A 57,671-nucleotide genomic window follows, 5' to 3' on the forward strand; every position below is an offset into this window, starting at 1 on the left:
TTGAAGGCCAGCTACCCGAACTCGAAGTTCCTGTTCATCGGCATCCTGGCCAGGGGTCCGGCCACCGGCGGGCGGCGCAACCAGGTCGACACCCTGCTGGCTGGTTTCGCGCAACGCAATGGGGTGAATTTCATCAGCCCCGGCGACTGGCTCAGCCGCTACGGCGTGGCTACTAAACTGGTCGACGGCGTGCACCTCACCGCCTCCGGTCACCATGACCTCAGCAAGGTGCTTGCGGATCAGTTGGCGGCCATGAACTTTGACGGTCCGGGACACTGATGGTTCCGGCACCTTCGTGTCCTCTGGTCCAAGACGCTAGAGACGTCCGGTTGCCTTGAGCTTGATGTACCTGTCCGCCAGTTGTGGAGGGAGGTCCGCGGGAGCGGCGTCAACCACTTCCACCCCTGACTGCTTCAGCACCGCTGTGATGGCTGAGCGGCGGTTGAGCGCGTGCTCGGCAGCGGCAGCCCGGTAGGCCGACGTCGTACTTGAACGCTCAAGACGGGCCGCATCCACGGCCGGATCACGCACCGCAGCCACCACCACAACATGCCGTTGGGCCAGTGTTGCCGCGAGCGGAATGAGGCCCTCCTCGGCAGCCCCGGCGTCGAGGGATGTCACCAGCACCACGAGGGCCCGGTGCGCCGTGACGTCGCGAACCTGGCTGGGAATGTCCGCCGTGTTCAGCTCGATGAGTTCGGGTTCCAACGGCGCAAGGGCCTGCACCATGGCGTTGAGCATATTGCCCTTGCCGGCGGAGGAAACCTTGGCCCGGACGCGGCGGTCGTAGGCGATGAGGCTGACCCTGTCCCCACCCCGCTCAGCCAAGACGGCCAGCAGCAGGGAAGCTTCAATGCCGGTGTCCAGGGCCGTCTCATCCTCGATCCTGGCAGCCGACGTGCGTGAAGTGTCCAGCACAATCACCACGCGGCGGTCCCGTTCCGGCCTCCACGTGCGCACCACCACGTCTTGGCGGCGGGCCGTGGCGCGCCAGTCGATGGAACGCACATCATCACCGCGCACATAGTCTCGCAGTGAATCAAATTCCGTGCCAGCACCGCGGATCTGCACGGCCGCCCTGCCGTCCAGCTCACGCAGTTTGCGCAATTTGGAAGGCAGATGGCGTTTGGAATGGAACGGGGGCAGAACACGCAGCGTCCCGGGGGCGGAAATAGTGGTTTGCCGGGCTGCCATGCCCAAGGGGCCAAAAGAGCGGATGGACACATGCTGCGTATACAGGTCCCCGCGCCGGGAAGGACGCAGGGAGATGCGCAGGGCGGTCCGTTCCCCGGGCCGAATCTCCACGGTTTGCAGAGCATTGGCGGCACCGGCTGAAGGCTGCCAGCCGTCCTTGACTTGGCCGCGCAGCATGCGTGGCGACTCGTTGGCCAGCCGCAGCAAAGCCGTGGCAGGTTCACCCAGGCGAACCCCTGACGGCAGGCTGCGTTGCAAGGCCACGTTGCGCGGTGATGCGGCAAGGGCCGTGTCAACGATCAGCATCAGGGCCAGCACAGCAACGGCCAGCAGCCAGGTCACGGGGCCGGGCAGGGCAATGATGGGCACCAGCGCCGAGAGTGCCAGGAAGAAGAACCTGCCCGAAATTGCCATGTTTACGTGTGCCGCCCTTAGCGTGGAACCGGCACGGTGGCCAGAATGGAGCGCAGGATGTCATCCACGGCCACGCCGTCCATTTCAGCTTCGGGCCGCAGCGCGACCCGGTGCCGCAAGGTGGGCAGCGCCAATGCCTTGATGTCATCCGGGGTGATGAATCCACGCCCCGAAAGCCACGCATAGGCGCGGGCGGATTTCAAGATTGCCGTGGCCCCACGTGGGGACACGCCCAAGGCAAACGACGGTGCCGTGCGGGTGGCCCGAACAAGGTCCACCACGTAGGCGAGGATTTCGGCGGCGACACCCACCTGAGACACTTCCCTGCGTGCCTGCTCCAACTCGGCGGCACCGGCCACTGCGCGCACTCCGGCAGCATGGAGGTCCTGCGGGTCGAAGCCCATACTGTGGCGGCGAATCACCTCAATTTCCTCATCACGCCCTGGCAGATCCATGGTGAGTTTGAGCAGAAAACGGTCTAATTGTGCTTCCGGCAGGGGGTAGGTGCCCTCATATTCAACCGGGTTTTGCGTAGCTGCAACCATGAACGGCGAGGGTAGCCGGCGTGAAACGCCGTCGACGGAAACCTGATGCTCCTCCATGGCCTCCAACAGCGACGCCTGCGTCTTGGGAGGGGTCCTGTTGATCTCATCGGCCAGCAGGATGTTGGTGAAGACCGGACCCTCACGGAAGGTGAAGGCGGACGTGCCGGCGTCGTAAATCAATGAACCGGTCACATCTCCTGGCATGAGGTCAGGGGTGAACTGTACTCGCTTCGTATCAAGGCTCAAGGCTGTGGACAGTGCCCTGACAAGCAGGGTTTTGGCCACGCCGGGCACGCCTTCAAGGAGCACGTGCCCGCCAGCCAGCAGGGCAATGAGCAATCCTGTGACAGTGGAATCCTGTCCGACGACGGCCTTCGCCACTTCGCTGCGCACAGCCAGCAGCGCTTGACCTGCGGGACTCGGGGTGAAACTCCACTGCTGTTCGGCAACAGCTTGGGGATGGTGTTGGGGCAGGCTCATCGCTGTGCCACTTCTTCCTCTAGTGCCGTGAGTTCCACGGCCATGGACAACATGTCTTTTTCAGTGGTGGGGGCAGGGCCGAGCAGCAGATCATGCACGTGCGCCCGGGTGTGCCCGGTCAGGGTGGTCACCGCATCAACCACGGCGAGCGGATCGGCAGCCTGGCCCAACCGGAGGGCGTGGGCAAGGCGGGTCATGGTGGCATGGCGCAGCGTAGCCGAGGCAGTGTCCAGTGCCCGTGCATTTTGGTACAGGCGAGCCCGGCCGGTCAGCGTTTCCGAGGCCTTCACCACCACCGGCAGCGGTTCAGTCACCAGCGGCCCGTACCGCCGGCCCTGCCACACCATGGCCAGTATTCCCACCAGCAACAGCCACAGCGAAGCCGGGAAAATCCACTCCGGGGTGAAGTCAGACAATGCTGGCGGCTGCTCCGACACCGGGATGTCCTTCAGGCTGGCCGTGTACCACAACAGATTGGGTTTGCTGCCCAGCAGCCGGAACGTGAGCGCGGCATTGCCCCTGCTCGCCAAATTTTGGTTGATGATGATGCCAGGATTACCCAATGCGGCAACGTCACCGGTGCTGTTATAAGCCAGGTAGCTGCCGGTGGCGGGATTCTTCGACGGCGCGGCGAAGCAGTTTTCGGTGCCCTTGAACAGTCGAAGGGGCAGGATCACGGACGTGGCGGAGACGTCCAGAGCGGGGGCTCCGCCGTCGATGGTTCCAGCAGCCACTGCATCAGGATTGGTGCATTGCGCGTTGGCTGCCGGGGTTCCGGCAGTGGCGCCAACGCTGGAGAGCTCGGGGCTGAGCGCTTTCACCGTCAGGGGGCTGGGGGAGAGGGCCACCAATTTGCCACCGGAATCAGCGACGGCTGCTGCTAAATCGGAGGCTTGTGTGCGTGAGAGCAGGTTTCGGGGATCGTAAAACAACACTGTGCTGTTGCCATGGCCGTTGCTGCGCAGGGCCGCCGCGGTCTCTGCCAGCGATGCCGTAGCCGTCACTTCAACACCTTGATTGCGCAGTACGGAAGCGGCGCCCTGTGCACCTGCAGGTGCAGGGTTGGTGATGGCCAGCGTGCCGGTGGTGCTCTTGCCGCCACTGCCCAGGATGATGCCCAACAGCGACAGCACCACGAAGGCCACGGCACAGAGCAGCCAGAACCGGTACTTCTTCCACCAGCGGGAAGTGCGCACGGTAGTGCTGGAGTCCTCTGCCCGGAAAACGAGCGCCGTGGGAGCGCTCATGGCTGCACCGCCGCGAACACTTCGCCATACCTCGGTGAGGTTGCGGACACTGCCTGGTCCGTGTCAACCAGTTCCGCAAACATGGCCGAGGTGGGCGGTACCTGCCCGTAGCGCACAGCATTGAACAAGTCCGCGCCATGCCGCAGTGCCAGCTTGTGGGCGGGGAAGGCCCGCTCCAGGTCAGCGGTTATCTCCACTGCTGTACGGCCGAGCGCTGGAACGATCACATCGCGTTCCTCGGCCGCACGGACGATGGCGCGGAACTGTTCACGCAGAGCCGTGCTGAAGTCAGCCGCATGGGCTGCCGCCTGAGCCAGCTTACGGTGCTGCTCCGCCGTCATGACATGGTCGTTTTCAAACACGGCAGCGGTGGCGGACTTTCGGCGGTTCAGTTGCGGCCTGACAAAGAAGATGATGACGGCAACGGCCAGCAACACCACACCAATCGCAATGGCGAGCCCCGCAGTTCCATCCACCGCGCCCACCGAATTGATGAGTTCGTCCCACACCTTCTGGAGCAGGGCAAGGATTTGTTCTGCAAAGCCCGGCTTGGCGTCTTGATACACCTGCTGGGCAAGCTCGTCCTGAGCCCACTGCCGGGCTTCGTCCGAACCGGGCGCAAGCGGGACCTCGGCAAGGTGCAGTGGCGGCCAAAATGGTGTCAATGCCATCAGCGAGGATGCCTATTGTCCATAGTTTCCGGGCTGCTGCGTGTAGGACTCCGGTCCCGTTGGAAAGGCTCCCGGTACCAAGGTGCCGGGTACGGGGGAGCCGGGGATCCCGCCGTCGTCCTTCCCCGTCTCAGATTCCTTCAGCAAGGCAATGTCGAAGCCGTCGCGGCGCATGCGCAGGTCCACGTAAATGAGTGCCATTACACCGGCTTGGAACGCCAAAGTCACGGCTCCGACGATGGCGCCAACAACCCCGGAGATGGCTTGCACGATCAACAACTGGGTAATGGCCTGTTCGGGTGTGGGGTTGGCACCGAGCAACATGGGCATGATGAGGCCGGCCAGGAAACTCACGGGGGTGGTGATGATCCCGGCGATGACGCCAGCGATGATGGCGGCCAGGATCGAGGTGCCGAACGTCCTCCAAAAGTTGTTCCTGGTCAGCTGCCACGAACGCTTGATGCCGGCGATGGCGCCAAGGTTCTCCACGACGATCGCGGCAGGGGCGAGGAGCACCTTCGTGCCGATCCATACACCGAGCGCAAGAAACGGCAGGCTCAGCCCGACGGCAAGGGCGACGGCGCCGAGAACTCCGCCAGCGGTGTTGTCCAGCAGGCCCATGGCCAGGAAAAGGGCCACGAGTATGCCGGTGAACACGAGTATGGCCAGCAGGGTTGCCACGGCGTAGAGGATGGCGAGCAGGAGCAGGCTGCCGACCCGCGGCCGGGTGAGGTGCCACATTTGTCCGAAGCTGGTTTTTCGGTTGAGCACGGCGCGCAGCACCGGCACGACAAGTGCGCCCTGCAGGACCATCTGGATGATGACGGCGAGAAACGATGCCAGCAAAATGGACACCGAGAAGGAGATAAGTCCGCTGCCCAGTGCTTCCATGGCTGCCGGATCGGACTCGTTGAACGTGTTCGGATCCATCCCGAACACGTCGGAGAGGAATCTGCCAAGCGTCAAAAACATGACGAGCAGTGTCAACGCGGTGGTGGCCAGCTGGAAGATCAGGGCCGAACCGAACATTGCCTTGCCATTGCGCCGCGCGGCCTGGAAAGCGCCGTCAAGGATCTCGCCCAGACCGAGTGGGCGCAATGGGATCACGCCTGGCTTGGGTGGAGCCACATAGTTCGTGAAACCGGACGCCATGCCAGGCTGACCGTATTGCCCCCACTGCGGTTGTTGAGGTTGCTGCGACTGTTGTGGTTGGGCGAATTGCCCCCACTGAGGTTGCTGTGGTTGCTGTGGTTGGGCGAACTGGCCCCACTGGGGTGGCTGCGGCTGGCCGTATGTGGGCTGCTGCTGGGGTTCCTGACGGGGCAGCTGCTGGCCAGCGTGGTTGTTCCCGCCCTCCGGCTCGGCTGGTGGTTGCTGCGGTTCCTGCGTCATCATGCTCCCCTGAAAGATTCCCCGAAAACGTACGCGGCACGCAAAAGCTGCTGGCGGGAGGCGGCTGTTCGAGCTCAACGTCAAGTTGCCGCCGTCGGCCGCGGACCAGACATCCTGCTGCGTCCTTCCTCAAACCCTATCGGGAAGATCCACATTTCCCCTGTGAATGCCCGGGCATTGCGGAAAGTAATGGTGGCGGGAGTCCGCGCGGGCCGCCATTGGAGCATCGAGTTTGCAGCAGTTGCCCATGTTGGGTGCTGGTATTGCCAGCTGCTCCCGTCTCGAATTTGATCGGGCGGTTCCGACACCAGATACCGAAAAGCCCGCCTATTGCCGCGAGATATCTGCACTGGGCTGCCCCTGGTGGAGCGTCGATGCGGACAATGGAGCGCTAATAGGCAAATATAGATGTATGAAGGCACGTATTTTAGTAGTTGACGATGACGAGGCATTGGCCGAGATGATTGGCATTGTGTTGCGCAATGACGGGTTTGATCCCGTTTTTTGTGCTGACGGAGCCAAGGCGCTTGAAACTTTTCAGGCCCACAAGCCCGATCTGGTCCTGCTTGACTTGATGCTGCCGGGCATGGACGGGATCGAGATTTGCCGGCTCATCCGTGTTGAGTCGGATGTGCCCATCGTGATGCTGACGGCCAAGTCGGACACCTCGGATGTGGTACGTGGCTTGGAAGCAGGCGCCGACGACTACGTGGCCAAGCCCTTTAAGCCTGCCGAACTGGTGGCGCGCGTTCGTGCACGCCTGCGTCCGGGCGACGTGAAGGCCCCGGAAACGCTGGTCATTGGGGAGATCAGCATCGATGTGGCCGGGCATGCGGTCCGCCGAGCTGGTGAGCGAATTTCACTGACGCCCCTTGAATTCGACCTCCTGGTTGCGCTTGCCCGCAAGCCGTGGCAGGTCTTCTCCCGCGAGCTCCTCCTCGAGCAGGTGTGGGGATACCGCCATGCTGCCGACACCCGCCTTGTCAACGTGCATGTGCAGCGATTGCGTTCGAAGATTGAACGCGACCCGGAGGCACCCGAAGTGGTGCTGACCGTGCGCGGCGTTGGCTACAAGGCCGGGCAATAGGCTCCGGCTTTCTCGTGGATTGGGTTGCAGTTGATTCGGTTGCAGCGGTGAAGGGGCGATGAACACGGTCAAATCCACGGACGACGGGGACGACGCGCCCACGCGCCCTTCCGCCGCAGCCTCGGCTGTCGCCGTGGTCAGGAAGGCTTGTCTCACAGCTGGCCGGGCTGTTCGCCGCACCGCCCGCCGGTTCAGCGCTGGTTGGTCCATGCGCTGGCGCACCTCCTTGCAATTCAGGACGGTGGCTACGACGTTGCTGATTGCCTCGGTGGCAGTGGTGGGCGTTGGTGGGTACCTTGCTGGGCAGATTTCCAGCGGGCTGTTCAAGGAACGGCTGGTCCAAGCGCAACATGAATCGGCGCGTGGCACCACCCAGGTGCAGGAGAACTTTGCCAATGCGAGCCTCAGCGACCAGCCACGCGTGTCTACTTATGTCGTTGACACGCTGAAGCTGCTCGAAGTTGGGGGTGCTGACGACAACCGCAAGTACCTGATGGTCAAGATCCCCGGCCAGAACAGCAAACTGGCCGTGAGTTCCTCTGACTCCGGCGGCATTACCGCAGCCATCATTCCCGCTGAATTGCGCAAAGCGGTCCAGAACAGCCCCGACGGCCAGTTCTGGCAGTCCATTGCCCTACCCACGGGCAGCGCAGGCGTGCACCCGGCCGTGGTAGTGGGCAGCCAAGTTGAACTGCTGAACACCCGCTACGAGTTGTACATGATCTATGACCTCAACAGCGCCCAAGTGACACTGAACTACATACAGTCCGTCCTGTGGCTTGCCGGTGGCATCCTGCTTGTACTTATCGGTGTCATTGTTTGGTACGTGACCCGCACTGTTGTCAGCCCCGTCAGCCAAGCGGCGGCCGTGTCTGAGAAACTGGCCGCTGGCGAATTGGAAGAACGGATGGTGGTCACTGGGGAGGATGAGATGGCCAGACTTGCCACGTCCTTCAATAAAATGGCCACATCGCTCCAGGACCAGATCATGGCGCTGGCCACACTTTCGGACATGCAACAGCGTTTCGTCTCTGACGTGTCCCATGAATTACGCACGCCTTTAACCACTGTGCGCATGGCGGCGGAGGTCCTCTATGACGCCCGCGAGGACTTTGACCCCATCAACAAGCGCTCCTCTGAACTGCTCTTCCATCAGGTGGAGCGCTTTGAACTGCTCCTTGCGGATCTGCTGGAGATCTCCAGATTCGACGCGGGAGTGGCCGACCTTGACGTGGAGTCACTGGATATTTTCTCGGTGATCCATTCCGCAATCGACGGCGCAGCCCCGGTCGCTGAGGCCAACTCAACAGTTGTTTCGGTGGTGACCAGGTTGCGCAACAAAAAGTGCGTGGTGGAGATGGATTCACGCCGGATCGACAGAATCCTGCGCAACCTCGTGTTCAACGCCGTCGAGCACAGTGAAGGCAAGCCTGTGAAGATCTTTGTTTCCGCCGATGAAAACGCTGTTGCCGTGGCCGTGCGTGACTACGGAATAGGCATGTCAGCCGACTCAGTCGAGCATGTCTTTGATAGGTTCTGGCGCGCCGACTCCGCCCGGGCCCGCACCACTGGCGGCAGCGGGTTGGGGCTGTCGATCGCCATGGAGGATGCCAAGCTGCACAACGGCTGGCTGGATGCTTGGGGCGTTCCTGGTGAAGGCTCCTGTTTCCGTCTGACACTGCCACGGCACCGAGGCACAGTGCTGGAGCACTCACCCGTGCCGCTGCCTCCCGACGGCGGGAAGGCTGGCGAAGCAAGCTCACCCTCTACCGGGTCCTTGCTGATGAACACCGGAGCGATGGGCGTGGTCGGGGCGTTGGGTGCACTGAAATCCACACTTGCCCACGATCCGGGCAGCGCCAGCGGAAACAACCCGGAAACCGGCAGCGCCGACAAGGTGGAACAGTGATGGTTTTCTTGGACGAAACCCCTTCTCGGCGTCCTCGAGCCACAACATGGCGAAACGGGACGCTTGCCGCGTGGGTGATGGCCGTCGTCGTACTTCTGGTGGTAGCCGGATGCGCCGCGATTCCCACCTCCGGACCAGTGGGAAAAAGTGACCCCATGGGGCCGCGCGACAACTCAGTCAACATCAACTTTCAGCAGTTCTCCCCTGTGGATGGCGCCTCGGCTGAGAGCATCGTCAGCGGTTTTGTCGACTCCGGCACCGGCATCAACGACGACTTTCAGGTAGCGCGGCAGTACCTGACGCCGGGGCTGGCACAGTCGTGGGCGCCGGATCAGCGCACGCTGGTTTACAAGGACGCTTTTGCGGTGACGCCTGCGAAGGCCAAGGACACCTTCGAGGTGAAATTTGACGTGGTCTCTACGGTGGATGCCTCCGGGGTGCTGACCCCGGCCAAGAGTGGTGCGAGTGAAACGTTCACCATGAAGGTGGTGCAGGTAGATGGCCAGTGGCGGATTTCTGATGCGCCCGACGGCGTGATGCTCAGCGAAGCGACGTTCCAGACACTGTTCAGCCCGTTTTCGCTGTACTTTTACGACCCCACGTTTACTTATGGTGTCCCCGACGTCAGGTGGCTGACCGGGCGTTCCTCACGCACATCCACGGCCATTGTGAAGGCCATGTTGGGTGGACCTGCTCCTTATTTGAAGGGGGCCGTGGTCAGTGCATTCCCCAACGGGATAACCCTTGAACGCGAATCCGTGCCGGTCAACAACGGCTTGGCCAAGGTGGGCCTGACAGCGCAGCCACTGCTGGAAACGAGCGTGAAGCAGCGTCAGCAAATGCATGCGCAACTGCTCGTGACGTTGCAAAAGGCCCTCAACACCGTCACAGGTGTGCAGTTCTTGGCTGACGACCGTGAAGTGGACATGGGTGGCGCGGCGGATTCCGTCAAGCCCATGATCATTGACAACGTGGTTCCACCCACCCAGGTTGCCTTGGCCAAGAATGAGCTTGTCACCTTCGATGGGACGAAGATTGCGGCGATTCCCAAGATGGCTTCCGTGGCGAGTCTGCAACCTGCCGTGCCAGCTATTTCATACTCTGGGCAGAACTTTGCCTTCCTCGCCGGGGAAGGGAATCAGATCTATTCGGTGGTTCCTGGTGGGAGACCTGAACTTGCCATTTCCGGAGTGGCGTTGACTCCGCCGTCCTTCGCCCCGGATGGTTGGCTGTGGTCGGCCGCAGGGGACGGCTCAGGGATGGTGATCGCCATTAACCCGAACGACGGCGGGAAGCTGGGTGCCCCTGTTGTCTTGACGATTCCGTGGCTGGTGGGGCGGGAGGTGACCACGTTGAGAATTTCACGTGACGGCACCAGGGCACTGGTGATGTCACATACCAATGGGTCGAATCTGGTCAGCCTGACGGGCGTTTTTAAGTCCGCCGGAATTCCCAAGGAACTAACGCCTCCATTGAGCCTGACCCATACAGGAACTCCCACATTGGGCGTATGGGAGGGGGCGACAGGCGTTGCAGTGATGGCACCCTCGGACACGGCTCCGGTCAGCATACAGATCCTGGACCTGGCGAGGGCACCAGTAAAAATGGACGAACTTCCCGGCTTGCAATGGTTGAGCGCCGGCTCCGGAGCACGAAACATCAACGCCCAAACCTTTTCGGACTTCTACACGAACGCGGGCAACAACTGGGAATTGGTCGCCAAGGAGCTCAAGCAGGCTTCTTTCGCGGGATAGGAAACGATGCCGGCGATTGCCAGATAAGCAGACACCGTCCCACGCATGTTGGTTCCGGCACAGTAAGTGCTGGGCCCGTGGGCATCCACAATTCACTGGTGCGCCGCTGCCGGAGTGAGGCGCAGCGTCCATGCTGGAGAGATGAACAACGGCGATGCCGATGCAGGAAGCAGCGGGGCAGAGGTGCCTATACGCCCATGGCAGCGGGCCCGGCACAGGGAGCGCCCACGCTCGCCGTGGCTGCAGCTGTGGAACTGGTGCGAAACCGCATGGCTGGACTTCCTGAACCTCGTCATGCCGGCTGAATGCGTGGGATGCGGGGCTGAGGACCAGACTTTGTGTCAGGAGTGCGCTACGGTGCTGCGCCGGCTGACATGTTCACCGTTCCGGGCCGAGTTGGCCGCAGAGGCGCTGGTGGGCGTCGCTGGGGAGTCCCATTTACCCGTCGTGGCGGCAGGGGAATACCGGGATGCGCTGGCTTCTGGCATCCTGGCCTTTAAAAACCACGGGCGGACGGAGCTTTGCCTCCCGCTTGGAAGGGTGCTGGCCCGCGCACTGACCGCTGCCCTGGCCGAACTGCCCGGAAGATCTCCGCTGTCAGGATCCTCATTGTGGCTTGTGCCAATACCCAGCACGGGCAGCGGCTGGCGCCGACGCGGCTACGACCCGGTCGCCATGATCCTGCGGGCGCTAGTTCGGGAAGGACGGATGCCGGAAGGAGTGGAAATTGTGCCGGTTCTGGCCGTTCGCGCAAGACTGCCTTGGAACCGAAAACATCAAAAGGCGCTGGGGCGGGCCGGCCGGAGACGCAACGTGCACAACACCAGGAGAAATAGGCGGCGCAGCTGGGGGAGCACTCGGCTCAAAGCGAATCCGCGAGGACAACTGGTGCTGTTGGTGGATGATGTCCTCACCACGGGCGCCACGTTGCGTGAAGGGGCCAAAACGCTGACAGAATCAGGGTTTCGAGTGTGTGGGGCAGTGGTTCTAGCTGCCGCCAGGGCACCAGAGAAGTGCCATGAAAATGACGACGAAAAAGGACGCGCGGAAAATTCTTTTCGGTCAAAAGGTGAATAAATTGGTTCGGTGAACTAACGTGAGTAAACGGGTACCTCTTCCAAGAGGAAACCGCCCGTCGGCGGTCAAAAAAGCTGCAACTGTGACAGTTGGCCGCCGTGTCACCGAAGTTATTTGGAGGGCACCATGGAGTTCATGATCACCGGCCGCAACCTGAGTGTTTCGGACCGATTCCGCGAGTATGCAGGCGAGAAGCTCACAAAGATCGAGCAGTTGGCCAACAAGGTCCAGCGCGTCGACGTGAAGGTTTCCAAGGACAGCAAGGCCCGCACCGCAGACGCTCCACTTACTGTTGAGTTGACGGTTCTCGGACGGGGTCCTGTGATCCGCGCCGAAGCAGCAGCATCAGACAAATTTGCAGCTTTTGATCTGGCCTACGGGAAGCTGCTTGAGCGGCTCCGCCGGGCCAAGGACAAGAAGAAGGTCCACCACGGCAGGCATGCTCCCGTGGCTGTCAACGAGGCCACCGGGTCACTGACCCCGGTCAGCAGCACCGAGCCGATCTACGCCCAGAAGGCAGAAGAGACGGCCCCGGAAACCACACCCTACGACATCGAGAACGACATCCCCGCTGGCGATTCCCCTGTGCTGATCCGCCGCAAGGTCTTCGCGGCCACACCGTTGACCCTGGATGACGCCGTGGACAACATGGAAATGGTGGGACACGACTTCTACCTTTTCATCGACTCCGCAACCGGCATCCCGTCCGTGGTGTACCGCCGCAAGGGCTGGACCTACGGTGTCATTTCCTTGGATGAAAACGCAGCTGAGGGCGAAGAGATCTCCGCCTACCGTTCAGTGGATGAGCCTGCTCGCGTTTAGTTGCAACCACTAACGACGTCGGCACTTGGGCGAAGGGGAGATCCCCACCCAAGTGCCGGCGTCGTTCTCGTTAAGGCCCTTACACGCCTGCGGGTTCATGGGAGACAAGGAACTTGCGTCCGCCAACAATCACCCCGGCGCTGATCACCACCATGGCTGCGGCTACGTAAAACGTGATTGAGGCGTTGCTGTGCTCGGCAATCTGCGCAGCCAGGAAGGGCGCCAGGGCCCCGCCCATCCACCGCACAAAGTTGTAACCGGCGCTGGCAACGGGACGGGGGGAGTCAGAGACGGCCATGGCCATTTCCGTGAAGAGCGTGTTGTTGATGCCCAGCAATGCTCCAGAAACAACAGTCAGCACCACTACGGTGGTGACCGAGTGTCCGGCGGCCATGGCCATGCCCACCAAGAGCACTGCCAAACCCAGCAATGATGCAGTCAGGGCGCCAACGGCACCAAAGCGACGCTGGACGATCGGGGCCACAAAGACGGAGAACACGGCGACCGCCACGCCCCAGCCAAAGAACACCGCGCCAATGCCGTAGGCATCAAACCCGAGGATGAACGGCACAAAAGCCAAGATGGTGAAGAAGCCATAATTGTAGAACAGGGCACTACCGGCAGTGGTGCGAAGTCCCTTGTGGCCCAGCGCCACCAAGGGGTCGCGCAGCCTGGTCCGCACGGCCGGCGGCTGGGTTTTGGGCAAGAGAATCATAATGAGGATGAAGGCAATGGCCATGGCGGCTGCGGTGCCAAAGAACGGTGCCTGCCACTTCCAGCCACCCAGCATGGCGCCCATCAGCGGGCCGAGGGACAATCCCAGTCCCAGCGCAGCTTCATACAAGATGATCGCCGTGGCCGCGCCGCCGGAGGCAACACCCACCATAACGGCCAACGCTGTAGCCACGAACAGGGCGTTACCCAGCCCCCAACCTGCCCTGAATCCGACCAGTGCGTCAACTGTTCCGGAAAGTCCGGAGAGCGTTGCGAACACCACGATGATGGCCAGCCCAAACAGCAGGGTGCGCTTGCCGCCGATGCGTGATGACACGTAACCGGTCACGAGCATGGCAATCGCGGTGATCAGGAAGTAGCTGGTAAACAGCAGTGACACTTGGCTGGGAGTGGCCTGCAGGTTGACGGCAATGGCCGGCAATATCGGGTCGACAAGTCCAATGCCCATGAACGCGAAGACGGATGCACCAGCAACGGCCCACACGGCCTTAGGCTGCTTCAGGATCGAGCTCTTCTCCCTTGTCAGGGTTCGCGCCTCATCACTGGCCTTGAATTTTGTGGTGTTCGCTTGCACGTGCACTCCTGTGTTTCTCTTTCGTGTGTGAAGACTCGTTGTTCGGGCCCGTGGGACTTTGAAGCTGCGGGTTCCGCTAAGGGGACAAGGCCTCGTTGAGCTTTTCAATGGCCGGAATGGCCAGCTTGATGGATTCCAGTTCTTGCGCAGACAAGGACTCGAACGCTTGGGCCATGGTTTGGTTGCGGCGGAGGTTTGCAGCGTCGAGGGCCTGCCTGCCCTTCGTGGTCAGTCGAACCTCCACCACGCGGGCGTCGGTATTGCTGGGGACCCGTTCAACCAGGCCGGCGGTCGCCAGCTTTGTGACTTGCTCTGTGGCACTGGGGACGCGAATGCCGGCGTTGCGGGCGATGAGACTGATTCGCTGCGGTGCAGCGGCCAGCATGTTCAAGGTACTGGTTTGGGCTGTGCTCAAGGCGCCGTCGGCGTCGATGGAACGCACCACGTACAGTGCCTTGCGCAGGATCTCGCGATAGCTGCCAGCCAGTTCCAAATTCTCAATGTTGCTCATACTTAGGTATTCTAATAGTTAGGTTACCTAATGGTCAAGCGTGGCAGGCGTGTTGCTGAGCTGCGGTGGCCGGTATTACAGGATGGAAACCGCAGGTGTTACGTGTTCATCATTTTCGCTGGGCGAGAACATTGCTGCCGTGGCGGATGCAAAACGGGCGGCTTCCCCCGACTCCGGCACCACTGCCAGCTCCCTTGCAGCCGAAACTGGCAGTCTTGTGTGCGTCTTCTCACGTAGACTGAACACGCCACTTTTAGGCAGCAATAGATTGGGAGCAATTTCGTGCCATCACTTCTTGAGCGGGTTCTTCGCACAGGCGATCGCAAAACGCTTAAACGACTCAATGTCCTTGCCGACGCCATTGATTCGCTGGAAGATTCCTTCCAGACCTTCACCGACGCTGAGTTGCGCGAGGAAACGGACAAGCTCAAGCGCCGCCATGAGGATGGCGAGTCTTTGGATGACCTGCTCCCCGAAGCGTTCGCCAACGTGCGTGAGGCGTCCTCACGCACCCTTGGTCTGCGTCATTTCAGGGTTCAACTCATGGGCGGTGCCGCCCTGCACTTGGGCAATATTGCTGAAATGAAGACCGGTGAAGGAAAGACGCTGGTGGCCACCGCCCCGGCATACTTGAATGCCCTCACCGGCAAGGGCGTCCACGTGGTCACAGTGAACGACTACCTGGCTCAGTACCAGTCTGAGTTGATGGGACGCGTGTTCCGTTTTCTGGGGCAGACCAGCGGATGCATCGTTTCAAACCAGGACCCCACGGTTCGCCGTGCCCAGTACGCTGCCGATATTACCTACGGCACAAACAATGAGTTTGGTTTCGACTACCTGCGTGACAACATGGCGTGGAGCAAAGACGAGCTGGTCCAGCGTGGACACAGCTTTGCCATTGTGGATGAGGTTGACTCCATCCTGATCGATGAGGCCCGTACGCCGTTGATCATTTCCGGCCCGGCTTCCGGGGACACCAACCGCTGGTACGGCGAGTTCGCCAAGGTTGTGCTTCGTCTGGACATCGAGGAGGACTACGAGGTTGACGAGAAGAAGCGCACCGTAGGTGTTCTCGAAGCCGGCATCGAAAAGGTTGAGGACTACCTCGGCATCACCAACCTGTATGAATCTGCCAACACCCCCCTGATCGGTTTCCTGAACAACGCCATCAAGGCCAAGGAACTGTTCAAGCGCGACAAGGACTACGTCATCATGGATGGCGAAGTTCTCATTGTTGATGAGCACACCGGCCGCATCCTTGCCGGCCGCCGCTACAACGAAGGCATGCACCAGGCCATTGAAGCCAAGGAGGGTGTGGATATCAAGGCTGAGAACCAGACGCTGGCGACTGTGACCTTGCAGAACTACTTCCGCCTGTACGAGAAGCTCTCAGGCATGACCGGTACTGCTGAGACCGAAGCCTCGGAGTTCATGGGCACCTACTCGCTGGGTGTTGTTCCCATCCCCACGAACAAGCCGATGAGGCGCGTGGACCAGTCGGACCTTGTGTATAAGAACGAGGTGGTAAAGTTCGACGCCGTTGTCGCCGACATCGCCGAGCGGCACGAGGCTGGACAGCCGATCCTGGTAGGCACCACGAGTGTCGAGAAGAGCGAATACCTGTCGAAGAAATTGGCGGCAGCAGGTGTCAAGCATGAAGTCCTGAACGCCAAGAACCATGCCAGGGAAGCGGCGATTGTCGCCCAAGCCGGACGCCGTGGCGCTGTCACCGTGGCCACGAACATGGCCGGTCGCGGTACTGACATCATGCTCGGCGGCAATGCGGAGTTCAACGCCGTGTCGGAACTGGCTGCCCGCGGCCTGGACCCGGAAGAGACTCCGGAGGAGTACGAGGCAGCATGGCATGACGCTTTTGAAGCTGCCAAGCTGGCCGTGAAAGATGAGCACGAGGCTGTTCTGGACGCTGGTGGCCTGTATGTACTGGGCACCGAACGCCACGAATCCCGGCGCATCGACAACCAGCTCCGCGGCCGTTCTGGCCGCCAGGGTGACCCCGGTGAGTCCCGCTTCTACCTGTCGCTGACGGATGACTTGATGCGGTTGTTCAATTCCGGTGCGGCAGAACGGCTGATGTCACGTTCCTCCATGCCGGATGACGTGGCGCTGGAATCCAAGCTGGTTTCCAAGGCCATCGCCTCCGCACAAGGCCAGGTTGAGGGCCGCAACGCTGAACAGCGTAAAAACGTCTTGAAGTATGACGACGTGCTGAACCGCCAGCGTGAAGCCATCTACAGTGACCGCCGCCGGATTCTGGAAGGTGGCGACCTGCACGAGAAGGTCCAGCACTTCCTCGAAGACACCGTCAATGAGATCATCGACGCCTCGTTGGGTACTGATCACGCAGGTGATTGGGATTTCAACACGCTTTGGAACAACCTGCGCACCATCTACCCGGTGACAGTGACGGTGGATGAAATTGCAGAGGAAGCCGGAGGCGAGGGCCGCATCACGGCGGAACAGCTAAAGGTCGAGTTGCTCTCCGACGCCCGTGTCGCCTACCAGGAGCGGGAAGCAGCCTTGGGATCGGCTACCATGCGGGAGCTGGAAAGGCGCGTGGTGCTCTCGGTAGTGGGGCGCAAGTGGCAAGAACACCTGTACGAGATGGACTATCTCAAGGAAGGCATCGGCCTGCGTGCCATGGCCCAGCGCGATCCTTTGGTTGAGTACCAGCGTGAAGGCTACGAGATGTTCCAGGCCATGATGGCTGGTATCCGGGAGGAGAGCGTCGGCTTCTTGTTCAACCTTGAAGTACAGGTGGAGAATGCGCCCGAAACCGCCGTTGGGGTGGTGGCTGACGCCCCCGTCAACCTCATGAAGCGCGTGGACGGCGCACCGACCAGCGATGCCGCGTCCGAGCAGGAACATGAGCATGCTCCGCACATTACGGCGCGTGGACTGGAAGCGCCGGCGAAACCTGCACAGTTGCAGTTCACAGCACCGGATGCTCAGGGTGATGCAGAGACCCGTGTGGAACGCCGCAGCAGTGGCGGGCTGCCGCCGTCGGCCAAGAGGCCGGCTGGCAAGAGCACCAAGAAGAAGAAAAAGCGCTAACTTTTCGCTTGTGGGATGCAGCCCACAACGCCGCCGGTTGCCGAGATTGCCAGGGATTGTGTGTTCCACGGCAGGTGCGGAGACCGGCGGCGTTTTCTTTGCTGCCGAAGGTTGCGGTGTCACCGTGCCGCGGATGTTTTTTGTTTGGGCGCCCCGTGCCTACCCAATTTGCAAAGCGGTGACTTTCCACAGGCCCTGGGTGAGTTCAAAGCGTATGGCAATGGCACGGAATCGTGTCTTGTCGGCAACGACCACGGACGTTTCAAAGATCCCAGGAGCGACAGCGCTGCAGTGCACAGAGTGCACGATGGGCTGGTGTCGCAAAGTATGCACGTTCGCTGCCCCCGGTGCCTGGCTCTGGCGCCGGGACTGAGCCCGATATGCCTCGGCATGGAGCCTGGCCCGCGTGGTGAGTGCACTCAGGCATCTGGCATCTAGCCAGCGTGCTAGCTGCTGCACTGACCGGACCCCGCTGAGCACCTCCACGGTTGCCTGCGCCACCTTGCGTGACATCGCTCCCACCACCGCCCGTTCGGCAGCTTCGGGGTCCAGGGGCTCTACGCTGTTTGCACTGGTTGCAGGTACTCGCTGGTGTGGGGGATTCACGCGTTCGAGCTGGCTGGGCAGCGGTACAACGGTACCCCCGCCGGGTACTGAATTGATGGGCTCAACGGGCCGAATGTGGGTGACCACAAGACGAGTCGGGGCTCCGATTTGGGGGATGGCCGCTGTTCTCACGAGGTGCTCCTTTGCGCTGTATGAGATGTTTCAGTTGAAATTTTGGCTGCGTCTTAGGGGTTGGTTGGCAGGCCGGTTGGCTAGTAGACAGGCGGTGCCGAAAGTACCTGCCCGGGAAGGATGAGGTTCGGATCCGGACCAATCGTTGACCGGTTGGCGTTGTACCAGTTCGGCCAGGCCATGGCCACATCGAGATCGCTCGCGTACGGGCCCAGCGTTGTCGCTACTATGCTCCAGAGGCTGTCGCCACTTCTGACGACGACTTGGCTTTCATCGGGCTGTTCCGCTGCCGGGATGTTCGACCCTGATCCTCCAGTCTGGCCATCTTCCGTCGGGATGGGTGGGCGGACTTCGCGGGTCGGTGGGCGGAACATCGGGCCAGGCTCAGTTGCGACCGGGTGTGGGATCCACTGAGGTTCCACAAGTGTGGAACTTTCAGGTGGACCGGCGTCACCGGTGACACTTGTGGATGCGGTGCTGGCTGGCGATGTTGACACTGTGCCGGCCTGCCACAGCGGGTCCAAGCCGGGGGGTTCAGCTGCGCCCAGCATGGGAGCGGCGAGTAGGTTCATGCCCAGCACGGCTGCAACGAGGCGTCGCATGAAGGCCGGTGACCACGCTTCAGTGAGCGCTGTCAGCCGCGGGGCTCCCATTGATCGAGCCGCGGCGCCAAGGCAGGCACAGACCAGGGCCAGCAACCACCAGAACAGCAGGGCGATGCCTGCACCAGCACCGGCAACTCCCACCAACTCCGGTAAGTTAAATGATTGCGCGTGCTCGGATCCAACCCCGCTCCGTCGAAGACGCAGGAGTGAAACACCGCTGTAGACCAGCGAGGCACCAAGTAGGAGGACCGCGGCGGTCATGGCCAGATCTGCATGCATTTGTCGTTTCATCTAGACTCTCCCTTGAGCTAGTTTGAACCTGTTTGACATCGTTAGATCATCTTGAAGATAGTTTGACCCACTTAGAGTGCTGCTGTCCATAGCTCAGTGAATTTTGTGGACAGCGCCGTGCTCAGACGCCGGAGTGCATGGTGCAGGTAGCAGCGTGCCTGGTTGACGGCCCTAGCGGCCCACGTCTAGCGTTGCGCCATGCGATGGGAACTACTTTTTGGTGACTTGGAGACGCAGATGGAGGCCGTCTCACAGCAGGACCTTGAGCGCCGCATCAATGAACTGGCACGGATTGAAACGTCTCGGTTGACCCTGGCTGAGGCGTTGCGTGGCGCAATGGATAGCCAGCTGTCCATCATCATGAAAACGGGCACTGTCTTTCACGGGCAGCTTCGCCGGGTGGAAACAGAGTGGGTATTGCTGGAGGAAGGGAGCCGCTCAGTGCTGTTGCCCGTGGGCATGATCTCGCGTGTGTCGGGATTGGGCATTCAACGGGCCTCCGCACCGTCGAAAGTCCCCTACACTTTTGCTGCTGCCCTGCGTGTTTTGGCTCGCAATAGATCGATGCTGGTGCTGGAGCTGGACAGTGCACGCCAAGCCACCACGCGGGGGGTGCTTGACCAAGTGGGTGCAGACTATGTCCAGCTGCTGCAATTGTCCGACGGCGTCAGCCGGGTGCGTGACAACAGCCAAGGCAGCATTGTGGTTCCGATGGCTGCCATGGTTTCGCTGGCGTCTGGAGCGGACAACGAGTTCTGAACTTGGCCGCAACCGTGCCAGGGGCAGCTGCCTTGGCTAGTAAGAGTTGCGATGCGTCGCGAAGTCAACGTGTGCTTCAGCTGCCAGGCGTCGAAGCCTCTGCAGCCAACATGGCTCGGGCAGCAGCATGACGGTCATCGATGTACTGTTCAAACTTTGCGGCATCCACGCGCCACTGCCCGCGGCCCCCAATTTGGAAGGCTGGCAGTTCTCCACTGTGGACCAGTGCATAACAGGCAGCAGCGGAGATTTGCAGCTGTTCGGCAACGTCGGCCAATGTCAGGAATCGGGGCATGAAGTCATTATCCCTCCTTTGACAGCGTTTGACGAGGTTGGATGGAGATATCCACAGGCCAGGCAAGACTGCTCGTTGTCCACAGAATTCACGAAGATGCGGAAAAGGCCTTTCAACCGGAGCGCATAGACGGTAGAAATGGTAGACGGCGGCAGCTTGCACCATGGCGGTGCACGCAACCGCCAACACTGGATGCGACGGCGGATCCTTCGATCGATACCGGCACCACGTGGTGGCGTGATTTCCTAGGGGGAGGAACCATGGCGATGGACGGACAGGGGCAAGTTCCTCGGCTGCGGAAGCCGTCGTGGAAGGATCCCAGGCTCTTAATCGGCATCTTGTTGGTTCTGGCGTCAGTGGCGGCAGTCGTGGCCTTGGTGGGAAATGCTGGTAAAACCGTACCCATGTATGTGGCACGCGATGCGCTGGTTGTGGGCCAGAAGATCACTGTCGAGTCCTTCACCCTCATCGACGTGCAATTAGGGGAAGCCAGTGACAAATACCTTGACCCCGGCGAAGCATTGGCTAAAAATGCGGTTGCCGTGCGGATGGTGCCCAAGGGTGAAATCGTGCCCCGTTCAAGCATTGGGCGCACCGACGCACTCGATCGCAAGCCAGTTTCTGTCACCCTCGAGGAGTCACTACCGAAGGAAGTTCTTGTTGGCTCCCACGTTGACGTGTGGGTGTCACTGCCGGATGAGCGCAATGGATTCAAATCCCCGGTCCTCATGTTGCCCGGGGCAGAGGTTGCGGCCGTAAATGCTGCTGCTTCCTCGCTTGGATCGAGTAGAAATGTGCAGTTGATGGTGCTTGTCACAGATGCACAGATGCCCAAATTCATAGGTGCTGTAGCGAACAAGGCCAAGGTCTCTGTCGTTTGGAATCCTGGAGCCGCTCCATGATGGCGGTGACTGTTATTGCTGTGGGGGACACTGAAGCGGCAGTCATTGACGAACTGGCGCAAAAGCAGGGTCGGCTGCGCATTGTGCGGCGCTGCCCGGAACTGGCCGAATTGCTGGCGGCCTGTCAAAGCGGGGTGGCTCAAGTGGCCGTTGTGGCCCGATTCACCGAAGACCTGACGGCGACACTCATAGACCGACTCACGGCGGTGGGTGTCAGCGTCGTCGCGGTCGCTGATTCGCCCGAGGAGGCGCGGCGTTTGCGCGGTATTGGTGCCACTGTAGTCACCGCGCATGTCACAACACTTTTGCTGACGGATGTTGTCTGCGAGGCGATTGAGGGCCGTCGCCATCCCAGCGTATCCGGATATGCCGTCCCAACGGCCGGAACCGATTTCCAGCTCGGCACGCCAGCGATTGCGGACGACGCAGGAGCGTCCTGGCCTTCGGGAAAAGGTAGCGCAAGTGACGGTGCTGACAATGACGGTGCCAACGGAAGTGTCGCCAGCAGTGATAGCAAGGGGGTAGGCAGACCAGCAGCAAAAAATTCCGCGGCCAGCTCTCACGCTGCCGGCGTCCCACGTCCCAGCACTCGAACAACTGCTGACCTTGGTGCCCCAAAGAATGTTCAAACCCCAGTTAAACACGACCGCGCGGTGCCCCATGGAGGTTGGGGTATGAAGATCGCCGACAGTCTCCGCTTCGGCAAGGCCAAGGGCAAGAGCAGGAGCAATAGAGTCCACGACGTGAGCTCGGGTAAGGGCACAACCCGGATCCAAAGCCGTGACGATGCTCGGGCCAGCGACAGCAGCGGCGGTGGGCCGACGACACCCGGCAGCATCGTCGCCGTGTGGGGCCCGATCGGTGCGCCGGGAAAGACCACAATGGCCATCAATCTTGCGGCCGAACACGCTGCCGCTGGGCGCCAGGTCATGCTGATCGACGCGGACAGCTACGGTGCGAGCATCGCCGCTTCTTTGGGGCTGTTGGACGAATCCGCGTCGTTTGCCCAGGCCTGTCGTGCAGCTGATCAAGGAGCATTGACTTTGGCTGCGCTGGCAAAGATCACCACGAAACTGGTTTTCTCACAGGGATCGTTTTCCCTTCTGACCGGACTGACACGGGCGGACAGATGGCCGGAATTACGGGCAGCTGCCGTCGAACGGGTTCTGAGGTTGGCACGGGAGATGGCGGAATTGGTTGTGGTGGACTGTGGTTTTGCGCTGGAGAGTGATGAAGAGCTGAGCTACGACACCGTTGCTCCACGGCGCAACGCAGCCAATTTGGCGGTGCTGTCACAGGCTGATTTGATTTACGCTGTGGGTAACAGTGATCCCGTGGGCATTCCGCGCCTCATCAAGGGGTTGGGTGAGCTGGCGCAGGTGTGTCCCAGCGCCGAAGTGTGTGTGGTGGCGAACAAAGTGCGTCGCAAAGCGGTGGGTGGTTCCCCTGAGAAGGCGCTCGCGCAAGCCTGGGATCGTTTCGGGCCGGTGCAGAAAATCAGTCATTTTCTGCCGTGGGATCCGGAACTGACAGACAAAGCCCTGCTGGAGGGCAGGCTGCTGATGGAGGTTGCTCCCGATGCGCCGCTGCGACGCGCGATTCAAGAGATCACTTGTGCAGCTGACCAACAAAAGCTGAAAGGTGCTGTAGTAAAAGCCACTGCAAAGCTTGAAGTTCAAGGCTAGGCTCAAGTGGAGGAGCGCAATGAAGCGGTCTTAACTTTCTCACGGAGGCGTTAATTTTATGTCATCGCACTCAAATAGCCACACACCTGTGCAAGACCAGACCAGGTACGGTGGCCAGTCGTTCTTGGATGACTATTTTGTGCAACTATCCGAAGAAGACGCCGGTCTCTACGATCCCGAGTTGCTCAATGACAGGGCCTGGATCCACCAGGAGCTGGCAGCCAACCGGACCCCAGGGCAGCCCAAACTGGAAATTCGTGATGAGCGCGAGGCCAGTGTCGTCTACATCGTCACCGATGACATGCCATTCCTCGTCGACTCCGTCAGTGCCGAGCTCGTGCGCCAGGACATGGCCATCCACCTTGTCACTCACCCCGTCTTTGTGGTGTCGCGGGACAAGACCAGTAACGACCTGACAAAGGTGACAAAGGTCCCCTCACACGCCGGAGTGGCCAGCGGTGACACCTCCGCCATGCCCACGATCGCCCACCTTCTAGGCGATGGAGACAATAACTCCTTCCTGGAATCCTGGATCGCCGTTGAGATACGCAAAACCAGTGCTCAGGCGAAAGAGGAGATCCTTGCTGGCCTGGCCAAGGTCCTCTCCGACGTCAGGGCTGCCGTGGAAGACTGGCCAGCCATGCGCGAGAAAGCCCTGAGCAGAGCCGAAATCCTGGCCTCGGTGCTTTCCGGGGAGTCCTTGGTGGACCTGCGTGAAGCCGAAGACCTCCTCCACTGGATGGAAGCGGACAACTTCACGTTCCTTGGCTACCGTGAATACGATCTTGAAAAGCGCAATGGCGAAGACGTTCTGGTCAACCGTGAAGGGAGCGGACTCGGTGTGATGCGCGATGGCTCAGGCCACCCCGCTGTGCAGCACCTCACCAAAACGGGCCGGCGCAAGGCCCGCGAAAAGCGCGTTCTGGTGATCACCAAAGCCAACTCGCGCTCCACCGTCCACCGCGCCGCCTACTTTGATTACATTGGGGTTAAGTCCTTTGACGCCCAAGGCAACGTCAATGGCGAGCAGCGCTTCATCGGGCTATTTTCCTCCAAGGTTTACACCGGCTCGGTGCGCAATATTCCGGTGGTGCGGGAAAAAGTGGACGCGGTGCTGCGCCACTTTGGCTTCCCGCCCAACTCACACTCGGGCAAGGACCTCTTTGCGGTCTTGGACACGTACCCTCGCGACGAGCTGTTCCAGATCGAGGTTGCAGACCTGATCGAGATCGCCAACGGGATCCTCCGGCTGGCCGAACGCCGTCGCACCCGCTTGTTCCTGCGCCCAGATATTTACGGCCGCTTCATGTCAGCACTGGTATATATTCCCCGTGACCGTTACACAACCGCAGTGCGCCACCGCATTGAGCGGGAACTGATGCGCACCTTCAACGCCAGCTCCATCGACTTTGAAGCCCGCATGAGTGAGTCCGCATTGGCACGGCTGTTCTTCCGCATCCGCCTGCCCAAGGACTACTTTGTTCCTGCCGAGCTTCACGAGGCGGAGCTGGAACAGCGCCTTGTGCTGGCTGCACGTTCCTGGCCTGAAGGCATTTCCCAGGTCCTTCGACACTCCCAGCCCCTGGATGTGGCCGACCGGCTCGTCAACAAATGGTCCGAAGCGTTCCCGGCCAGTTATCGGGTCGGCTTCGAAGTGGAGGATGCACTAGCCGACATTGCCCGGTTTGAGAGCTTCGACGCAGACTACAAGGCTGTGGTTGCAGCTGGAATGTCCCCGGATAAGTGTGCTCCTGGCATGCACGTTTACCTGCCGGAGAGTACGGATGGACTCATGCAGGCCGATGCGCGCGTGAAGTTGTACATGGCACACCCGCAAAGTTTGAGTAAGATTTTGCCGTTCTTCCACAACCTGGGGATCGAAGTTCTGGACGAGCGGCCCTTTGAGATTGAAACACACGACAAACGTGACTTCTTCCTCTATGACCTGGGCTTGAAATATCCGAGCGACGTTGATCCGTTGGCGACGGCGGAACTGCTCACCGAGGCGTTTGGTGCCGCCTTCACGGGACGCAGCGAATCGGACCACTTTGACAAGCTGGTGCTGACCGAAGGAATGCCGTGGCGCCAGATCATGATCCTGCGTGCCTATGCCAAATACATGCGCCAGATGGGGAACACGAACTCGTTCGGCCTGATTGCCGACACACTTTTGCACAATGTGAAGGTGACCCGCGGACTCATCGAGCTGTTTGAGGCCCGTTTTGACCCGGCTGTTGATGAAACAGTGCGACCCGGTATGCAAGCCAACATCCACGAGCGGCTCAATGCCGCATTGGAAAACGTGCCTACGTTGGATGCGGACAGGATTCTGCGAACCTTCTCCAACCTTGTCGACTCCACCCTGCGCACCAACTTTCACCGTGATCGGGACTACCTCAGCCTGAAACTGGATCCCTCCACCATCAAGGGCCTGCCTGCACCGCTGCCCATGTTTGAGATCTGGGTGTATTCCCCCCGGGTGGAAGGCAGCCACTTGCGCTTTGGCAAGGTCGCTCGTGGTGGCCTCCGCTGGTCCGACCGGCGTGAAGACTTCCGCACCGAAGTTCTAGGCCTGGTGAAGGCACAGACCGTCAAGAATGCAGTCATTGTTCCCACCGGTGCCAAGGGAGGCTTTTTCGCGAAGGCCCTGCCCAACCCGGCCATCGATCGCGGCGCCTGGCTGGAAGAAGGCCGGGAAAGCTACAAAATGTTCATCCGTGGCTTGCTCGATGTCACCGACAACCTGGTGGCCACCCCAGACGGGGAACTGGTGGTACCGCCGGAAAACGTGGTGCGCCACGACGCTGACGACAGCTACCTGGTGGTTGCTGCAGACAAGGGCACGGCATCCTTCTCCGACACGGCCAATGCCATCTCGGCAGAATACGGTTTCTGGCTCGGAGACGCCTTCGCATCTGGCGGTTCCGTTGGCTACGACCACAAGGCCATGGGTATCACCGCACGCGGCGCGTGGGAGTCAGTCAAGCGGCACTTTAGCGAGTTCGACCTCGACACCCAGAGCCAGGAGTTCACGGCAGTGGGTGTCGGGGACATGTCCGGAGATGTATTTGGCAACGGCATGCTGCGCACCCGCCAAGTGCGTCTCGTTGCGGCTTTTGACCACCGCGATATTTTCCTCGACCCCAACCCCGACGCCGAGACCTCCTTCGACGAGCGGCAGCGATTGTACGACCTGCCACGGTCCTCATGGCAGGACTACAACGAGGAACTCATCAGCGAAGGCGGCGGAGTGTACTCCCGCACGCTGAAATCCATCCCCATCTCCACCCAAGTCTGCGCCGCTTTGGGACTGCCGGAGGGAACGGAAAAGCTCAGCCCGCCGGAACTGCTGCGTGCGGTACTTTTGGCACCGACGGACCTGTTGTACAACGGCGGCATCGGCACCTACATCAAGGCCAGCAGCGAATCACACTCAGACGTGGGGGATAAAACCAACGACGCAATCCGCGTCGACGGTGCCGACCTGCGGGTGAAGATCATTGGAGAAGGCGGCAACCTCGGTATGACCCAGCGCGGCCGTGTCGAAGCGGCCCTGCACGGGGTCATCCTGAATACGGACGCCATAGACAATTCAGCTGGCGTCGATTGCTCCGACCACGAAGTCAACATCAAGATCTTCGTTGACAGGATGGTGGTTGCAGGGAAGTTGGATCCGGCGGAGCGCACGGAATTCCTGATGTCCATGACAGATGAAATTGGCACGTTGGTCCTTGAGGACAACATCGAGCAAAATATTCTATTGCTCAATGACCGCCAGCACGTGGTCGAAGGCAGCCCCAGCTTCGAACGATTCATGAACTGGCTTGAGGAACGAGCCGACCTCGATCGGGAGATTGAGGCGCTGCCCAGCAATGCGGAGTTGCGCGAACGGGTAGAGTCCGGGCAGGGGCTCACCTCGCCTGAACTGGCTGTCCTGCTGGCATACGCGAAAATGGAACTGGCCACCTCCTTGTCCAACAGTGACTTGGCGGAGGATCCGTGGTTCAAGTCAACCCTGCGGCACTACTTCCCTGCCGAGGTGGCTGAACGTTTTGACGCAGAACTGGACAGCCACCCACTGCGCAAGGAGATCATTGCCACCGTGGTGGCCAATGACATGGTCAATCTCGGCGGTATTACCTTTGCCTTCCGTGCATTGGAAGAAACCTCAGCCAGTGAAGTCGCCATTGCCAAGGCGTTTGTGGCACTGCATGAAATCTTTGACCTTGACTCCATGCGCTCAGCCTTGCGGGAGCTGCCGCCGAGTTTCTCCACCGAGCACTGGTGTGCTGTTCATTTGGATATGCGCCGCCACCTGGACAGGTCGTTGCGTTGGCTGCTCAATGAAGGCATCGTCAACCAAAAGATCGAAGACGTGGTCAAACGGTTCAAGCCGGTAGTCGGTACTCTCGGTACTCACATGGGCGATTTCCTCCAAGGTGTCGATGTGGAACGTGTGGCCAGCTGGTACAAACGTGCCACTGCCTTTGAGATGCCTGCGGACCTCGGACGGCGGTGGGCGGAACTCTTTGAGACGTTCCCACTTCTCGACGTCGCCAGGATCAGCGAAGGCCAAGACGAACCCGAATCCACGGTTGCCGGCGTGTACTACGCACTGTACAACCGCTATGGTGTGGATGCCCTGCTCGAGCGCATTACGTCACTGCCGCGCAATGACAGGTGGCAGGCACTGGCCCGCGCTGCCTTGCGAGATGATCTGTATGCGACCATCGCGGACATGGCCCGCAATGTCCTCGACAGCACCGACGCCGCCACCGCCCCCATGGCACGGATCACGGAGTGGGAAGCGCAGAATGAAGAACAACTGACCCGCTCCAAGCGCATGTTTGCTGAAGTCAACGACCTTGAACAGGACGACATGGCTTCCCTGTCTGTAGCATTGAGGCTCTTGCGTTCAATCGTGCGGCGCTAAAGTCACTGCCACTGACGGCGGTGGTGCTGGCACGGTTGCAACAGTTTGTGTGGTGCCTGCCTGCTCAGGCGGGCACCACCAACCATTTTTTGAGGAGCCAGCATGGCAATTTTTGCGGACATGATCAGGGAAAGTACGGGGTTGGGTCCGGGCGACGCCGAATGGCTGCACTTGCTGGTAGGGGACTGGCAGATGATCGCCGACTTGTCGTTTGCCGACCTGGTGCTGTGGTTCCCATCCACCAACGGCGAGGACTATGTTGCCTTGGCACATGTTCGTCCGTCCACTTCCCACACCATGTTCCATGCAGATTTCGTGGGGGAGGCAGTGCAACCTGAGCTTGCACCCCTGATCCGGACGGCGTGGACCAGCCAAAACATTGAGCGCTCCCATGAGACGAAGATCTGGAACTCGGACATGGCAATGCGTGTTGAGGCAATCCCGATGGTCCGCAACGGTCACACGCTTGCGGTCATCACCACGCACATGGACCTGTCCAGTTCACGCATGCCCTCACGGCTGGAGCTGACGTACCGCCAATGCGCCTATGACCTGCTTAAAATGGGCACGCTGGGGTTGTGGCCGGACTTTGCCTCCCCAACGGGTTCGCGCCGAGGGGCCCCACGGGTGGGGGATGGCCTCCTGCGCCTTGATGTCGACGGGATCGTGCAGTACGCGAGCCCCAACGGCGTCTCAGCCTTCCGACGGCTGGGTGATGGCGAGTCGTTGGAAGGGCGGTCATTGGCAGAAGTCACCACTGACTTACTCAAAGACCGTCGCATGGTGGACGAATCGCTGCCCTTGGTGGTTACAGGGAGGATGCCCTGGCGCACAGAGATCGAGTCCAGAGGCGTCAGCCTGTCCCTGCGTGCCATTCCGCTACGGGATGCCACGGAGCGTTTCGGCGCCCTGGTGCTGTGCCGCGACGTCTCGGAATTGCGCCGACGCGAACAGGAATTGGTGACGAAAGATGCCACGATTCGTGAAATCCACCACCGGGTGAAGAACAACCTCCAAACGGTAGCAGCGCTGCTACGCATGCAGTCTCGACGCATGCACAGCGAAGAGGGACGGCAGGGGCTGGAGCAAGCCATGCGACGTGTGGCCACGATCGCACTGGTTCATGAAACCCTGTCCCAGGGGTTGGCACAGAACGTGGACTTTGATGAGCTCATCGACCGGCAGTTCCGGTTGTCCGCGGAGGTTGCTTCACCATCACAGCGCGTGCGCACAGAACGTGAGGGCGCTTTTGAAGAACTGCCCAGCGACTTCGCCACGCCACTGGCCTTGGTGATCAACGAGTTGGTGACAAACGCTGTCGAACATGGCCTGCAGGACAGGGAAGGGACGGTGTGGCTCACAGCCCACCGCTACAAGAACTCTGCAGGAGACGATGCCCTTACGGTGACCATCGCTGATGATGGTGTTGGATTGCCGGAGGGGCACATCGCCGAAGGTCTTGGCCTGCAAATTGTGCGAACGCTTGTCACCAGTGAACTGGGCGGCACCATTGACTGGTCGCCAAGGGAAGGCGGCGGCACCGTCGTCGAACTGCAAATGGCGTTGATCAGCAGGCACTGAACCGTCTGGCAAGGTCACTCGTGGTTTAAACACAGCTGACCCGCAGCAGCAACCAAAGTCCATTGCAAGCAATGATGCGGTTGCTGCTGCGGGTCAGCTGAAAAATACTAGCTGGCGCGGCGGGCTCGGGCGGCGCGGCGTTTCATGGCGCGTCGTTCGTCCTCACTCAGGCCTCCCCAAACTCCTGCATCCTGGCCGGATTCGATGGCCCACTTCAAGCAGATGTCGATGACGGGGCAGCGACGGCATACGCTCTTCGCTTCCTCGATTTGAAGCAGCGCTGGGCCCGTGTTTCCGACCGGGAAAAACAGCTCCGGGTCTTTGTCGAGGCAGGCTGCGCGACTACGCCAGTCCATGCTGATCACTCACTCCTTTTAGAACGCGAGACTCTTGTGAAATAATTCACATTGGGCCACATAAGAAAGGGGCCGGTATCGGCCCCAGTTGGTCATTGCGTTAAGAGTGTCACGTAAACACGGCGTAAACAAGGGGTTTGGGGTGAAAATCCACGCTCCTGTCGTGAGCGATAAATCACAGTGACTCGGGGCTTCTCGGCTGCTAGTCAGCAATCTCCGATAGGGTGCAGGTGTGCAAAACAATCGCCAGATTCCTGCTGAATCTCCCCATTCCAAGAACGACGCATCGCTAGAAACAAGCGACATGGTTGACGGTTCTGAGCGGCCGCTAGGTGTTTACGTCGTAAGTTTCGTGGTGGGTTTGGAAGCGCTGGCACTTGGCGTGGCAGGGGTATGGTCAGTTATTTCAATGTTTACTCAGCCTATTTTTTCGCTGGCCAGCGCAATTTTTCTTTCCGTCCTGCTCCTGGGCTTGGCGGTGGGCTTGAGCGCCGTGGCGCTCAATGCGTATAGGGGCTTTCGTTGGACGAGGTCGGCTGCGTTTGTCTGGCAGCTTCTGATGGTGGCCATTGCCACACCGACTTTGCTGGAAGGAAATATTGCATTGGGCCTGGTGCTGCTGTTGCCGCCGTTGGCTGTGGCGTTTTTTCTGTTCACTCCGAAAGTAGTGGCCTTCTCTTTGCGCGCAGGAACCAGCAACAAGGTTCTGTAGGATCGTGCGCCGCTTTCGTCATGGGCACGTTCCCGGCAGCGGAAACTGAAACCAAGACCGTTCACCGTTGGCCAGCAGCACCCCACGCCCGTAAGGCTCAGCTCCGGCGGTGTCCAATCGGACGCCGAAAAGCTCACCATCTGCTGCGCGCCGGGGTCTGAGGACGATGCCCTGCTGCGCTGTCCGCAGGCCCCAAGATAAAGGCAGGCTGGAAACGGCCGGGCCCGGCCAGTTGAAGGCAGCCACCAGCACCATCCCGGCTGCCAGGCTTTCAGTCACCTGCTGCAACTCCATGGGAGTCAACGCAGCGGCGTCATCCAACCAGAGCAGTCGGGGTGCTATCTGCGGCTGGAGTGTGCCACGGAGAGAACTGCTGTTCAAATCTTCCAAGGCCTGAAGGAAACTTGATTTCCCGCTACTTGGACTGCCGAGAACCGGAAGCACGGTGCCGGGTTCGAGTGTGACCCTCACCGGGTGGGCGCCATCGCCGCCAATGCCCACCACGACGGATACTCCACGAGATCCGTGGCTGCCCGGAGCCGGGGCCTCTCCGGAAAGAGCTTCCTGCACTTGTTGCATGGATACTGAATCCGGCAGAGCTGAGACACGGAGCGTGCCAGCTGCTGCACTTCCATTGATTGGCAAGCGTGCGTGGCGACTGGTGTTGGACCCTCCGCGACTGGATCCGTGCTGGCTGCCAACTGTTTGAGATGATACTGACGGTATATTTCCGAGCTGCACAATGTGCAAAGCGTCATCACCGTCTCGCGAAACCAACTCGTTGACGGGCCCAGCGATGGTGCCACGCCCACGGAGGGGCTTGAAGCGGGGCATCCGGGGCCACAACATGGTGGATTCTGGGCTGGTACCGAAGGGTAGGAAGATCCGGTTCGGGATTGCTGGCAGGAATGCGGTGGAAAGGAGTTCGCGTCCTCCTCCCACAAGGACCACCAGATTTGGATGGCTGAAGCGAATCAGGGCAGCAATGCCGTCTTCGGTCTCGTGCCAGGGGCTGGCTCGGAATGCGGCCGCCCAGCGTCCCCAGTCGGTAATGCATAGGATAAGGGTTTGGGCGGTGGCGCCGGCGGTCTGCTCTAATCGGCCCACCAGGTGCGCTGCGGTTCTGAGCTGGTCCGGCCCTACATGTGCCCCCACCCAAGGGCTGCCGGCAAAGTGGTGCAGTGAGCCGTCTCCGTCCAACAGATACAGCAGCCGTGGAGGGGCGTGACTGCCGGTGACTGCTGAGCCTCTAGCTGCTAGGCCGTTGGATGCTGCGCGTCGAGAAGCAGCCTTGTTTGCTGCCAACACCTGCCCGGCGGCCAGCGCCACGGCATGGGAACTTTCGGGCGCGGCACCCAGGCAAGCAAGATGTGAGTTCAGTTCCGGGTTCCACAACAAAGGCTCCACGCTCTGGCTTAGCGGCACGTCCACGAATCCCAGCAGCAGTGATGCTTCACCTCCGAGGGCTCCTTCATTGCAAGGGACTTCTTCACTACCGAAGCCTCGTTCGGTGTGTGAGAGGCCCACGTGCACCTCCGATGGCAGTTCAGCGGCTATAACGGCAGTTGCTGGCTGAAGCGTGGTGTCCTCGGAACGGTAGTGCTGCCACGCCTCAATCATGAGGCCGGCAACAGCAGACACGTCGCTTGTGATGCCTCCTGGATCTGGGGAGTGGGCAGGTAGGAAGGACACCCGTTCACCGGGATCCTCCAACACGGGTCCTAGGCCGGTGCCAACAGAAGGCAGGCGGAGGGCTGCACTTTGGAACTCCTGTGGCGAAGCGCCGGCCTTGCTGATGAAAGCCCGGCCTGGGGTGCTCACGCTGATGGCTGCGGCCACACCGGTGCCAATGACATCCGTGGAGTCGAAGGTGGACTGCACCCGCAAGCAGATTGAACTTGTCACGTTGGCACGGATATCTGCATTCAAGGCACCTTGTGGACGTTGGGTTGCCATCACCAGATGGATGCCCAACGACCGCCCCACGGCGGCAATGCGCATGAGTTCAGCCATGGCGTCGGGGAACTGGTCAACTAGCACCCTGAACTCATCGATGATGACCACCAGGTGGGCCATGCCATGCGCTCCTGTGAGTTCAACAGCACCATGATGCAGCGCAGCTGCGCGGTAGGAGTCGCTGTCGGCAACTTCGCAGACGGCAAGCGCAGCCTCACGCAGATGGAGTTCGGCACGCAGTGATGCCAAGGTGCGGTCCATGGCATCGCCGCCCAAATCAGTAATAAGTGAGCTGGTGTGCGGAAACTTGCACAACGCTCCCAACCCTGCGCCGCCCTTGAAGTCAAAGAACACAAACTGCAGGTCTGCGGGGGAGTGCGCCACTGCCAGGCTCCCCGCAAGAGTTCGTAGAAGTTCTGATTTCCCCGATCCTGTGGTGCCTCCAAGCAGCAGGTGCGGACCGTCGTGGAGAAAATCAAACTTGGTGGGGCCCTCAGCTGATTGGCCCAAAGAAATTGGGCGAAGTGGGCCTCCACGGGAGAGCTTCCATTGCGCTACGACAGCATCACGCGAGCACAGCTCACGAAGCGGCAGCGTATTGGGCTCCAATGAGGCCTGCACGGCAGGTCCTTTTTCCAGACCCGCGACGGATAAAGCACGATGCCGACAATAGGCGTCAAATACTGTGGGCGGTACACCATCGGGTATGAAGTCATGATTGGCAAAAGTGCCTGCTAGATGGTTCCCTGCAGCACGCAGTTCAACTGTGGCGGACATTGCAGCGGTATCACTGTCGGCAGCGTCAATCCCGGATGAGGAGGCAGTGAGGGATCCGGTGGATGGTCCGGCCGGAGCATGCTGGGGCTGTGTGCCAGCACAGGTTCTTGCCAATGTGCCTTGGTGACGGGAAGGGTGGACTGCGAAGTGCACAACGCGCAGCCCCGGGCTGGGACTGATCCAGGTACCGACCGGCTCATCCACAAGTAGCAACACCGCCGCATGGGCGCCAGAGCCAACGCCCGCACCACGACGCCATTGTGCCAGGGCATGGGTAGCCGCAGAGACCGACGTTGCAAGCACTATGTGGGGCAGGAACCTGGCCGCCAAGGGGATGCTACCCGCAGAACCGAGCAGAAACACCGGAATGTCGGCAGCATCCAATTGCATCACCACATAGTGCAACAGTGAGAGCACGGCACCAGCTGGTCCCCTGACGTTGACGGGCATCTCCGACAGCGGTATGCAGAAAGGGAGTGCAGGCAGCCGCGGAGCCGAGAATCCTGGATCGGCAGGTGTCACCTCGAGCGCAGCCAGCTGGTCAGCAGTGCCAAAACGCAGCGCCGTCTGCACCCCGGAACGTTGGGGCTGGGTAGGCGCGGGCCCTGCCCGGCTGGCAGCCACCAACGTTGCTGCATCGGGGAAGGCATACGAACGCCGGCTGGCATCCTGCCGAACCGCAGCGTCGACAGCGCCACGGAACGCATTGCGCCGCTTGCGTCCACCGAACAAAGGAACCAGCGCTGCCATGGCACCCATGGCAGCAAAGGCCAGGAACATCCACGAACCAGTCACCAGTGCAAGCCCCACGCCCAACACCAAGGGCAGGCACCCTGCCACAGTAAAGGCGACACGGCTGCGCTGGGAGCCAGTAGAATTTGACACAGACAAAGGCCTCATCGCCGCAGAATCCAGTAGGTGAGGTTCGAAACCCGAAAGAGTCCGCACCGGGTGATGGAAACGAAGCTCAAGGATGCTGCTCCCGCAGGCAACCGAGTCTCCCACTTCAAGGACCACCGTGCCATTGATACGCTCGGCGCTTGCAGTCGGTGGATCATTGCTGGAACGAATGCTGAATCCACTGGAACCCTCAGTGGCACGCAGCGTAATCCCCTGGGCATTGACCACCAACGTGCCATGGTGCCTGGACAAGGAAGCGTCCTCCACCCGGATGCGGCACTGACCACGGCCCAGCGAGTATATTCCCCTGCGTAAAGCAAAAATAGCGCCTGCCCCTGGTCCTGCACAAACCGCCAGCACTGCTGTGATTGACCCGTCAGGATCTTGGAAGTCAGCTTGAGGACGCTGGACGTCTGGGGTGCGGTCACTATATGCATTGTCAGCGAAACCAGATTCATGGTGACCCGGGATATCCTGCCAAGCCACTACAACAGCGCCGTTGACAAGAGGGACTGTGCCCGCTTCCAAAACATGGATCGGCTGGCCTGCGACAGTGAAAAAGCAACCGGGCCAGCGTTGTACCAAAGCACGTTGCAACGACAGACCGGAATCGCTTGACCCTGATTGGCCGGACGGCCACGTGACGCTGAGCTCCGTGGGCGAAAAGGGAGCAACCGGAGGTACTGGTCCGGTGCCGGGAGCGGGGCCAGCTACGACCGTGACTTCAAGCAGCATTACCTTACCTCCCAAACGCCCCACACCAATGAACAATCCGGGAAGGCTAGTCCGTCAACAACGTTGGCAGACACCTGCAACAGCAGGACCAACTGCGTCACCGCAGCGGCAGTCGCTGCTTTCCTGGTGCCTGCTTGTTTGTTTGTCTGTTTCCGAGCCTAGGTGTGCCGGCGGCGCCGCTGGGATCCGGCGTCGTACTTTGTCAGTAAGCTCACCTACAGGCCCCCCTGTGGGGGAAAGAACACCACTGGGAAGCCGCCAAAACGTTGTGAGGATTCCCACCATGGAGGGGAGTGTGGATTGCGGTCAGGTAACCTAGGGAGGTAGCCCATGGCACTGCTGTGCCCATAAATCGCCACCAAGCACCACAGGAGAGTTTGTGAACGCTGATTTGGTCGTTGTCGGTTCAGGTTTCTTTGGCCTGACCATTGCAGAACGTGCCGCCACGGAATTGGGTCTGAAGGTGGCTGTGCTGGACCGCCGCCATCACATTGGTGGCAACGCCTACAGCGAAAACGAAGCGCAGACCGGCATTGAGGTGCACCGCTACGGCGCTCACCTGTTCCACACCTCCAACGAGCGTGTGTGGGAGTACGTGAATCGCTTCACCGCATTCACGAACTACCAGCACAAGGTGTACACCTCCCACAAGGGCGAGGTGTACCAGATGCCCATCAACCTGGGCACTATCAACCAGTTCTTCCGATCCTCCATGGGCCCTGGTGAGGCTCGTGCGTTGATCCAGGAACAGGCTGGCGAACTCGCGGGGACCGACCCGGAGAACCTCAACGACAAGGGCATCCAGCTCATTGGCCGTCCGCTGTACGAAGCGTTCATCAAGCACTACACAGGCAAGCAGTGGCAAACGGATCCGAAGGACCTGCCGGCGTCGATCATTTCCCGACTCCCCGTGCGCTACAACTATGACAACCGCTACTTCAGCGACACCCATGAGGGCCTGCCGGTTGACGGCTACACAGCGTGGATTGAGCGCATGGCCGACCACCCGAACATTGAAGTGGTGCTGAACACCGACTTCTTTGACGACGGCGAGTACTCCCGCAAGGCTGTTACCGGCCAGGTTCCCGTGATCTACACCGGTCCCGTTGACAGGTACTTTGACTACGCCGAAGGCGACCTGTCCTGGCGCACCATCGACCTGGAACAGGAAGTCCTGCCCATCGAGGACTTCCAGGGCTGCTCGGTCATGAACTATCCGGACGAGGACGTGCCATACACGCGCATCCACGAGTTCCGCCACTTCCATCCCGAACGCTCCTACACCAAGGACGCCACGGTCATCATGCGCGAGTTCTCGCGCTTCGCCGAAAAGGGTGACGAACCGTATTACCCCGTCAACACCAGCGATGACCGCAGTAAGCTGCTGGCCTACCGCGACTTGGCCCGCGGCGAGCAGGACGTGCTGTTCGGCGGACGCCTGGGGACTTACAAGTACCTCGACATGCACATGGCCATCGGTTCTGCACTGAGCATGTTCGACAACAAGATCAAGCCGCACTTTACTGGCGGTGCGAAGCTGCAAAGCGGAGGAGTTGACGCGTGAGCGTAGTCGAGGCTGAAAATAAGTTGGCAGTCCTGCAAAGGATCATTCTTCCCACCGAATCCCAGGTGGACACGCTTCCGCTGTACGTAGACGCCGGCTCTGCCAGTGGCATACGGCTGCGGGAAAACGATGAGTTGGCGCGCAGCCCCAAACTGCCTGAAGACAAGCTTCAGCTCTTCAGCTCCGGTGGCCCCGACGTGCACTTCGACGACATTCTCTCGCGTCGTTCGATGAACGTACGCGCCGGTGAACAGGTCTCCTTTGGCACCTACTTCAACGCTTTTCCGGCCAGCTATTGGCGGCGCTGGACCGATGTGAGGAATGTCAGGCTTGAAGTCACCACCACCGGTGGCGGAAGCGTGACTGTGAGCAAGTCCAACGCACGCGGTTCCATTCAGCATGTGGAAAGCATTAGTGTCAGCGGCGCAGCAACTTCAGTGTTTGACCTTTCGCTGGTGCCTTTTGGCGACGGCGGCTGGTACTGGTTCGACCTTGCCGCAGGCCACAATGGCCTGACACTTGAAGGGGCCCAATGGACTCTTCTGGAGGCACCTCGAACCAACGGCCAGGTGACACTTGAGATCACCACGATGAACAAGCCCGACTATTGCTTGAACAACGCCCGCCTCTTGGCTGAAAATCCAGATGCGTTGGTAAACGTCAAGGAAATCCTGATTGTTGACCAAGGCTCCAAGAAGGTCCGGGACGAAGCAGGCTTTGCCGAGGTCGCCGCCGCACTGGGCAGCAAGCTACGGATCATCGACCAGGGCAACTTGGGTGGTTCAGGCGGCTTTGCCCGCGGCATGTATGAGGCAGTGGAAAACGGCAGCGACTATGCGCTGTTGTTGGACGACGACGTCGTGGTGGAACCCGAGAGCATTCTGCGCATGTTGGCCTTCTCCGACCGCTGCAAGAAGCCCACGATTGTAGGCGGACACATGTTTGACCTGCACAATCGCAGTGTGCTGCACACCTTTGGCGAGGTGGTGGACCCGCACCGCATCGTTCCGGCCATTCCGCACGCGGACATGGACATGCGCCATGACTTCAGCGTCTCCAACCTTCGCCAAACATCGTGGCTGCACCGCCGCGTCGACGTGGATTACAACGGCTGGTGGATGTGCATGATCCCCACCGCAGTGATCCGCGAAATTGGCTTGGCACTTCCCTTGTTCATTAAGTGGGATGACGCAGAATATGGTCTGCGTGCCCGTGCTGCCGGCTTCGCGACCGTCAGCCTGCCCGGGGCTGCCGTATGGCACGTTTCGTGGCTGGACAAGGACGACATGGTCGGCTGGCAGTCCTACTTCCACGAACGCAATCGCCTCATCACCACGTTGATCTACAGCCCCTACCCCAAAGGCGGCCGAGTCCTTCGGGAATCCGTCCAGGCGGACGTCAAACATTTGGTGTCCATGCAGTACTTCACTGAGCACGGCCGTTTGGAAGCGTTGAAGGACATCTTCAAGGGTCCGGAACAGCTCCACGATGTATTGGCAACGAAACTACCGGAGATCAACGCCCTGCGCACGCATTACGCAGACGCGCAACTGAAGGAAAACGTTGATGATTTCCCGGCTCCAAGGCTCGGCCGTGGGCCTCTGGGTGGGGCAGCCATCGGCATGCCCAGGAAAAAAGACCTGGTCTCCTGGGGCCTCAAGACAGTTGCACGCCAGCTGATCAAAGCACCTGATGCCGATTCAGCCGTACGCCCACAGGGTGTGCTGGCACACCGCGACAGCCGTTGGTTCAGACTTGCGCACTACGATTCTGTTGTGGTGACGAATGCTGAAGGCACCGGCATGTCCTGGTACCAGCGTGACCCCAAGCTGCTGCGCTCCATGCTGGCCGAATCTGCCAGGCTCCATGTTCGATTGGTGAAGGAATGGGATGAGTTGGCTGAGCGCTATCGAAGTGCCATTGGCGAGATAACGTCCATGGAAGCCTGGAAAAAAACATTCGACCAGCATTCAGTGGACGGCCGGTAGATGCCCGAGGTCAAAAATGAGTTGACAACACCTGGCAGCGGTCGCGGCCTGCTGGGAGTCTATTCAAACCGATTCCTGCTGAAGCTGCTGGTGCGCAAGGAAATCAAGGTTCGCTACCGTGGATCCGTGCTGGGGCTTTTATGGTCGTATGTGAAGCCGCTGATGCAATTCATGATTTATTTCGTGGCGCTGGGCATCTTCCTCAATCTGCAAAAAGCAACGCCAAACTACGCCATCTACCTGTTCTCCGGGATTGTTTTGGTCAACTTTTTCACGGAAGCACTTGGAAATTCCACCCGCTCGATCGTGGAAAACAGGGATCTGATCCGCAAGATTTACCTACCACGGGAGCTTTTCCCGGTTGCGACCATTTGGGTCTCCGCCGCCCACTTCCTGCCTCAGGTGGTTATTCTGGTTGGTGCAGCTCTGCTGGTGGGCTGGCAGCCCTCAGCCTTCCAGCTGCTGGCCGCCATTGCAGCATTCATTGTTGTGGCAATTCTCGCCACGGGCTTGGGCCTGCTCTTTGGGGCTGTCAACGTGTACTTCCGTGATTCGGAAAACATTGTGGACATGATCTTGATGGTTGTGACCTGGGCGTCGCCTGTTCTCTACATGTGGACCATGGCCAGAGATGCGCTGGGATCGTGGTTCTGGGTCTATCAGGTGAACCCCATGACGGTGGCTGTGGAGATCTTTCACTGGGCATTCTGGTACCCCACCTTGGGTGCTGACCAGCTGGGGATGGTGGAGATGCCGCCCAACCTGATCGCTTTCTGGCTGCCTATTTCGTTGCTGGTTTCACTGGCTGTACTCTTCGGCGGTCAGTTCATCTTCCGTCGACTCGCTGTCCATTTTGCCCAGGAGCTTTAGAATGCCCGTAGCCGAGGCTGTAGCCGACAACATCGCCATCACCTGCCGAAACCTTCGCAAGGTTTTCGTGCTGCGCAATACCCGCTCCATGAAGGAGTCCATTGTGTGGCTTGTGAAGGGCCGAAGGGGCGACTTGTCCAAGCGATTTGACGCCTTGCAGGACATCTCGCTGGATGTTGCCCAAGGGGAGACGGTGGCGCTGCTTGGCTTGAACGGCTCAGGAAAGTCAACGCTGCTGAAGCTAATTTCAGGCGTTTTACAGCCCGACGGCGGAACGGTCCAGACCCGGGGGAGGGTGGCCGGCCTCATCGAAGTTGGTGCAGGCTTCCACCACGACCTCAGCGGACGCGACAACGTCTACCTCAACGGCGCCATCCTGGGCATGACCGAGAAGCAGATCGAGACCATGTTCGACTCGATCGTTGAATTCTCCGAAATAGGCGAGTTCATCGATACTGAAGTGAAGTTTTATTCGTCCGGCATGTATCTGAAACTGGCTTTTTCCATTGCGGTCCACACGGATCCCGAGGTGTTTTTGATCGATGAGATCCTCGCGGTTGGTGACGAACCCTTCCAGCGCAAGTGCATCAAGAAAATCAAGGAATTGGCAGCTGCCGGCAAGACGCTGTTTGTGGTCAGCCATGACCTGGACCTGGTCTCAACCGTTTGTGATCGCGGAGTGCTGCTTGAACACGGCAAGGTCGTCATGGACGACGACGTCCACGTGGTTGTCAAGGAACTGCGCAGGCGGTCAGAAGTCGCCAGCTGACCGGGGTCGTGATAGTTGATCTTTAACTGAGTCAGAATATTTTGTTTGTGTGCTGCCCGGACATGTTGTCCGGCAGGATTTATGGTGTTTAGGGAGCGGTGCTGGAGTGACTTGGTGGGAAGCTGTACCTTTTGTTTTGTTAGCGGGGGCAGTCTTTTTCGTGCCTGGTCTTCTCTTTTCCCTTGCCGTGCGGGTCCGTGGGTTGTCTGCCGTCTTGCTTGCGCCGGTCTTCAGTGTCGCCTTGGCCAGTGTGCTTTCATTGGCTCTCCCGATTGTTCATGTTCGTTGGACACCCCTTTCCTATGGAATTGGTGTTCTGGTGGTCTCGGTTCTCGCATTCGGGATAAAGCTGGCCTTGACGCGCAAATGGCCTGATCCTGTCTGGACCCCACAACGCCGATCGATCATTATTGCCTCTATTGCCGGCCTGCTGGGTGCTGGAGCCCTTATAGCCGTGCAAATGGGTACTGCATTCATCACCCCCGAGAGTATCTCCCAAACGTATGACAACGTCTTCCATCTCAATGCTGTGCGTTGGGCCATTGAGTCCGGCAACGCATCTCCATTGAACCTTGGTGCGTTTACGGGCATTAGTGCCTACCCCTCGGCATGGCATGCAATGACAAGCCTCGTGGCGATGGCCTCGGGGGTGAGCATCCCAATTGCTGTAAACGTCACCAACATCGCCATCGGGGCGCTTGTGTGGCCGGTTGGCTGCCTGTACCTTGTGCACCGCCTGGTTGGTGAGCGGCTTATAAGTACCGTGGCGGCAATGATCTTCGTTCCTGCGTTCACCGGGTTCCCGCTGATGATGGTTGATTGGGGCGTTCTGTACCCGAACCTGCTGTCCATAGCGCTTCTGCCTGCGGCCATGGGCCTGGCTTTCAGCGCACTGGGTGTCGCCAGAGGCTATCGACCAAGCACGCCCATTGCCTGGCTTCTTGTTCTCGTCTCTGTTCCGGCTGTGGCTGTTGCACACCCGAGCACCTTGATGGCACTGCTTGTTTTCGTGCTTCCTGCAGTCGTGTTCTTGGCGTATGGCAAGGTGGCGCCACTTTTTCCCGTGAACACTGCAGAACGACGGCGATCCGTCCTCATCGCTGGTGGCATCGCAGTCGCCTCATTGGTGGTCTTGGCGATAATTTGGCGGAAGTTTCGTCCACCGCCGGGAGCTGCAGGGTGGGGCGCTGTTGAAAGTCCGCCACAGGCAATTGGTGAGGTCTTTCTCGGCGGAGCCTTGGGGCGCCCGGCAGCAACCATCATTGCCATTTGCATGGTGGTTGGTCTTCTCAGGTTGTGGATCTCTCGAAAGCAACTGTGGATTCTTGGCACATTCGTTGTCGCAGGGGTGCTGTTCTTCTACGCAGCCGGATTGAACTTCAGCCCGCGCTGGTTCCTGACCGGTGTTTGGTACTACGACAGCAACCGGTTGGCGGCTCTGCTACCAGTGGCCATGCTCGGTCCGGCTGTCATTGGAGCCACCTACTTGTGGGACGCCGTGCATCGCAAGATTGCAGTGATGGGCCACAGGAAGTCTAGTGGCGAGGCAATTTCCGGCAGAGTCCGGACCAGGCGGCGCACCGTTGTCTATACGGCAGGAATTCTCGCACTACTTTTTGCCACTCAATACGGCGTCATGAACTGGGCAGTTCAGCATGCCTATTACGCCTACACGTCCACGCCCACGTCGGGGCTGTTGACTCCTGATGAAACTGCGCTGCTGAACAGATTAGATACTCATGTGCCGCCGGGGGCGGTCATCGCTGGAATGCCCAGTAGTGGCACAGCGCTGGCCTATGCCTTCTCGGGTAGGGAAGTTGTCCAGCCGCACATTCTGACGACTCACGGGAAGGACGTGGACATCGTCAACGCCGGACTGAAGAGCGCTGACGAATTCCCTTGGGTTTGTGATGCGGTACATAAACTCAATGTGAAATACGCCTTGGATTTTGGGACTAGATCTGTGACAGGAACCATGCCGGGATACGGCGGGGTCTTGGACCTGTCGACATCAAAGGCAATGAAACTAATCGATCAAGCTGGCCCTGATGCCAAGCTTTACAAGGTCACCGCCTGCTGGTAGCTAAGGCAATCCAGGTTGCCGGAAGGTTGACTTGAAACAGCAGAGGGTCCCGGTCCATGGACCGGGACCCTCTGCTGTTTCCACATGGAGTTGCCTAGGCGTCCAATAATGACAGCAAGTATCCGCCATAACCGCTCTTGAGGAGAGGTTCGGCTCGTTGACGCAATTCATCATCGGTGAGGAATCCTTGGCGCCAAGCGATTTCTTCCGGCGCACCAATTTTCAAGCCTTGTCTGCTCTCGACGGTCCGAACAAAGTTCGAAGCGTTGTTGAGGTCTTCAAAAGTGCCTGTATCAAGCCAGGCGGTTCCACGTGGAAGGATTTCTACTTGTAGCTTGCCATTTTTCAAGTAGTGCCTGTTAATGTCGGTGATTTCAAGTTCCCCACGGGGCGACGGCTTGAGGCCCTTGGCGATCCCCACGACATCATTGTCGTAGAAGTACAGACCGGGAACGGCATAGTGGCTCTTGGGATTTTCCGGCTTTTCCTCGAGGGAGATGGCTGTTCCGGCCTCGTCGAACTCGACCACGCCATAGGACTTCGGGTCCTTGACCCAGTAGCCAAAGACTGCACCGCCGTCGACCGTTGCGTGCCGGCGCAGCTGTGTGCCCATGCCGGGGCCGTAAAAGATGTTGTCACCGAGGACCAGGGCAACCGGTTCGTTGCCTATGTGGTCTTCACCGAGGATGAAAGCTTGGGCAAGTCCGTCAGGAGATTCCTGCTTGACGTAGGTAATTGAAACGCCGAATCGTGATCCGTCTCCAAGTAAGCGAGTGAACTGTTCGGCATCGTGGGGAGTTGTGACCACCAAAATATCTTGAATTCCGGCAAGAATCAGGGTCGAAAGAGGGTAGTAGATCATGGGTTTGTCATAGACCGGCACCAGTTGCTTGCTGATACCATGAGTAATTGGATGCAGTCTCGAGCCAGTTCCGCCCGCAAGGATAATTCCGCGCATAGAGCAATCATGGCCGCAAGCATTGGTAGAACGCAAACGCGTTGCCACTTCGCAGGGGCTAAAGCGGTTGCCGGCGACGAAATAGATTCGTATCCATGGCAGTGATAGCCCTTAGCTTGCTAAGTTGGAAGATTAGGAACTCATTGAGCAGCAAAACACAAGTGAGCGGCGCGCGCCACCATAGATGGTTTGGCGTGTTGCTTGACCCAAGAAACAACAGCTTGAATCTTATCCGTTTGTTCTTGGCTTTTGTTGTTTTGGTGCACCACAGTTGGCCACTCGCTGGGGTTCCTGGAGAGCCACATTTTGCCGGGGATACGCTTGGCGGTTGGGCCGTAGCAGGATTCTTCGGCATCAGCGGGTACCTCATCACCTCCAGCCGGTGGTCAAATTCACTGGGCTCCTATCTGATTAACCGGATCGCACGAATAATGCCAGCCTTTTGGGTCTGCCTACTGATGATGGCGGCCTTTTTTGCCCCCGTTGGTTATCTGGTGAACCATGGGAGCTTTACGGGATATCTGACATCAGGACACTCCCCGTTGAACTTCCTGATCTCCAACTCGTTGCTGGAGATGCGCTTTTACGACATTGCCGGGACTCCGCTCAATGTTCCATACTCGGGTGCGTGGAATGGGTCGCTATGGAGCCTCTACTACGAGTTCATTTGCTACCTCATCATTGCTGCGCTCGGGACTTTTGCCTTCGTGCGACGTTCCCGGTGGCCATTAACCTTGGCGTTCCTTGTCTCCGTCATCGCCCAAGCGAATGTCGACCTCATTGGCCGACTCACGAACGATAATTTCGACGTGGTTCTGTTGCTTCGTCTGCTCCCATTCTTCCTCGCCGGTTCCACAGTGTTCATGTGGAAAGACAAAATTGGATTCCACTGGTTTCCCGGCGTGCTTTCATTCCTGGCAGCTTTTGTTGTTTCTTCGACCGTGCCAGGGTGGGGTGTTCAAGCTTCGGCATTGTTCGTCACGTATGGCATCATCTGGCTCTCGACCGTGCTCAAACAGCCTCAGTTGGTTGCAAAAAACGATATTTCCTACGGTGTTTACATTTACGCGTTTGCTGTGCAGCAGTTGCTAGCCGTATTCGGCGTCCACGAGCGGGGCTTGCTGTTCTTTAGCATTCTCGCTGCGGTCATGACGGTTCCACTGGCCACGGCCAGTTGGCTCTGGATAGAGCGCCCCATCATGCGTCGAGTTCGAAGTGCCACGCGCAAGAAGAGGCCTTCAGCTGATGCCGGCAGCTTGGATGATTCGCACCCCCCGGGCAGGGACATTGGCAGGATGGAACCGTTGAGAGTGGTCACTGACCCGATAGTCGGGTGAGCCAGGAAACGTTTGAGAAATTCCACTCGAGGCCTGGTGACCGCCCCTGGTGGGAACAATGGATACACCTTCGCTCTCGCCGTCTGTCGAGCCGGTCGCTGGAGTTGGCCAGCGGAACGGTGCTCGTCGCCGTGAAATTCATCCCCTTTGTATGAACAGCTGGTAGCGAATTGGTACCATTGTGGGTGGGGATCAGGGTCGCTGGGGCGGCAACGACGTCAGCTAGAGGCAAGGATTAATGACTCAAGCCATCAAAACGAAGCCAGGATCAAGAGGAAGAAGATCCGCAGAACGGTATCCATCGACTCCGCCAGGATCAGTACGAAAATACCTTCCCGAAGTCCAGGGATTGAGGGCCTTGGCCGTATTGATGGTGGTTTCCTACCATGTTTGGTTCGGAAGAATTTCCGGTGGCGTGGATATTTTTTTGCTGATCTCTGCATTTCTGCTGACAGGACAGTTCACCCGGAAGCTGGAGTCCGGCAGGGCGCTTGAACTACTCAAGTACTGGGTCCACTTATTCAAACGACTTTTGCCTCTTATCGCGATAACGCTTCTGGCTACCCTTGGTGCCACCCGGCTGTTTCTTCCTGAGACACGATGGGGCAGTATTTTCGGCCAAACGTGGGCCTCGCTCTTCTACTATCAGAACTGGTTTCTTGCCTCGGAGTCGGTGGACTACTACGCAGCCGACCACAGTGTGGCCAGTCCATTGCAGCATTTCTGGTCCTTATCAATCCAAGGGCAAATATTCATCCTGTGGCCCTTGATCTTCGCCGCTGCAGCCTGGATTTCGCGAAGAGCTTGGCTGAGAATCCGGCCATTGCTGATTTTGATGTTTGGCACAGTTTTTGCTGCCTCACTGATGTTTTCAATCATCACAACCGCAAACAACCAGGCGTTCGCTTACTTTGACACGCGCACACGCCTTTGGGAATTCGCGTTGGGCTCCTTGCTTGCGCTGCTGCTGCCATATCTCAAATTCAGCCGATCTGCCCGCATTTTCTTGGGATGGCTTGGCGTTGTGGGCATGTTGTCATGCGGAATCATTCTGCAGATAGGCCAGCAGTTTCCCGGTTACATGGCATTGTGGCCCACCCTGGCAGCCGCTTGTATTATTGTCGCCGGGTTTACGGACAGCAGGAGCGGCGCCGATCGATTTCTCAGCTGGCGTCCACTCGTCAAACTGGGTGACAGTTCCTATGCGCTCTATCTTTTCCATTGGCCAATTTTGGTTACTTTCTTGGTCACTTCTGGACGGGAAACTGCCGGCCCGGTGGCCGGTTTCATTATCATTGTCGTATCCATTGCTGCGGCCTGGTTCGCTACTAAGCTCGTCGATTCGCCCGTTCGGCGCAGCAAATGGATAGAGAAGAAGCGCAGGAGGGCCCTCGCCGTCATCATTCTCTGTGTCTCGTTGGTTGCAATTCCGCTGGCTGGTTGGCAGGTAAATATACATGCTGAAAATCTGGCGCTGAAGGCAGAGGCCGCCAGAAACAACCCTGGTGCGGCATCCTTGTCGTCTGGTTTCGTTGACGAGGCAGACAAGAACGCGCCCATGCTCCCGCTGAAGGCGACGCTGCCCGACGATTGGCCCGTATTTGTGGGTGGGGATTGCCAAAGCAATGGACAGGAACTGCTGAACCTGTGCAGTAACGGAATTAAGGATGGAGCAAAATCCATCGTGGTCCTGGGCAGTTCTCATGCGCACGTTTGGAACACACCAATTCTGGACATGGCAAAAGAAAACCAATGGAGCGTCACTTCCATCACCAAGGGCTACTGTCCTTTAGGAGAAGACACCTCAGTAGGTATATCTGAGAGTTGCGCCGAGTTCAACAAAGATACTTTGAAGCAGGTATTGGCCATGAAACCCGACGCGGTGGTCACTACAAGCACTCGCACCAACGTCCTGTGGCAAGTGCCGGAGCAGCTCGATCCAGGGTGGGTATCGACCGTGAAGACCTTGAATGCGGCAGGGATCAAGGTAGTTGCCATCCGTGATACTCCGCGTCTTCCACAGAATGTGCCTGATTGCCTTGAAGAGGCGCCCACCGATTTCGTCGGATGTGGAGCGAAAAGAATAGACCTGTTCAAAAAGGCCGCACCCACGGATCAGGTGGCTGCAAGCCTTCCAGATACAAAATTCTTGGATTTCACGAAGTACTTTTGCGATGACACGGTTTGTCCCGCTGTCATTGGCAACGTTCTCGTCTATAAGGACGACAACCATGTGACGCGCACGTACATGGAAACCCTCGCGCCCTTCTTCAAAAGTGAGTTTCAGGCAGCTACTGGCTGGGACATTCACTAGCTCGATGCCAGGATGCGTCACATGTCCATCTGCATTGCATCCCCCACGCGCCAAGAGGAGAGGCCCCGCACACCAGTTGGTGTGCGGGGCCTCTCCGCTGGCAGAAATACTAAGCAGGCTTTACATCCGGCTGGGCATCGATCCAGTCCGCCAGACGCTCGATTCCCTGTTGGAGATTGTAACGGGGAGTCCAACCAAGAACTTTCTGTGCTGCGCTGATGTCGGCCCACGCATGGCGCACGTCGCCTTGACGGTATTGACCAGTTACGTGTGGGGCGGGGGCGCCGTAGCGGACTGCAATGGCCTGTGCAGCGGTACCAATGGTTTGGAACTCCCCGGACCCGATGTCCAAGGGAATAGGATGTGTCTTCTCCGAGGTGGCACCGGCAACGATTGCTGATGCTACGTCATCAATTAGAATAAAGTCACGGCGCACCTGGCCATCCTCGTACAACGGAATGGACTTCCCGCCCATGGCCATGCGGCAGAACAGGCTCATGATCCCCGTGTAAGGGTTGATGAGCGACTGTCCGGGGCCGTAGACGTTCTGGAGGCGAAGGACAGCTGTCTCAACGCCGTATGATTTGGCCCACGCCTGCAAGATATGTTCTTGGGCCAGCTTGGTTGCCCCATAGACGCTCACTGGGGCTGGGAACACTTCAGCAGAGTTCATTGCCGTCGGATCAGCACCTGGAAAATCCCATTCGGACTGGTCTAAGGTTTCACTCGTTCGCTGGCCTGGGTGGAAAAGCTCGCCGTTTGCATTTCGCCAAGCACCCTCTCCATAGACCGCACGGCTGGATGAGAGCACAATACGGCGGGGGAGAGCCTTGTTCCGGATGAAGCCATCCAAGAGTTGCGATGTGCCGACCACATTCACGTGGGTGTGGCGCGTCGACTCTTCAAGCGACTGACCTGTCCCGGTCTCCGCGGCCAAGTGGATCACAACATCAGGCTTGAGTTCAGGAATAATGCGGTCCCAAGTTGATGCTTCAGTGATGTCTGCGGCGATTAATTCGACACCGTCCGCCAGCCCCTCTGGACGTTCGCCGGATTCGTGAATCTGGGGATGGAGGTTGTCTACCGCCACGACCCTGCTAAAGGTTTGGAGCAGGGACTCAGAAATGGCGCAACCAATGAAACCTGCGCCACCAGTGACGAGGACGGTCTCCATCCGTTTTTCCGGGGAATTGTGCATTGTAGGGCTCTTTCTCGAATCGGTTATGAAGCAATAGGGCGGGAAGCCAGAACTAAGAGCCGAAGGCGTGGCGTGCTAACGTTCCGGCGGCTTTCGTATCACGGGCCAGAAGTGCCTTTGGCATGAGGGCAAGTGCATGGGCTCTGGATGTCAACCGCAGTTTCGCGGCCCTGGCAGCTTTTGTCCATCCGATCTCGGCTGCCTGGCTCGCAGCAAGACTGAAGTAGTCGCGTTCACCGATGAATCGTGAACCATCAATCAATTTTGCCGATGACGCACTGTTGGAATGCCGTCGGTATGAGAAACAAACCGTCGGTTCAATGAGCAACTGGTCTCCTGCATAAATCATGTCCATGATGAGGGCAAGATCTTGAATAATGGGGAAACCGTCACGGAAATCAACGGCTCGCATCCTATCGGTGCGGAAGGCCAAAGCTGGCCAATACAACCAGTCGCCGTGCATCAAATTGGCAGCGATCGACTCACCCGAGACCAGTTGGGGACCGTTGCCATGTGGACGAACCAAACGCTGCTTAATGGTGTCGACAAAAGTCTTGACAACAACGCTGCGTTCATCGATGACTTGTACGCCGGGCTGAATAATGGCCGCGTTGGGAAATCTTTCGTGTGCTGCATTGATCGTGTCCACATAATTGGGAAGAAGAACGTCATCACAGCCGAGGATCACCATAACCTGTTCCGTGGCAAGAGAGACGCATGTGCGGTAGTTCGCCGTGATGCCTCCGTTTTGCTCTTTGCGGATATATTTTATACGGCTGTCGTTCAGGCTTGTAAAGAATTCTTGAATTTCAAGTTCGGGATAGGCATCATCCACGACCGTCAGCAGCCAATCGTTACTGGTCTGGGCCAGAACGCTATTGACTGTCTCTTTCATGTAGCCGGGGTCTCCCCAGTATGGAATGAAAATGTCCAAGGGCATAGTGGGTATGTCTCCTTCTCCCCTGGATCAGGGGCACGGCCGGGATGGCCTAGGTTTCGTTTCTTGGGGACTGGTCGGTCAGTGCGTCAATTCTTGACTCAAGTTTGTCGATCTGCGCGCGGAGAATTGCAGCTTCTTCAGCCAGCACACGGGTCTCGTCCTCAACAACGGAGATTTCCCACGAAAGATGCAGGCAAACCCCGAGAGCCAGAACAATGCTCATTGCAAAAAGTAGGTTTGAAGGAACTTGTACGTGGAGAGTATGTGCAACGATTTCGAGCAGGCGTGGGAACGCTGCAAGGACCAGCATTGACAGCCCAACGAGCAGCCACAGCGCAGCGTACTTTTCCCTTATCTTCTTCCGACGCAACATGTCGAAAACAATCAGGACAATAACAATCGAAAGTATTAGTGCGGCGATAACCGACATGGCCTAATTTATCCTGCTTCAGGTTCGGTCTGGAATAGGGTGGACGGTTTTCTCGTGAGTGCAAAAAGGAAGGCGAAAATACTCCGGCCCAGATAGATGGCCGCCTTGGCCGGATTATGGCTTGGAGTCCCAGCCTGGCGGGCACGCATCTCCACTGGTACTTGGGTGACTTTGCAGCCTGATCGAATCGCAACGACAAGTGAGTCAATGGTGTCGCCGAGATATTCTGCCGGATAGTGGTCTAAGTATTGTGCGATCCCCCGAGTGTTTGCGGCACGAAATCCGGAGGTGACGTCAGTCAAGCGAGTGCCCGCAAGAGTGGAAATAGTCTTTGCCAGAAAAACCATGGCCCATTTTCGTGGACCACTGACCGAATAAGTCCCTTTGTCGGCAAAGCGGGCTCCGATGGATATATCCGCATTCTCCAGTCCTTGGAGCACTACGGCAATGTCCTTCGGATCATGTTGTCCATCGGCATCGACTTGGATCACCGCGTCATAATTGTGTCGGCTGGCATATTTGAATCCGGCGCGCATGGCACCTCCCACGCCCAAATTGAATGGCAGATGAAGCACTGTTGCGCCTGCATTGGCCGCCACTTCTGCTGTGTTGTCAGTCGACCCATCGTTGACTACAAGGATGTCGTATTTTTCCGGTCGCGCCAAGACTTCGCGAACGGTATTACCGACAGCCAAACCCTCGTTCCAAGCGGGCATAATGACGAGTACGCGTTGTAGAAGTGGGTCGGTCATGATCTCCAATCTATACCAATCAGGTTCAAGACAATGAGTTCTTGGACGCACGAGGCGTCTCGCATCGGTGGCATGACTAGTCCAAACCGTAGTTGTTCACGGAATGGCGGAGATAGATTTTGGCAAATGTGTTTGGTGCCACTTTCAGCATCAGGGCTGCAGCAGCGAATTTGGGCTTCGCCATTGCGGCAGCCAATATCCATGATGTGCGGAGGGCACGACGGCAGTCGTCGATGGTTGACCTAGCCGCAGGCTGTCGTGCAAGCTTCATGATTGCACTTTGGGCGACGATGAGAGTGATGAGCAACCGCATAGTTGCATATGGCTTGGCGAACCGTCCTGTACGCAGTTCCTCTGGAAGATGCCGATGAAGATCTGCCAGCGCTAAATCTGAATCGCTCCGTGAAGGAATCCTTCCCCACGTCAACGACCCAGGTGAGATGTAATATCTGTTCAGTGGCACGGATGAACTAGTAACTGTGCGGGCTCGGGAGTCCAAAAGAACGTTGATGGTCATGTCTTCGAACCGAGTCGACCCCTCAGGGAAACTGATGCCGTTGAAAAGTGTCCTCCGGTAAACTTTGTCCCAGGCAAACGGCAGGATTTCATCGAGCATGGCAGCACGCATGGCTTCCAGTCCTGTGCACCGGCCGACGAATTGGCTGTGACGGGCCGACTCGGTTCCGTCGGGTCGGACCACAAAATGCCCAGCAATCGAAATATCGGTACCGTCGGTCAGGGCAGATACATGGTGTTCAAGGAATTCGGGCAAAAATTCGTCGTCTGAGTCCAGGAAGGCGACTAGTGTTCCGGAGGCAGCCCGCAGTGCTTCATTGCGAACGCCGGAGGGTCCGATGTTCTGCTCCATGCTAATAACGCGAACGCGTGGATCCTTAGTTTCGGCAATAGTCGCGTTGATGACATCCAGTGTCTTGTCCGTGGAGGCGTCGTTGACGATAATGAGTTCAAAATCGGTAAAAGTCTGTGTAAGCACACTGTTGATGGAGCGCTGCACAGTGGAAGCTGAGTTGAAGCAAGGCATGATGATTGAAACGTGGGGGTTGCTAGTCATCGATTGCATCCTTCGGGGTTAAAGAGACCAAGAGCGACTTGTGTTCGTTGCGAAGTACGCCCACAGCATGTACTACGGCGCCAATTATGGGACCGACAAAGAGACTCACCACAACCGTTTGATCCAGTGGACCTGGAATGAAAAGTATTGCAACTGAAGCTGCAGTCGCTACAACCCATCCGGACAGATAAAGACGATGCAGACCGCGGGCCATAGCCGCGGTTCCCGTCAATGTCAGGATTGCCAGAAATGCAGCAGCAAACGTCAATGCTCCCAGCAGCCACCCATCAACGGAATAGTCGGGACCAAAAATGAGCATGATGTAAGGGCCTACAACAGCAGCCAGTATTCCACCCACCATGCCCAACGCGAGAATTGCCGCAAAAGGTTTTACAAGTACTTGAACGGCTGGACGTTGTGAGTGGATTAGGGATGTCATGACAACGCCTTGGAAGGCCTGCAGTGGAATCATGATGGGAGCCCGCGTAAGGGAAACCGCCAGCAGAAGGGGTGCAGCCACCGCAAAATCGGCAGGAGTGGCAGCTACTTTAATGACTGCGGGGAACCCTGTAATCAGGACGGCTGTGGAGGCCGCGGTCGCCATGGCCAGACCGCAACGAACAACGTATGCCAGCACTCCGACATCAGCGCGTGCACGCAAAGCATTGCGGCCGCCGCTGGTAAATGCCGCAAAGTAGAACCAGACAAGGGTTCCACTCAACGCACCGAACTCAAGACCAAAGAGGCTTCCGCCAAGGAACGCAGCAAGCGCCATGACAAGAAGCCTGACAATTGCCTCCGTGGCTGCCAATGAAGAATAGGTTCCCCATCGTTCCAAACCGGCTGTTGCGCCAGCCAGTCCTATGTGGCCGGAATACAATAAAACAGAAAGTGCGATTCCAAGCCAGAGCAAGGGTGGGGCGCCAGGGATCAATGCCGGCATCCAGACCGGACTGCTCAAGGCGAGAAACAGCGCAGCTGCAGCACCGATCAAGAGGGACACCGGCAAAACAGGCGCGCCAAGGACAACGGATCGATTTGCAGACATCGAACGGGATTTGACTGAGCGCGTGGCTTCAGTCATCAACCCAGTGAGTACACCGAAACAGCCCAGCAAGACACCCCAGAATGCCAAAAAATTTGCGTTTTCACTTGGTGTAAGGCTGCGGGAGGCGACAATGAGCACCAAGTATCCGCTCGCTGCGGCAACTAGGGACGACAAACCTACGGATGAGAGATTCTTACCCTTGCTGGATGCAGGAGGCGACACTATGAGCCGAGCCCAAAGAGTGGGGTCAGGCTCTCCCAAACTTTGGCGTTGCATTGGTTGTTTTGCTGGAAGGAAACCCTAATGTGCTTGCCCTTGGATTCGCCAAACACGTCAGCAACAACTTGATTGCCGGTGTCTTTGCACTTTTTGTCATCAGTTGGCTTCAGTTCCGTCTTGAACAAGCCTGCTGACTTCTGCACAACTGCGCATGCATCATCTGCATCAGGAAGGTCTGTGGGACTCACTGCCTTGGAACCGACACAAAATAGGTGGAGGGTGCGTACGTCCAGAGCGTTGCCCATCAGAATAGTTATGACAAGTCTTGTATCCACAGCTGTGGTGGGCGAGGGGTAATTTGTGGCCACTGGCTCAGCAGAGGCGCTGGCGCTTGCGCTCGAGGCAGGAGGTGTTTCACTTGGGAGGGTGCATCCGGACGCTGCGGTTGCCAGGGCTGCTGCCAGAGCGATGTTCGCCCAGATTCTCTTCAAGATGTTCCTCCATATGGTGCCCCGCCAGCTTACCCCACAGCTTCGTGTGGAGGATTCGGGTGCGCTCGCCTACCTGCCGGGGGAGCTGCCAACACCCCACGGAACCGGCAGCTGCAAGCTGCGTTCCCGTATGCTGGCCTAATGCGAAAACTCCTTGTGACCGGCGGGGCCGGCTTCATTGGTTCCAATTTTGTTCATTACATCATCGAGAACACCGACATGCACGTGACGGTGTTGGACAAGCTCACCTATGCCGGCAACAAGGCTTCCTTGACTGGTCTTGCCGCGGATCGATTTGCCTTTGTTCAGGGTGATATTTGTGATGCGGAACTTGTTGAGGGGTTGGTGGCTGATGCGGATGCTGTAATCCATTACGCAGCCGAATCACACAACGACAATTCGTTGCAGGACCCGCGCCCGTTTCTGGATACGAACATCATTGGCACGTACACGTTGATCGAAGCGGCCAGGAAAAACAACACGCGATTCCACCACATCTCCACCGATGAGGTATATGGAGACCTGGAATTGGATGAACCACAGCGGTTCACGGAAGCCACCGCCTACGCGCCTTCGAGCCCGTATTCGTCCACGAAGGCCGGTTCAGACATGCTGGTCCGTGCCTGGGTGCGCTCCTTCGGCCTACAGGCAACGATCAGCAACTGTTCCAATAACTATGGCCCTTACCAGCACGTGGAGAAGTTCATTCCCCGCCAGATCACCAACGTGATCGACGGGATCCGCCCCAAGTTGTACGGGAAGGGCGAGAACGTGCGTGACTGGATCCACGCCAATGATCATTCCTCGGCCGTGTTGGCAATCCTGGAAAAGGGTCGGATGGGCGAGACCTATCTCATTGGTGCTGACGGAGAGAAGAACAACAAGGACGTTGTGGAATTGATCCTCACACACATGGGTCTGTCTGTAGATGCGTATGACCATGTAGTGGACCGCCCAGGGCATGACCTGCGCTACGCCATTGATTCGCAGAAGCTGAGAGCCGAACTTGGCTGGACGCCGTCGTTCGCGAATTTTGACGCCGGGATTGAGGACACGATCAAGTGGTATCGCGACAACGAGTCTTGGTGGCGTCCGCAGAAGGCTGCAACCGAAGCGAAGTACAAGGAACAGGGCCAGTAGCGATGAGCATTGAGTTCTCCAAAAAACTCGCGTCCACCGAGACATCGATTCCCGGCGTCGTCCTGTACGACCTGCCCGTCCACGGGGATAATAGGGGCTGGTTCAAGGAAAACTGGCAGCGGGAAAAAATGCTGGACCTTGGCTTGCCCGATTTCTCCCCGGTGCAAAACAATATTTCCTTTAACGAAAAAGCAGGCACCACCCGTGGCATCCACGCTGAGCCGTGGGACAAGTTCATCTCCGTGGCCACGGGCAGGATCTTCGGGGCATGGGTTGACCTGCGGGAAGGGGAATCCTTCGGTGCGGTATTTACGGCGGAAATGGATCCCTCCCAGGCTATTTTCATTCCCCGCGGCGTGGGTAACGCTTTCCAAACCCTGGAAGACAACACTGCCTACACGTATCTGGTCAACGACCATTGGTCTGCCGATGCTCAAGGACAATACACGTTCCTGAACTTGTCAGATGAGACGGCAGCCATCGCCTGGCCGATCCCGCTGGAGGAGGCAGAACTGTCCGATAAAGACAAAGCACACCCCCGCCTGGCGCAGGTAAGCCCGATGGGCGCCAAGAAGATCTTGGTCCTGGGTGCAGACGGGCAGTTAGGCAAGGCCTTGCGTGCCGCCTACAACGGCAAGAACAATGTTGAGTTCGCCGCCCGCACGGATTTCAACCTCACGTCCGAGTCTTCCTACACCGGCCGGAACTGGAAAAACTACTCCACGATCATCAACGCTGCCGCGTACACCGCTGTGGATGCGGCAGAAACCCCGGACGGGCGGGCTGCGGCGTGGGCCGTCAACGTCACTGCCGTGGCAAACCTTGCCAAAGTCGCCACCGCCCACGGCATCACTCTTGTCCACGTTTCCAGCGACTACGTCTTTGACGGCACAGCCGCAACGCATGATGAAGATGAAGTCTTTACGCCCTTGGGTGTCTATGGACAGTCCAAAGCAGCTGGCGACGCCATTGTCTCGACCGTTCCCCGCCACTTCATTGTGCGCACCAGCTGGGTCATCGGCGAAGGCAGCAACTTCGTGCGCACCATGGCCTCCCTTGCTGCCCGTGGCATCGCGCCCAGCGTCGTCAATGACCAGATCGGCCGCCTGAGCTTCACCGAAGACATTGCCGCCGGCATCAAGCACTTGCTCGAAACCGGGGCCGACTATGGTGTGTACAATCTCAGCAATGAGGGGGAACCCCAATCTTGGTCCGACATTGCCGCTGACGTCTATGAGCTCACAGGCCATAGCCGTGAGGCTGTGACCGGCATCAGTACCGAAGAATACTTCAAGGGTAAGGATGCGGCCCCAAGGCCGTTGAAAAGTGCCTTGGACTTGACGCGCATTAAGGCCACCGGCTTCGAGCCGACATCAGCTGCGGTGCGCCTGGCCGAGTATCTAGACAAGTAGAAATGGAAACGATGAGAGTTTTGGTCACAGGTGGTGCCGGTTACATCGGCTCGCACACGGTTCTTTGCCTGCTGGAAGCCGGGTACGACGTCGTCGTGCTTGATAACCTTGCGAACTCGTCCGTCGAGTCGCTGAAGCGGGTGGAAGAGCTAACGGGAAAGCGTCCGGAGTTCGTTGAGTTGGACCTGCTCGACGCGGACGGCGTGGACAACTTGTTTGAAGCCGGAGGATTCGATTCGGTGATCCACTTCGCCGGGTTGAAGGCTGTGGGGGAGTCCGTGGCCGAACCGCTGCGCTACTACCAAAACAATATTGTCGGCACCCTGAACCTCTTGGCATCGATGGACAAACACGGTGTCCGCACGATTGTTTTCAGCTCATCTGCGACAGTCTACGGCGCCAGCGAAGAAGTGCCACTTATCGAAAAAATGCCCCTCGATGCGACCAATCCCTATGGGCGCACGAAAGAACAAATCGAAGACATCCTCAGCGACCTGGGTGCAGCCGACCCTACTTGGCGGGTGGCGCTGCTGCGCTACTTCAACCCGGTCGGTGCCCACGAGTCAGGACGCATTGGTGAGGACCCCACCGGGATACCCAACAACTTGCTACCCTTCGTTGCACAGGTCGCTGTGGGACGCCGTGACAAGGTCTTGGTGTTTGGCAATGACTACGCCACTCCGGACGGCACCGGTGTTCGCGACTACATCCACGTCATGGACCTTGCCGCCGGGCACCTTGCCGCACTGGGCTACCTTGGCAACCACCCAGGGGTATTCACGTGGAACTTGGGAACAGGAAATGGCGCCTCAGTACTGGAAGTCATTCAAGCCTTTGGTGATGCCGTTGGTAGGCCGATCCCGTTCGAGTTCGCTCCCCGACGTCCAGGGGACGCTGCTGTGAGTTATGCTGATCCCTCTGCTGCGCTTGCCGACCTGGGCTGGTCTGCGAGTCGCAATCTGGACCAGATGTGCGCCGACCACTGGCGCTGGCAGGAAAACAATCCGAATGGCTACGCGTCGCAGCACTAGTCCCTGCGACAACAGAACATGGTACATAAATGACCTGGTTAGACACCGCCCCGACCATCTTGGCTGCGGCGCTGATCATCTTCGTTCCGGGCGCGTTGTTGGCCTGGGCATTCGGGCTCCGGGGCCTCGCGTGGATTGCCGCGGCCGCACCGCTGACAGTGACCTTGGTCTCGGTGGGCACCATCGCAGCGGGCATTGTTCATCTCGGCTGGAGCCCGGTGGTCCTGGGGGTATTCTCGCTTGGTGCCTGCGCGGTTGCTTGGGGTGGACGCAAACTCGTCCTTGCCCGGTTTGGCAGTAAACGCGAAACGATTCCTCCTCGTCCAACAGCCGCAATCGTGCTGGCGGGCCTTGGGGGTCTTGTTTTTGGCTCGGGTGTCATTGCGTTGCGCCTGTTACGGATGTTCATTGCTCCAGCTAACATTTCCCAAACGTACGACAATGTTCATCATCTGACGGCCATCCGGGCCATTCTGGAATCGGGGAATGGCTCGGCGCTGTCTGTGGGCAGCATGGTGCAAAACGGACCTGCCGGGATATACCCATATGCGTGGCACAATCTGGTAGCCCTCACCGTGCAAGTCAGTGACGCGCGGCTGCCCGTGGCCGTCAACAGTGTCAATATTGTCATCGGTGCTTTGGTATGGACTGTTGCGGCCATGTTCCTAGCTTCGCGGGTGGCCGGGACACGCCCGGCGGTGCTGCTTCTGGCCGGTGCTGTGGCAGGGAGTTTCGGTGCTTTTCCCTTCCTCGCACTTGGTTGGGGCGTGCTGTATCCAAACTTTCTGGGGATCGCGCTGCTTCCAGTCTTTATCGGCTTGGTGGGTGAAGGGCTCAAGCTCTCTCCTGCCCCGCGCATGCACCCCGCACTCTGCCTCACAATCCTGGTCATCGGCTTGCCCGGTCTTGCCATGGCGCACCCGAATATCGTCATGGCTCTGGGTGCCTTCACAATCCCGCTGTTGGTTTTTTGGCTTGTTCGGCTGTTGGCAGGGAGGCGAATCTCGCGGTGGGGCACTGGTGCGGCACTGCTGGCCGTGGTGCTCTACATGGCCTTGTTCGTGGTGCTCTGGGACAGGCTCCGACCCAGCGTGGCCGGGTCACATTGGCCACCAACACTTACCCTGCCAGTTGCCGCCGCTGAGGCTCTCGCGGTCTCGCCTTTACAGGTTCCACTTTCCTGGCCTGTCTTCATCCTGATGCTTCTGGGGATTTTGGCTGTGTGCATTCAGAGGCGCCGAATTTGGGCATTGGGTACCTTCATGGTTGGTGCGATGTTCTTTGTTGTGGTTTCCAGTTTTCCAGCCACGGCCCTTCGGCAGGCCGTCACCGGAGTCTTCTTCAAC

Annotated in this window: 45 protein-coding genes and 1 pseudogene (1 of these 46 running past the window's edge); 26 read left to right on the plus strand and 20 right to left on the minus strand. The window is 58.8% G+C overall.

From position 1 onward, the window contains the following. Positions 1-279: pseudogene (locus tag Q4P21_RS00005) on the plus strand (SGNH/GDSL hydrolase family protein); the annotation flags it as partial. A 36-nt stretch (positions 280-315) separates the two neighbouring features. Here the strand turns inward: Q4P21_RS00005 and Q4P21_RS00010 are convergent. The 5 genes from Q4P21_RS00010 to Q4P21_RS00030 are packed head-to-tail and all read right to left on the minus strand — an operon-like array spanning position 316 to position 5,703. Further along, positions 316-1,608: a DUF58 domain-containing protein gene (locus tag Q4P21_RS00010; RefSeq protein ID WP_303386821.1), complete on the minus strand. Its 1,293-nt coding sequence runs from the start codon at positions 1,606-1,608 to the stop codon at positions 316-318. 17 nt (positions 1,609-1,625) lie between these two features. Continuing rightward, on the minus strand, positions 1,626-2,633 hold the full coding sequence (locus Q4P21_RS00015) for a MoxR family ATPase (protein WP_303386822.1): 1,008 nt from the start codon (positions 2,631-2,633) through the stop codon (positions 1,626-1,628). Further along, on the minus strand, positions 2,630-3,880 hold the full coding sequence (locus Q4P21_RS00020; protein WP_303386823.1) for a DUF4350 domain-containing protein: 1,251 nt from the start codon (positions 3,878-3,880) through the stop codon (positions 2,630-2,632). The genes Q4P21_RS00015 and Q4P21_RS00020 overlap by 4 nt, the downstream gene beginning before the upstream one ends. Continuing rightward, on the minus strand, positions 3,877-4,551 hold the full coding sequence (locus Q4P21_RS00025; protein WP_303386824.1) for a DUF4129 domain-containing protein: 675 nt from the start codon (positions 4,549-4,551) through the stop codon (positions 3,877-3,879). The genes Q4P21_RS00020 and Q4P21_RS00025 overlap by 4 nt, the downstream gene beginning before the upstream one ends. 12 nt (positions 4,552-4,563) lie before the next feature. Then, positions 4,564-5,703, minus strand: a complete 1,140-nt coding sequence (locus tag Q4P21_RS00030; protein ID WP_303386825.1) for a hypothetical protein — start codon at positions 5,701-5,703, stop codon at positions 4,564-4,566. A 652-nt stretch (positions 5,704-6,355) separates the two neighbouring features. Between Q4P21_RS00030 and mtrA the strand changes: the two genes are divergently transcribed. The 5 genes from mtrA to raiA all read left to right on the plus strand — a co-directional run bounded on the left by mtrA (position 6,356) and on the right by raiA (position 12,592). Then, complete coding sequence (gene mtrA, locus Q4P21_RS00035) at positions 6,356-7,030, plus strand: MtrAB system response regulator MtrA (protein ID WP_207343829.1); 675 nt, start codon at positions 6,356-6,358, stop codon at positions 7,028-7,030. Between the two features lie 58 nt (positions 7,031-7,088). Next, entirely contained in the window at positions 7,089-8,939 is a 1,851-nt protein-coding gene (mtrB, locus tag Q4P21_RS00040; RefSeq protein ID WP_303386826.1) for an MtrAB system histidine kinase MtrB, read from the plus strand. Between the two features lie 155 nt (positions 8,940-9,094). After that, positions 9,095-10,693, plus strand: a complete 1,599-nt coding sequence (locus tag Q4P21_RS00045; RefSeq protein ID WP_303386827.1) for an LpqB family beta-propeller domain-containing protein — start codon at positions 9,095-9,097, stop codon at positions 10,691-10,693. 141 nt (positions 10,694-10,834) lie between these two features. Continuing rightward, the gene (locus Q4P21_RS00050; protein ID WP_303386828.1) at positions 10,835-11,770 is read left to right on the plus strand and encodes a ComF family protein; all 936 of its coding nucleotides are present in this window, start codon (positions 10,835-10,837) and stop codon (positions 11,768-11,770) included. Between the two features lie 126 nt (positions 11,771-11,896). After that, entirely contained in the window at positions 11,897-12,592 is a 696-nt protein-coding gene (raiA, locus tag Q4P21_RS00055; RefSeq protein ID WP_303386829.1) for a ribosome-associated translation inhibitor RaiA, read from the plus strand. Between the two features lie 79 nt (positions 12,593-12,671). Here raiA and Q4P21_RS00060 read toward each other — a convergent pair whose 3' ends face one another. Continuing rightward, complete coding sequence (locus Q4P21_RS00060; RefSeq protein ID WP_303386830.1) at positions 12,672-13,901, minus strand: MFS transporter; 1,230 nt, start codon at positions 13,899-13,901, stop codon at positions 12,672-12,674. A gap of 76 nt (positions 13,902-13,977) precedes the next feature. After that, positions 13,978-14,412 carry a MarR family winged helix-turn-helix transcriptional regulator gene (locus Q4P21_RS00065; protein WP_303386831.1) on the minus strand — a complete coding sequence of 145 codons (435 nt, stop codon included), beginning with the start codon at positions 14,410-14,412 and terminating at the stop codon, positions 13,978-13,980. A 282-nt stretch (positions 14,413-14,694) separates the two neighbouring features. On the opposite strand from Q4P21_RS00065, the gene secA reads away from it, so the two are divergent. Further along, positions 14,695-17,484, plus strand: a complete 2,790-nt coding sequence (secA, locus tag Q4P21_RS00070) for a preprotein translocase subunit SecA (RefSeq protein WP_303386832.1) — start codon at positions 14,695-14,697, stop codon at positions 17,482-17,484. A 159-nt stretch (positions 17,485-17,643) separates the two neighbouring features. Here secA and Q4P21_RS00075 read toward each other — a convergent pair whose 3' ends face one another. Together Q4P21_RS00075 and Q4P21_RS00080 are read right to left on the minus strand one after the other, a co-directional pair. Then, positions 17,644-18,222, minus strand: a complete 579-nt coding sequence (locus tag Q4P21_RS00075; protein WP_303386833.1) for an Rv3235 family protein — start codon at positions 18,220-18,222, stop codon at positions 17,644-17,646. A gap of 80 nt (positions 18,223-18,302) precedes the next feature. Further along, positions 18,303-19,118 (minus strand): LysM peptidoglycan-binding domain-containing protein, encoded by an 816-nt coding sequence (locus Q4P21_RS00080; protein WP_303386834.1) that lies wholly within the window; start codon positions 19,116-19,118, stop codon positions 18,303-18,305. A 198-nt stretch (positions 19,119-19,316) separates the two neighbouring features. On the opposite strand from Q4P21_RS00080, the gene Q4P21_RS00085 reads away from it, so the two are divergent. Beyond that, on the plus strand, positions 19,317-19,877 hold the full coding sequence (locus Q4P21_RS00085; protein WP_303386835.1) for a hypothetical protein: 561 nt from the start codon (positions 19,317-19,319) through the stop codon (positions 19,875-19,877). Between the two features lie 76 nt (positions 19,878-19,953). On the opposite strand, the gene Q4P21_RS00090 is transcribed toward Q4P21_RS00085, so the two are convergent. Then, a complete protein-coding gene (locus Q4P21_RS00090; protein ID WP_303386836.1) occupies positions 19,954-20,172 on the minus strand; it encodes a helix-turn-helix domain-containing protein in 219 nt (72 codons plus the stop codon). Positions 20,173-20,432: 260 nt separating this feature from the next. Between Q4P21_RS00090 and Q4P21_RS00095 the strand changes: the two genes are divergently transcribed. From Q4P21_RS00095 to Q4P21_RS00110, 4 genes are all read left to right on the plus strand, one after another. Then, positions 20,433-21,074 carry a hypothetical protein gene (locus Q4P21_RS00095; protein WP_303386837.1) on the plus strand — a complete coding sequence of 214 codons (642 nt, stop codon included), beginning with the start codon at positions 20,433-20,435 and terminating at the stop codon, positions 21,072-21,074. After that, positions 21,071-22,759 carry a hypothetical protein gene (locus Q4P21_RS00100; RefSeq protein WP_303386838.1) on the plus strand — a complete coding sequence of 563 codons (1,689 nt, stop codon included), beginning with the start codon at positions 21,071-21,073 and terminating at the stop codon, positions 22,757-22,759. Before Q4P21_RS00095 ends, Q4P21_RS00100 begins: the two co-directional genes overlap by 4 nt. Positions 22,760-22,817: 58 nt before the next feature. After that, positions 22,818-27,692, plus strand: coding sequence for an NAD-glutamate dehydrogenase (locus Q4P21_RS00105; protein ID WP_303386839.1), 4,875 nt, complete (start codon positions 22,818-22,820; stop codon positions 27,690-27,692). A 102-nt stretch (positions 27,693-27,794) separates the two neighbouring features. Then, positions 27,795-29,273 carry a sensor histidine kinase gene (locus Q4P21_RS00110; protein ID WP_303386840.1) on the plus strand — a complete coding sequence of 493 codons (1,479 nt, stop codon included), beginning with the start codon at positions 27,795-27,797 and terminating at the stop codon, positions 29,271-29,273. Positions 29,274-29,380: 107 nt separating this feature from the next. Here the strand turns inward: Q4P21_RS00110 and Q4P21_RS00115 are convergent, their stop codons facing one another. Beyond that, on the minus strand, positions 29,381-29,629 hold the full coding sequence (locus Q4P21_RS00115; protein ID WP_207343814.1) for a WhiB family transcriptional regulator: 249 nt from the start codon (positions 29,627-29,629) through the stop codon (positions 29,381-29,383). Between the two features lie 361 nt (positions 29,630-29,990). Here Q4P21_RS00115 and Q4P21_RS00120 point away from each other — a divergent pair, with 361 nt between their 5' ends. Continuing rightward, on the plus strand, positions 29,991-30,341 hold the full coding sequence (locus Q4P21_RS00120; protein ID WP_303386841.1) for a hypothetical protein: 351 nt from the start codon (positions 29,991-29,993) through the stop codon (positions 30,339-30,341). An 18-nt stretch (positions 30,342-30,359) separates the two neighbouring features. Here the strand turns inward: Q4P21_RS00120 and Q4P21_RS00125 are convergent, their stop codons facing one another. Then, positions 30,360-33,959 carry an FtsK/SpoIIIE domain-containing protein gene (locus Q4P21_RS00125; RefSeq protein WP_303386842.1) on the minus strand — a complete coding sequence of 1,200 codons (3,600 nt, stop codon included), beginning with the start codon at positions 33,957-33,959 and terminating at the stop codon, positions 30,360-30,362. 33 nt (positions 33,960-33,992) lie between these two features. On the opposite strand from Q4P21_RS00125, the gene Q4P21_RS00130 reads away from it, so the two are divergent. The 6 genes from Q4P21_RS00130 to Q4P21_RS00155 all read left to right on the plus strand — a co-directional run bounded on the left by Q4P21_RS00130 (position 33,993) and on the right by Q4P21_RS00155 (position 41,983). Then, a complete protein-coding gene (locus Q4P21_RS00130; RefSeq protein ID WP_303386843.1) occupies positions 33,993-34,289 on the plus strand; it encodes a hypothetical protein in 297 nt (98 codons plus the stop codon). Positions 34,290-35,088: 799 nt separating this feature from the next. Next, on the plus strand, positions 35,089-36,273 hold the full coding sequence (glf, locus tag Q4P21_RS00135) for a UDP-galactopyranose mutase (RefSeq protein ID WP_303386844.1): 1,185 nt from the start codon (positions 35,089-35,091) through the stop codon (positions 36,271-36,273). Beyond that, complete coding sequence (locus Q4P21_RS00140; RefSeq protein WP_303386845.1) at positions 36,270-38,261, plus strand: glycosyltransferase; 1,992 nt, start codon at positions 36,270-36,272, stop codon at positions 38,259-38,261. Before glf ends, Q4P21_RS00140 begins: the two co-directional genes overlap by 4 nt. Then, positions 38,262-39,131 (plus strand): ABC transporter permease, encoded by an 870-nt coding sequence (locus Q4P21_RS00145; protein WP_303386846.1) that lies wholly within the window; start codon positions 38,262-38,264, stop codon positions 39,129-39,131. Between the two features lies 1 nt (position 39,132). After that, positions 39,133-39,900, plus strand: coding sequence for an ABC transporter ATP-binding protein (locus tag Q4P21_RS00150; protein WP_303386847.1), 768 nt, complete (start codon positions 39,133-39,135; stop codon positions 39,898-39,900). Positions 39,901-40,060: 160 nt separating this feature from the next. Further along, positions 40,061-41,983, plus strand: coding sequence for a DUF6541 family protein (locus tag Q4P21_RS00155; protein ID WP_369598829.1), 1,923 nt, complete (start codon positions 40,061-40,063; stop codon positions 41,981-41,983). Between the two features lie 94 nt (positions 41,984-42,077). On the opposite strand, the gene rfbA is transcribed toward Q4P21_RS00155, so the two are convergent. Continuing rightward, the gene (gene rfbA / locus Q4P21_RS00160) at positions 42,078-42,941 is read right to left on the minus strand and encodes a glucose-1-phosphate thymidylyltransferase RfbA (RefSeq protein ID WP_303386849.1); all 864 of its coding nucleotides are present in this window, start codon (positions 42,939-42,941) and stop codon (positions 42,078-42,080) included. Positions 42,942-43,162: 221 nt separating this feature from the next. Between rfbA and Q4P21_RS00165 the strand changes: the two genes are divergently transcribed. Together Q4P21_RS00165 and Q4P21_RS00170 are read left to right on the plus strand one after the other, a co-directional pair. Beyond that, positions 43,163-44,278, plus strand: a complete 1,116-nt coding sequence (locus Q4P21_RS00165) for an acyltransferase (RefSeq protein WP_303386850.1) — start codon at positions 43,163-43,165, stop codon at positions 44,276-44,278. Between the two features lie 238 nt (positions 44,279-44,516). Continuing rightward, positions 44,517-46,592 carry an acyltransferase family protein gene (locus Q4P21_RS00170; protein ID WP_303386851.1) on the plus strand — a complete coding sequence of 692 codons (2,076 nt, stop codon included), beginning with the start codon at positions 44,517-44,519 and terminating at the stop codon, positions 46,590-46,592. Positions 46,593-46,701: 109 nt separating this feature from the next. Here the strand turns inward: Q4P21_RS00170 and Q4P21_RS00175 are convergent, their stop codons facing one another. The 7 genes from Q4P21_RS00175 to Q4P21_RS00205 form a co-directional block, all read right to left on the minus strand. Further along, complete coding sequence (locus Q4P21_RS00175) at positions 46,702-47,790, minus strand: NAD(P)-dependent oxidoreductase (protein ID WP_303386852.1); 1,089 nt, start codon at positions 47,788-47,790, stop codon at positions 46,702-46,704. A gap of 52 nt (positions 47,791-47,842) precedes the next feature. Then, a complete protein-coding gene (locus Q4P21_RS00180; RefSeq protein WP_303386853.1) occupies positions 47,843-48,730 on the minus strand; it encodes a glycosyltransferase family 2 protein in 888 nt (295 codons plus the stop codon). Between the two features lie 49 nt (positions 48,731-48,779). Then, positions 48,780-49,160, minus strand: a complete 381-nt coding sequence (locus tag Q4P21_RS00185; RefSeq protein WP_303386854.1) for a DUF2304 domain-containing protein — start codon at positions 49,158-49,160, stop codon at positions 48,780-48,782. An 8-nt stretch (positions 49,161-49,168) separates the two neighbouring features. Then, complete coding sequence (locus tag Q4P21_RS00190) at positions 49,169-49,912, minus strand: glycosyltransferase family 2 protein (RefSeq protein ID WP_303386855.1); 744 nt, start codon at positions 49,910-49,912, stop codon at positions 49,169-49,171. A 76-nt stretch (positions 49,913-49,988) separates the two neighbouring features. Further along, the gene (locus Q4P21_RS00195; RefSeq protein ID WP_303386856.1) at positions 49,989-50,984 is read right to left on the minus strand and encodes a glycosyltransferase family 2 protein; all 996 of its coding nucleotides are present in this window, start codon (positions 50,982-50,984) and stop codon (positions 49,989-49,991) included. Next, the gene (locus tag Q4P21_RS00200) at positions 50,977-52,032 is read right to left on the minus strand and encodes a hypothetical protein (RefSeq protein WP_303386857.1); all 1,056 of its coding nucleotides are present in this window, start codon (positions 52,030-52,032) and stop codon (positions 50,977-50,979) included. Before Q4P21_RS00200 ends, Q4P21_RS00195 begins: the two co-directional genes overlap by 8 nt. A 221-nt stretch (positions 52,033-52,253) precedes the next feature. Continuing rightward, positions 52,254-52,556 (minus strand): hypothetical protein, encoded by a 303-nt coding sequence (locus Q4P21_RS00205; RefSeq protein WP_303386858.1) that lies wholly within the window; start codon positions 52,554-52,556, stop codon positions 52,254-52,256. A 55-nt stretch (positions 52,557-52,611) separates the two neighbouring features. Here Q4P21_RS00205 and Q4P21_RS00210 point away from each other — a divergent pair, with 55 nt between their 5' ends. The 5 genes in view from Q4P21_RS00210 to Q4P21_RS00230 are tightly spaced (at most 29 nt apart) and all read left to right on the plus strand, a layout consistent with a single transcriptional unit that may run on beyond the window. Next, positions 52,612-52,884, plus strand: a complete 273-nt coding sequence (locus Q4P21_RS00210; RefSeq protein WP_303386859.1) for a hypothetical protein — start codon at positions 52,612-52,614, stop codon at positions 52,882-52,884. Next, positions 52,884-53,882 carry a dTDP-glucose 4,6-dehydratase gene (gene rfbB / locus Q4P21_RS00215; protein WP_303386860.1) on the plus strand — a complete coding sequence of 333 codons (999 nt, stop codon included), beginning with the start codon at positions 52,884-52,886 and terminating at the stop codon, positions 53,880-53,882. The genes Q4P21_RS00210 and rfbB overlap by 1 nt, the downstream gene beginning before the upstream one ends. Before the next feature lie 2 nt (positions 53,883-53,884). Continuing rightward, entirely contained in the window at positions 53,885-55,294 is a 1,410-nt protein-coding gene (locus Q4P21_RS00220; protein ID WP_303386861.1) for a bifunctional dTDP-4-dehydrorhamnose 3,5-epimerase family protein/NAD(P)-dependent oxidoreductase, read from the plus strand. Positions 55,295-55,305: 11 nt separating this feature from the next. Continuing rightward, positions 55,306-56,325 (plus strand): UDP-glucose 4-epimerase GalE, encoded by a 1,020-nt coding sequence (gene galE, locus Q4P21_RS00225; RefSeq protein ID WP_303386940.1) that lies wholly within the window; start codon positions 55,306-55,308, stop codon positions 56,323-56,325. A 29-nt stretch (positions 56,326-56,354) separates the two neighbouring features. Beyond that, positions 56,355-57,671 carry the 5' portion of a DUF6541 family protein gene (locus tag Q4P21_RS00230; protein WP_303386862.1) on the plus strand. The gene runs 642 nt beyond the window's last position, so only the first 1,317 of its 1,959 coding nucleotides appear in the window; its start codon is at positions 56,355-56,357; its stop codon lies beyond the right edge, outside the window.

The sequence above is a fragment of the Arthrobacter sp. genome, from assembly GCF_030540645.1.
Classification (GTDB): Bacteria; Actinomycetota; Actinomycetes; order Actinomycetales; family Micrococcaceae; genus Specibacter.

Excerpts from the sequence above, each read along its gene's own strand:
- Q4P21_RS00175 (WP_303386852.1), bottom strand. The coding sequence starts at position 47,790 with ATGCACAATTCCCCGGAAAAACGGATGGAGACCGTCCTCGTCACTGGT.
- galE (WP_303386940.1), top strand. The coding sequence starts at position 55,306 with ATGAGAGTTTTGGTCACAGGTGGTGCCGGTTACATCGGCTCGCACACG.
- Q4P21_RS00080 (WP_303386834.1), bottom strand. The coding sequence starts at position 19,118 with ATGAAACGACAAATGCATGCAGATCTGGCCATGACCGCCGCGGTCCTC.
- Q4P21_RS00085 (WP_303386835.1), top strand. The coding sequence starts at position 19,317 with ATGCGATGGGAACTACTTTTTGGTGACTTGGAGACGCAGATGGAGGCC.
- Q4P21_RS00180 (WP_303386853.1), bottom strand. The coding sequence starts at position 48,730 with ATGCCCTTGGACATTTTCATTCCATACTGGGGAGACCCCGGCTACATG.
- Q4P21_RS00010 (WP_303386821.1), bottom strand. The coding sequence starts at position 1,608 with ATGGCAATTTCGGGCAGGTTCTTCTTCCTGGCACTCTCGGCGCTGGTG.
- Q4P21_RS00095 (WP_303386837.1), top strand. The coding sequence starts at position 20,433 with ATGGCGATGGACGGACAGGGGCAAGTTCCTCGGCTGCGGAAGCCGTCG.
- Q4P21_RS00190 (WP_303386855.1), bottom strand. The coding sequence starts at position 49,912 with ATGACCGACCCACTTCTACAACGCGTACTCGTCATTATGCCCGCTTGG.
- Q4P21_RS00150 (WP_303386847.1), top strand. The coding sequence starts at position 39,133 with ATGCCCGTAGCCGAGGCTGTAGCCGACAACATCGCCATCACCTGCCGA.
- Q4P21_RS00065 (WP_303386831.1), bottom strand. The coding sequence starts at position 14,412 with ATGAGCAACATTGAGAATTTGGAACTGGCTGGCAGCTATCGCGAGATC.
- Q4P21_RS00195 (WP_303386856.1), bottom strand. The coding sequence starts at position 50,984 with ATGACTAGCAACCCCCACGTTTCAATCATCATGCCTTGCTTCAACTCA.
- Q4P21_RS00050 (WP_303386828.1), top strand. The coding sequence starts at position 10,835 with ATGAACAACGGCGATGCCGATGCAGGAAGCAGCGGGGCAGAGGTGCCT.
- Q4P21_RS00200 (WP_303386857.1), bottom strand. The coding sequence starts at position 52,032 with ATGTCTGCAAATCGATCCGTTGTCCTTGGCGCGCCTGTTTTGCCGGTG.
- mtrB (WP_303386826.1), top strand. The coding sequence starts at position 7,089 with ATGAACACGGTCAAATCCACGGACGACGGGGACGACGCGCCCACGCGC.
- mtrA (WP_207343829.1), top strand. The coding sequence starts at position 6,356 with ATGAAGGCACGTATTTTAGTAGTTGACGATGACGAGGCATTGGCCGAG.
- Q4P21_RS00015 (WP_303386822.1), bottom strand. The coding sequence starts at position 2,633 with ATGAGCCTGCCCCAACACCATCCCCAAGCTGTTGCCGAACAGCAGTGG.
- Q4P21_RS00205 (WP_303386858.1), bottom strand. The coding sequence starts at position 52,556 with ATGGGCAACGCTCTGGACGTACGCACCCTCCACCTATTTTGTGTCGGT.
- Q4P21_RS00145 (WP_303386846.1), top strand. The coding sequence starts at position 38,262 with ATGCCCGAGGTCAAAAATGAGTTGACAACACCTGGCAGCGGTCGCGGC.
- raiA (WP_303386829.1), top strand. The coding sequence starts at position 11,897 with ATGGAGTTCATGATCACCGGCCGCAACCTGAGTGTTTCGGACCGATTC.
- Q4P21_RS00110 (WP_303386840.1), top strand. The coding sequence starts at position 27,795 with ATGGCAATTTTTGCGGACATGATCAGGGAAAGTACGGGGTTGGGTCCG.
- Q4P21_RS00045 (WP_303386827.1), top strand. The coding sequence starts at position 9,095 with ATGGGGCCGCGCGACAACTCAGTCAACATCAACTTTCAGCAGTTCTCC.
- Q4P21_RS00105 (WP_303386839.1), top strand. The coding sequence starts at position 22,818 with ATGTCATCGCACTCAAATAGCCACACACCTGTGCAAGACCAGACCAGG.
- Q4P21_RS00170 (WP_303386851.1), top strand. The coding sequence starts at position 44,517 with ATGACTCAAGCCATCAAAACGAAGCCAGGATCAAGAGGAAGAAGATCC.
- Q4P21_RS00030 (WP_303386825.1), bottom strand. The coding sequence starts at position 5,703 with ATGGCGTCCGGTTTCACGAACTATGTGGCTCCACCCAAGCCAGGCGTG.
- Q4P21_RS00115 (WP_207343814.1), bottom strand. The coding sequence starts at position 29,629 with ATGGACTGGCGTAGTCGCGCAGCCTGCCTCGACAAAGACCCGGAGCTG.
- Q4P21_RS00090 (WP_303386836.1), bottom strand. The coding sequence starts at position 20,172 with ATGCCCCGATTCCTGACATTGGCCGACGTTGCCGAACAGCTGCAAATC.
- rfbA (WP_303386849.1), bottom strand. The coding sequence starts at position 42,941 with ATGCGCGGAATTATCCTTGCGGGCGGAACTGGCTCGAGACTGCATCCA.
- Q4P21_RS00025 (WP_303386824.1), bottom strand. The coding sequence starts at position 4,551 with ATGGCATTGACACCATTTTGGCCGCCACTGCACCTTGCCGAGGTCCCG.
- Q4P21_RS00020 (WP_303386823.1), bottom strand. The coding sequence starts at position 3,880 with ATGAGCGCTCCCACGGCGCTCGTTTTCCGGGCAGAGGACTCCAGCACT.
- rfbB (WP_303386860.1), top strand. The coding sequence starts at position 52,884 with ATGCGAAAACTCCTTGTGACCGGCGGGGCCGGCTTCATTGGTTCCAAT.
- Q4P21_RS00100 (WP_303386838.1), top strand. The coding sequence starts at position 21,071 with ATGATGGCGGTGACTGTTATTGCTGTGGGGGACACTGAAGCGGCAGTC.
- Q4P21_RS00220 (WP_303386861.1), top strand. The coding sequence starts at position 53,885 with ATGAGCATTGAGTTCTCCAAAAAACTCGCGTCCACCGAGACATCGATT.
- Q4P21_RS00185 (WP_303386854.1), bottom strand. The coding sequence starts at position 49,160 with ATGTCGGTTATCGCCGCACTAATACTTTCGATTGTTATTGTCCTGATT.